Origin of the sequence: Bacillus sp. SA1-12 (genome assembly GCF_000981385.1) — a bacterium.
GTDB lineage: Bacteria > Bacillota > Bacilli > Bacillales > Bacillaceae > Metabacillus.
The window spans coordinates 1-57,671 of sequence record NZ_LATZ01000130.1; the positions used below are offsets into that span (position 1 = coordinate 1).

A 57,671-nucleotide genomic window follows, 5' to 3' on the forward strand; every position below is an offset into this window, starting at 1 on the left:
TTGCCGCTCACTTCCTTCAGATTCCATGTCACCATAGACACCCTTGTGTTAGGCTAACTGTTACTTCTGTCTTCACAGTTCGGGACTTTCACCCTATAGATTACACCCATGCTGGGCGCACTTAGAAAAGTAGTGAGGTGATAAACACTTCACTACTTTTTATTATCTATTCTTTATAGGGTCTTGCTTTCTCTTATTCTCTTATTTACATCGTCCATCTTAAGCCCGCCAATTTTGTAACGTACTCTTATTTCCTTTTTACAGCCAATGGTCTGGAGTTCGTAAAGATGCTGGCAGTTTCGTATGAATGTTTCCTTTTGCTGAGTTAACCTGTGCTTGTGTAAGGAAGATGCTCCCCGTAAGATTTGCACCGCTTACGTCTGCATCCCTGAGATCTGCCCCGATCAAGTCAGTCGTTCTCATGTCAGCCTTTCGAAGATCAGCCGCGATAAGCAAAGCTCCCCTTAGGTTCGCACCTCTTAGGTCAGCTCCTCGCAAATTTGCCCCAATTAGGTCACTTCCCCTTTTTAGCTTTGGTGTTTTTCTATTTTTTGCATGCGAAGCCTTTGCACGGACCAGTTCACTTGTCCGGATTAGAAGTTCGTTTACGTTTGCCCGATGTGCCGGGACATCAAGGTCTATGATTGATTTTGGACTTAAAGTAGTGAGTTTTTCTGTTTCTTCTAAAGCAGCCTGCAGCTGTGTGCGAATCGGCTGGGTTTCTTGTAAGCCTGCTGCTTCGTGTAAGTAATAAAGCATTTCGTGAAGCTGCTGCATAATGGGAAATACTTCAAACATTTCCTTAGCCATTTCAGTGCTTTGACGCCAATCGTTTCCACCATAGGTAATTTGAGAAACCTTTTGTCCAGCACCAAAGCATTCATAAACAGCACAGCCGCGAAAGCCTTTGTTTCTGAGATCTTTATGAATACCGCAGCGATAATTCGCTTGCAAATTTGAGCATGGAGTACCTCCATCCTTATCACGTGGAAAATCAGCCGATTTAGCATATGGCAAAGCTACACAGCACAAACCAAAGCAATTTTCACAGTCTGCACTTAATTGTTTTAACAAACCTTTACACTTCCTTTTATTATCAAGCTTGGTCTTTTTTCTATCTTCATATTTCTAATCCTTCTAGAAAACTTTCCTGCAATTGCCATTTTCTATTTTATAGGAAACGAACTTATTAGTGTAGATTATTTTATGTTCATATAATGAGGAAAAAGTTCTATAAGAAGATTCGTCCACTTTCCATTATAGGTAGGTTTCTTCTCCTATGTCATTTACCAATATATGGTGTTATAATGGTGATGATTTTGAAACGAGAAAACGAGAGGGGAAATAATAATGGATCAGCTTTTATTGAGGCAATTTGAAAGGTCAAGAGAATACTTAATTAAGGTTTTAGAGTCCGTTTCAACTGAACATATTGATGTACAGCCAGATGGTTTTAATAACACGATCCATTGGCATACAGGTCATGTGTTGACCGTTACTGAACAAACGATGTTTGCTTTCCCTCAACGATCAACCAATCTCCCTGTGAATTATGTGGAACTATTCGGAAATGGAACAAAACCTGCTGACTGGAAAGGGGAAATCCCTCCAATGGAGCAGCTCATTGTACAATTAAGGGATCAAATAACACGTATCAAGGAAATCCCTGCAAAACAGCTGGATCTCGTTTTCGAAAAACCGATCATTGGTTGTCAAACATATGGAGAGCTTGCAGGTTTTACCGTCATACATGAAGCCACACATATTGGGCAAATCCAAGCGATGAAGCGCGTGATTGAATTAGAAAGTGTTAAAAACTGAGTTTAGTAGAATAGGATATTGGAAAGGGGCAAACTCAAAAGTCAGCCCCTTTTTCCTTATTTATCCTTACGCTGCTCTGTTATCAACTGGTATTTCTTTAAGATCTCCATTGTAATGGTTTTAGCATCAGCGCTTTTGCCAGCAATATTTGTTGCAAAGCTATACGCTTGATTGTCTGTTTTGATAAAACCGACAAACCAGCCAATCCCTGACCCTTGTCCCGTTTTCCCGTAAAGGGTAAAGTCGTCGCCTTCCTTTTGGATCATCATTCGTTTAACTGTTTTCATGACTCCCTGATCAAAAGGAAGTTCCTCTTTATAAAGAGCTTCCAAAAACTCTGCTTGTTCGATTGGGGAAATTTTAAGAGAATTGCTTAACCAAAACTGATCAATTCCTCCACTGATATCTTGATTTCCATAAGAAATGTTTCGAACCCACTCCTGCATGCGACTTTCTCCTATGTCACGGGCCATTGCCTGATAGTACCAGACGACAGAGTTTCTTAAGGCAGATCCAAGAGTATGATCCTGATTCCAGATCTCAATTTCGCGCTCAACGCCATCCCAGTATTTAATATCATATTCATCCTTCACAGCCCCTACCTGTAACCCAATGAGTGAATTAGGCACTTTAAACGTTGATTGCGGGGCAAATCTTTGCTTCGCTCGTTCGTGATTGTAAATAAAGGTTTTGCCCTTGTTGATATCACGTAGGACGAATGTTCCTTCATCATTATCAAAAAATTCCTCAACGTCGAGCTTCTTACTATTCAAGTTGTTTTTCGCAGCATTTGCTTCATTTGACGGTTGTACACATGTCAAGAGAACAGCTGTACAAATAAGCATGCAAAAAACTGCTAGATCTTTACGTTTTTTCATCGTTTCATCACCTTATCTATTATTATCTATGTTAAATATTACAAACGTAATATTTCTAAATAAAATATTACACATGTAAGTTTTTATCGTCAAGGCTTTTTTCTTCGACCTATTTGTTTATTTTTAAATAGAATTTGACCAATACCTTTTAACTAAAATCTTCTAAATACAATTTGTAAAAACATCCTAATCTATCTTGAAAAAAGCCGATTTCCTTACTTTTTAAGGAAATCGGCTTTTTAGTAGTTCTTGCTAGCTTCTGCTCACTTTTACACATACTACTTACTTAGAGTTTATCTTTGTTTTGAAGAAATCCCCACCCTTTTGTTTTTCATTATCTGTCCCGATTTCTATTTTTTTGTCCAGCTGTTTTAATTTGGGGATATGCTTTGAACAATGAATATAAGCTTCGTCTACTTCGATCATCACCCAGCGTTCTGCTCTATTTCCTTCTTTTTCTTTTAAATCATCCATGACCGTTTCTGATAATTTTAATTGGGATAATTGCCCGTTTTCTATAATTGAAGCTCGTCCATTTATATGCAATCCAATTGAGTGCTCAAAAAAATCGATAAACATTAATCCGATATGAGGGTTTTCAAGAATGTTTCCTAAACTTGCCATTACTCCATTTCCCTTATATTCCGGATATAATAACGTTTTATGATCTAGTACCCTTACAAATCCTGCCGGTCCTGCCCTAAAAGAGGAATCACAGTTCCCGCTTGAATCAGCTGTTGCGATATACATCATCCCTTGTTCGGCTATGAAAGCTGTCATCCTATCATTTACGTAATGAAGCATTTGGTTTTCATAAAAAGAGGATGCTTTCTTCGTTGTTCCATGTTGTTCTTGCAATATGCGTTCTCCTCTTGACATTGCCTCTCAACCCTTTCAATTCCTATAATTACATTTATCTAATAATAAAATACCATTTTATTTTTACAGTTCTTCGTATAAACAAAAGCAGGAATTTCTTCTTCCTGCCTCATTCATATTACTAACTTCTTCTAAGAAGGACAACCTTATCTTTTAGGTTTAGTGTGACTTTCCTTCGCATTTTTGAAATATTGACAAATAAAGAGCCCTCTCCCAATAAAAATAAAAGCCTCTTTTCTTGTTCAAGTAATAAGGAACATAGTATGATAGGAACCCGCCTTTTCTATCCATTTTGAGATGATTTTAAATTAAATTTATTCCGAATAAATGCGATCAAAACTAATACTATTGGAATGATCATTTGTAACGGTATATGTAGATAAGGATGAATAAATTTTATACCCACATCCCGGGCTTCACTATAGTTGTCTGCATATAAGAATGATAAAGGAATAATAATCGTACCGATTGCAAGAATTATGGAACGTTGATTCTTTAGGTTAAATAATTGTGTAATACCAACAGAAACACCATACATCCATCCTCCAACTTTAAAAAACACCCCTGCTACCATCATTAAAATAACCAGTGCATCAAACCGCTCAAGGAAATCGGCTATTGAAACCATACGTGTAGCACGCATTAGAGGATAAGGGGTCTGACTGTAAATTTCTGGACCTAACACTGATATGTTGATGATGGTATTGGTCACTAACAAAACCCCTCCTATCAAAATGATAGCAAGTCCTGCCTTTCTTGCATGCTTCTTTTTGTATAAAAGGGGTAAAAACATGGTAATAATGACTGTTTCACCGAATGGAAAGGTAATTTCATATGGGAAAACGGTTTTTACTACCGGATTTACGCCATTTCCTAATATCGGGGCAAGGTTATTGATGGTAAAGCCGGGAACAGTAAATAAAAGGATCCAAATCACGATAAGGGAAAAAATATAAATAGGAAAGACCGCCTCTCCCATACGAGCAAAAGCTTCCACGCCTCCGCTGAGACAATAAATCATTAACACCATAAAACTTACGGTGATAACCGGCATAGGAGTATCAGTTAAAATAGTTGAATAAATTAAATCACTGAAATCTCGGCAGGCTGTTGAGGCAAGAAACGTAAAATAACAGAGATAATATAAAATGATCGGATAGCCAAGATACTTCCCTATGATTTTTGGGATCATTTGGATTAATGTGTCACCAGGATAATAATCGGATAATTTGACATAGATCAACATCAATATCATTCCAAATACCATACCTATTAATATGGTTAACCAGGCGTCCTGTTTTGCAGAACCTCCCCCTCCGAAAATTAACTTATTTCCAACTTCAAATCCAATAATGACATAGAAAAGTTGAAGGGCGCTTATTTTTTGCTGATCCATTTTGATCTCCTAATATGAAATAGTCTTGGTTATTATTTCCCATTTAGTAAACGTTATGTAAATTAGCTATTTCCCCAACTTTGATACAATTAATTTATACGTTTCTTCACCTTAGATTTCGAATCTTGTCTAGCTGTTGTTTTATTTTTTCACCATCATTAAAAACTACACTATTTCAACTAATTCAAATTAACAACAAAAGACCAAAGAGAGTCAGTGACTATTCACGAAACTATTTCACCAATTGATTGGAACTCCATTAAAGCAAGCTTTCATACCAATTCATTAAGTTTCTAGAGGATATTTGGCCATAAAAAACTGCACCTCCAATTGTTAGGTATGTCTAACAATTAGGGTGCAGTTCATTTTGATCAGCTCTTTTTGTTATCTATTTACTATTTGGAGAATACTTCTTGAATAAATCAACAGCTTTTTCAGGAACATAGAATTTGCCGTTGCTTTCTACGACAACGCTTCCTAGCTCATAATCTTTTCCGTTAATACGGATGATATTTTTATTTACAAACAATTTTGCTTCTGTTTTATTGCGTTTTACGACAAGCACTGGATTTGCTGCATCGGTTTTGTCGATTGTGACTTCTGCTCCAATTTTCTTGAAGGCAGAACCGGCTTCTGTAAATAATTCATTCGTTAAATCCTTTAAATCGAAGCCCATTGCTTCAGACATTGTCTTCGCAATGTCAGTATTTTGGACTAGCCCGAACGGCCTTTGCGGACCGTAAGAGTATAAGAATACATCTTCACCTGTATGGCCGCCTGTTGTAAAGCCGATGTTTGCACGATTGGCTAATAAATCAACCAAGATTGGGCCTACATCCGCTTTCTTCTGAGCAGTATGTAACTTTTCTTTTTCATCAGCTGTTAAGTTGTCTAAGCCGTAAAGTGCCGCTACCTCTTCTAAATTAGATAAATCATCCTTTAGTTTGTTTGTAGCACCTTCAAGAGTCATTTTTGCTTCTTTCAAAGGATCAATGTAAGCTGATACCGGTGTTGTATCATAGCCTTTTGTTGTATTGCTGTTACCGATGGAAATACCGCTGTTACCATGGTCAGTTAACGCAATAACCATCGTGTTTCCATCTTTCTTAGCAAACTCTAAAGCTTCTGCCACTGCGGCATCAAACGCTAATACATCACTAATAATCCCGATTGCGTCGTTTGAATGTGCCGCCCAATCTGGCTTACTTCCCTCGACAAATAAGAAGAATCCGTCCTTATCTTTTGAAAGAGTGTTAATTGCTTTATCTGTCATCTGAGCAAGCGTCGGCTGTTCAGGATTGGTTGCTTCTCGATCCATGTCATATGCAAGAGCAGCATTGGCGAAAGAACCCCAGATTTTATCAGATTTAGAATTTAATAGAGCATCCTTTGTTTCAACAAAATCATACCCTTTCTCTTGGATAACTTTCACCAAATCTTCGTTGTCTTTACGAGTTCCGTTACTTGACGTTGGCAAAAGTGATGCCTTTCCTCCACCTAAGACAACCTCCATATTTTGATAAACTTGTTGTTCACCAAGAACGTCAAAATTATTACGGTTAGAGTGGTGAGCAGAGAAACCAGCAGGTGTAGCATGCTGAATTTCCGATGTAGCGATAATTCCTGTCGCACGTCCTGAACGTTCCGCACCTTCTAAGACATTAGCAACCGGACGAAACTTGTCTTCTTCTTTAATTGGATCTTCCCCAGGTGAATTCACAACGGAAGGTAATACACCAACGTATCCTGAATTGGATTTATTTCCTGTTGCTAAAGCTGTTCCTGCCGGCGCAGAATCAGTAATCGCTGATTCCGCTGAATAAGTGCGAACTCCCCCAGATACAATCTGATCCATGGCAAGAGGTGAACCTTTATACCAGCGGGCTAATGTAGTAGCTGTTGAGCTTGTACCATCCATGACCATCATGATCACATTAACAGGTTCCTTTCCTGTTCTTTTTGGTTCGGCTTTTGCCTCTTCGCTGTTCATCATGCTTCCTATACTTAAGGAACCAAGTGCTAACGTTCCCGCTAACGTTACTCCTATCATCTTTTTACGAAAATTATTCATTATTTCCCCTCCATACTTTTTTCGACATCGTTAAATCTACCATTACTATGTAAAGGGGATTTTGTCTTTTTGTAAATTTCTATTAATTTTGTGTAAAAAACAAAAATTTAATACTTTTTATTCGTTTAGTAAATAAAGGAAATAGATTGCTGTAGCAGTACCTAACCAACCCTTAGGCTCAAACCAGCAAACCACCTTATAACAATATTTTACTGTTTTAAATTGTCTATGAGAATGTTCTGTTACATGAGCAGCAAAGGCAGAAGTCTGAGCCACAGTTACTTCTGTCCCATTAAAAGGCTTGTAATCAATAATTTTAAAAAAAGATGATGGATAATGCCTAATAAAATTCAATAAAAAAACTCTAGTAGCCTATAAATGTATGCTACTAGAGTATCTTTTTTATGTTTTGTATTGTAAATCTCAAATATTCCCCTAGGAATTTTTCATGATAATACTATCCAATGTTATAGCAACACTGCGACATTCATTCACGATCCCCTCCAAAGATTCATACACTTCCTTGCATTGCATGATCTTGATTGGGTCCCTTGTAGTGGCAAATAATTGTTTTATGGCCATTCGCAAAAGATTATTCGTATTTGCTTCCAGCTCTTTGATTCTTATTGAATACGGTGTAATCGCCGATAGTTTTCGGCGTGATAGCAACTCGACTGCATGAGATATTTCAATGACCGCGTCATAGATTTTTTGGCTGAATTTTTTCATTTGCTCAGTCGGTTTTGTTATGGAGTACATGTCTAATAATCCCGCACAATGGTTCATTTCATCTAATACATTGTCTAAGCAAACAACAAGCTGTAAGATATCTTCTCGATCAATGACGGTAATATACGTGTGATTTAATTCTTTCATCATTGTTTCAACATAACCGTCCCCGACTTTTTCATATTGTTTAATGCTCTTTACGAATTGTTGAAGTTCAGCATGATTTGTTAGTTCTTGCTCTAAAAAAAACTGTGCTGCCTCTTGAAGATTCTCCGTCATCTGTACTAAAAGTACCGATAACTTATCCTTTTTTCCCCTAAAAAAAAACATGTTTCTTTCCCCCATCAAAGACTAATAAAGTTAGACTCCTATCATTATAAGTATTTTATCCCCAAAAATGAGAAGAGAGGTTTATCTTCCTTACGGACAATTAATTCTCCCCCTTATCTTCCTAGCTTCGCGTGTTAAGACTGGAATATAAAATTGCACTTATCGAATTATAAAGAAAATTATCGATCTATGATAGTTTTTGTCGAAAAGTTAACAAAAACTTAATATATAAATATACCTCTTATTATGAAGGTTACGCAACTAAAATGTAAATCATGTATTAAGTGAGATTTACATCAGATAGGGTTTGCATAAAACACCATTTTTTAACCCCCATCCCATGTATCGCCTGACTTTGACAACAAGCCCCCATCCAATTTTTACGGCCAGTTATTCCCCAACTAATCTTTTTGGCATCTGTTGATACTTGAAGTGTGGATTTTACTACCAGTAAGACAAAAAGGATCTGACAAATGTCAGACCCTAATCTATTTTTATTCTTCGTCCACTGCCGCTTTTTTGCGGCGCAGTTTGCTTAAAAGTTCATATACAATTGGGACAATCACAAGGGTTAACAGAGTCGAACTTGTCAAACCGCCAATAACGGTTACTCCAAGTCCCTTCGAAATAATCCCGCTGCCTTCTAAACCTAAAGCCAATGGGATTAATGCACCAATTGTCGCAATGGCTGTCATGAGAATTGGGCGAAGACGAGTAACCCCAGCCTCGAGTAATGCTTCACGAGTACTTAATCCTTCTTTTTCCTTGTGAATGACTCGGTCAATTAAAACGATCGCATTCGTGACAACAATTCCTATGAGCATTAACGCTCCCATCATGGCATTGACACTAACAGTCTCTCCGGCAATGTACAAGCCGACAAGTGCACCAATGACTGTGAATGGCAGTGAGAACAGAATCGCAAACGGTGCTAAACCGCCGCCAAAGGTAACGACCAGAATGAAGTAGACAATTGCAATGGCCGCAAGCATGGCAAGTCCTAGCTGTGTAAATGATTCTTGAATATCCTCTGTTACGCCACCCATATTAATGTCGATGGATGAAGGAACATCCAGGTCATCAATTTCTTTTTGAATATCTGCTGAGACGCTGGCTACATCATTTGTTTTAATTTCTCCAGATACCTGAACATAGATTTTGCCATCACGTCTTGATACGGTATTAGAAGTTTCACCCTCTTTTATCTCAACAACATCACCAATTTTCACTTCTGTTCCAAGCGGTGATTGAATGGTTTTCTCGGTCAGGTCATCAACATTCTCAACTGTTTCTTCCTCAACCTGCAGATAAACAGTTAATTCCTCGCCGTCCTTTTCAATCTTTGTTAAAATTGGACGCTCTCTCGTTTGGCTTAACTCCATGCCAATTTGTCCTGCTGTTAAACCAAGTTTGCTGAGTTTTTCTTGATCTGCAACAAATGTGTATTCCTCATAGGTTTCTGACATGCTTGATTCAACCTTATCCAAGGAATCATGGTCCTTCATGATCGTTTGGATCTCTCCAACAACTGGCTCAATCTCTTCCATGCTGTTACCATAGACAAACATCGTTAATTCGTTGCTGGCTCCTGACATAGCGAAGTTTTGTGACGTCCACTCTCCGCCGCCTTCAGTAGCAGCTTGGATGTCTTTTACAACCTCTTCCTTTTCCTTGCTAAAGTTCTCAGCATCTTCTTCATATTCTACAAAGAAAATGGCACTGTTCGTATCTCCAGGGTTCATTGGGTTTTCACTGCCTAATGAGTATTGAACAGTTTTTACATCTGGTCTTTCCAAAAAGATGTCTTCAGCTATTTCAGCATTTTTCTGGGCTTGTTCCCTTGTTTCTCCTGGCTCTGGGGAATATGTCACCATCATCATTTTTTCTTCTTCAGATGGCATAAAGCTTACGCCAATGACAGGTACCAAGAAAAAACTTCCGACAAGCATAAGAATCGCTAGAGCTGATGTAATGATTTTATGGTTTAACGTCCAATTTAAAAGACGACGATAAGCTCCTGTAAATCGACCTGGCTTATGTTCATTATGCTTTGCTTTTTTGCCTTCACCATATAGATTTTTCTTAAATAAACTGTGGGCCATCATTGGAACAATGGTAATCGCGACCAGCAATGATGCTAATAGGGAGAAGACCATTGTTAAAGCAAATGGCATAAATAATTCACCAATCATTCCTTTTACTAATGCCAGCGGAAGGAATACTGCAATCGTTACAATTGTTGACGACATAATTGGGATGAACATTTCCTTCGTTGCCTCACGGACAAGTGCTTTTCCTTTAAGCGGCTCACCTTTAAGTGACATTCTTCGATAGATGTTTTCAATGACAACAATTGAGTCATCCACCACGCGGCCAATTGCAACTGTCATCGCACCAAGCGTCATCATGTTCAACGTAATATCCATTTGATTTAAAAGAATAATCGCTATTAACAACGATAAAGGAATCGAGATGACAGAAATCAACGTTGATTTAATATCTCTTAAGAATAAGAGAATAATCACGACAGCAAATAAGGCTCCGAACATAGCCTTGCTTAACATTGTTTGGACAGACTCTTCAATAGGTGTCGCTTGGTCTAACGTATAAATAACCTCGAGACCTTCGATATCATCTTCAAACTCAGATAATACTTCTTTTACTTCATTGGCAACATCAACGGTATTCGCATCTGTTCCTTTGACAATTTGAATACCAATTGCTTCTTTCGCATTTGTTCGTGAAATCGATTCAGCCTTGCCTACTAATTTAATGTCGGCAATTTCCGAAAGCTTAACAGTAGGAAGCTCCATCGCTTGTGCCGCCTGAGAAGCTTGCGCCGCTCCTTGAGATGCTTGTGCAGCTGCTTGAGCATTCTGATCAAACTGACCAGTCATACCTGCAGCTTGATTCCCTTGCATTGCTCCCTGTCCGGCACCTTGAGCGGAAGGAGTCACCGGAATTTCGATATTTTTCAAATCATCAATGCTCATTATATTTCCGTCAACAACAACAGATTTTTCTGTATCATCTAACGTGTATAAGCCAAGTGGAAGCTTCACATCTGCCCCTTTGATTATATTTTGCACTGTTTCCTCGTCCAGCCCATATTCCTGCATTTTATCATCATTGAATGTAAACTGAACTTCCTCTACTTGCTGACCGGCAATCTCAACGGAAGATACGCCATCTGCGCCCTTTAATTTTGGCAGTATTTCTTCCTCAACAACAGTTGTCAGTTCTGCAAGAGACTGATTTTCATTGGCAATGCTGAGGGCCAGAATCGGAAAGGCATTGATGCTAAGCTTTGCCACATCCGGCTCATTTACCCCTTCAGGCAATTCAATTTCTTCTAAACTGTCTTTTAGCTCATCCTCTGCTTCATCCATATTCTTTTCGAAATTATATTCAATTTGGATGGAGGAGGCATTTTGCATCGAATTCGAGCTGACAACATTTACACCATTAAGATTTTGAACAATCTGTTCAATCGGCTCTGTCACGCTATCTGCAACCTCTTGAGGTGTTGCTCCTGGATAAACGGTTGTTACCGTAATAATCGGAGTATTAATATTAGGTATTGTTTCTAGTTTCATATTTAACCCCGAATACAGGCCGGCTGCGGTTATAATAATAGTTAGAAGCCATACAGCAAACTTGTTTCTCAAGACAAAATTAATTATGCTATTCATATTATCCCCCAAACGTATAAATCGAATTTGACTAATCGGTCATAACAATTAATAATATATATGACCGACTGGTCACAGTCAATGATTACGGAACTATTCAGCTTTTAATTTTTTATAAATGTGAACAAATGGTCATATTATTTTATCCCATTTTGCCGGGCAGTATTTGAGAACAGTAGAAGATAAGTGTGGAATTAACTGCTCATATAGTCCCTGCGAAGGACCGGATGTCTAAATCAGGTGATACATAAGGATGTGGCGGTTTAAGCGTGATAAGTTTCGCCCATTAATCGGGAAGAAATACCCCCACAAATGGGAGTTACATTTTAGTATAACCATTAACATGGCTATCAATCTAAGGAGAATAAGATGAAAGACAAAGAAAAGAAGATTATAGAAGCAGGTATGAGTCTTTTTGCTAAAAAGGGTTATTCCGCTACAACCATTCAAGAAATTGTTGATGCTTGCGGAATTTCAAAAGGTTCATTCTATTTATATTTTAAATCAAAAGAGGCTCTCTTATTGGCAGCCTTTAAATATCAATTTCAATCAATTCAATCAAAGCTAGATTCATTGACACTTAAAAATTTAACACCGCGTGAGACCTTTATTGCCCAATTGGAGGCACAGCTGGAGGAAATTCTAAAACACAAAGAATTTATTATTATGCAAATACGTGAACAAACCATCCCGATCAATTCGGAAATCGAACATTTCATCAGGAAAGTTAGTGCTGAAATTAGCGGCTTTTATCATGAATCACTCTCAAAAATATACGGAGAGCCAATCAACCCATATATTTATGATTTAAATATGATTCTGCAAGGCATTGTTCATTCGTATTTAAAGCTGATCATTTTCGATAAGGCTTCCTTTGATTTGCAGAGGCTGTCAAACTTTATCTTGAAGAGAATGGACGATATGGCTGCAGGCTTTATCCGCTCGAATGAAGAGCCTATTTTAACTTCTGATTATGTGGAACAGTTATCCGAGCTTTATCCTGAACCAACTAAAGAGGATGTACTTAGAAAAATAAAGCATGCAAAAGAGCAAGTAGAAAATGAAGATATTACCATCACGTTAGAAGTACTAGAGGGTGAAATAGAGAGAGAAAAACCACGGACTCCAGTTATCCAGGGTATGTTAGGAAATCTAAAAAATGAACCTGACTTAGAACACGTGAAAACATTGATTGAGAAGTTCTTTGATTTGACGAATGATTAAAAACCAAAGTTGGACCCCCTGCAACAATATCAATTGACAGAACAATTAACTCGTTTCAGGGGGTCTGACTGTTTTGTTGTACCTAGCCTCTTTTTAATGGTTAAGGATGTGAAACAATAAGTTCGAGATTTCCTGAAACCATGAGGTCTGTTGCACGTGCAGTGATGATGAAGTGATCACCTTTTTTTATTGCAAGTGTCTCCTGATCAGCTTTTACTTCACCTTTTCCATTAATGACACTGCATAATAAAAACGGTGCATGGCGCTTAACATGATAGTCGTCTGATATATCCCATTTATAAACAGAAAAGTACTTGTCCTCTATATATGTTGTGGCCTGTGCAGAGCCATGATCATATGTATGAACATTCGATTTTTGGGTGGTATCTGGCACTGTTACGACATCGATTGCTTTTTTTAAATGAAGCTCCCTTTTTTCACCATTTTGATCAATACGATCATAGTCATAGACACGATAGGTTGTATCTGAGCTTTGTTGGGTTTCAAGCACCAAAGTTTCTTCACATAATGCATGAATGGTTCCGCTTGGCACGTAGAAGAAGTCACCTGGTTTTATCTTTACCCTCCTAAGCAGTTCTTCCCAGCCGCCGGAATGAATCATTTGCACAAGTTTTGCTCTTGAACGGGCATGGTGCCCGATGACCAGCTCAGCATCTTGCTTACAATCAATAATATACCAGCACTCAGTCTTTCCTAATTCTCCATTTTCATGTTCCTTCGCATAGTCATCATCAGGGTGTACCTGAACACTTAAATCCTTTTTGGCATCAAGAATTTTCGTTAATAACGGAAAACGGTCTCCTTCATATTGATCAAAGAGCTCACGATGATGATTCCAAAGCCAGCTTAGCTCCTTTCCCGCAAATGGACCGTTCTCGACGATGCTACCCCCATTTGGATGAGCGCTTATTGCCCAGCACTCACCTGTTTGGTCACTAGGAATCTCATAGCCAAATGAATCTCTTAATGCGGTCCCGCCCCAAATTCTTTCTTTAAAAACAGGTTTTAGCTTGAGCAGCCTGCCCATACGGACTCCTCCTTTTTATAGTATTCTCATGCTTGTGTCATCCAATTTGAACCGTTCTATTAATCTATTATGTAAAAATAGCTTATTTAAACCGCTTTCATTATATCACAAAACAATTATTAATAAATGGCTTTGTGGAGGCAACTACGTTTTGATGATCAGAAATCATTTTGGTTAATGCCAGCTACTTTATCATCTTAATAAGAAGTCTGCATGCGCAAATGTTGCCTTATTGTAGGGAGGAGTGTGGGTTTTGTCCTTTTGATGCCTTCTATCGGACTTTTCGTCGGGTCTCTTATCTGGGTTTGTCCTATTGATGCCCTCTATCGGACTTTTCTTTGGAGCACTTACTGAGTTTTGTCCTTTTAATGCCTTCTATCGGACTTTTCTCCAGAAATTTTACAAAGTTTTATCTTTTTAAAGCCTTCTATTGGGCTAGGCACTGAAACTAATATTTATTCTTCAAAAGAGGAGCAACATGATATATCTGATATTACAAAAACCGGACAAATTTGCCCGGTTGTATTTTATAATATCGGCGAAAGCAACCTTGAAATTGACTCTTTAAATCGAATCAGTTTTGAACGCTGATCATAGGCTTCTAATGTCAGTTCGCGGGATAAGGAAATATCGTCATGAAACAGATCATGAAGCTTTTTCGCAATGTCAGGATCATAAAGAAAAGCATTCACTTCAAAATTTAATTTAAAGCTCCTTACATCGATATTCGCTGTGCCGACAGATGAGATTTCATGATCCACAATGATCGTTTTCGCATGGATGAATCCATTATCATAAATAAATACGCGCGCACCTGAGCTAAGCATTTCTCCGACATAGGACAGCGTGGCCCAATAAACAAACGGGTGATCCGGTTTATTCGGAATCATCAGCTTGACCTCAACGCCAGATAAGCAGGCTATCTTCAAGGCATCCAGTAAGCTGGCATCAGGAATAAAATACGGTGTTTGGATGCAAATTGTTTTTTTCGCGGTTGAAATCATTTTGATATAGCCGTGTTTTATTTGCTCCCATTCTGAATCAGGGCCGCTTGTGACAATTTGTATGCTGCTATCTCCCTTTCGCACCGTTTCTGGAAAATGCTCTTGCAGGTAAGGAATCTTTCGTTTATGTGCAGCCTGATTCCAATCTAAAATAAACCGTGTTTGCACAGCATATACGGCAGGACCTTGTATTCTTAAATGCGTGTCACGCCAATAGCCAAACTTCGGATCAAGACCTAAATATTCATCACCGACATTAAAACCGCCTACATAGCCAATCTGGCCGTCAATGATGACAAGCTTTCGATGATTGCGATAGTTAAGCCGTAAATTAATCCATCTCAGTTTTGATGGGAAAAATACTTCAACCTCTCCCCCTGCCGCTCTTAGCTCTGAAAAAAAGGAGCGCCGCAATCCTCTTGACCCTAAATCATCATATAAAATTTTCACCTTCACACCCTGCTGCGCCTTTTTCGTTAAGGCCTGTAAAAGCTGCTTGCCAAGCTGATCCTTTTTAAAAATGTAATATTGCAGATGGATATGATCTTTTGCCTGTTCAATATCCTCCAATAGCTTCGTAAACTTCTTATTGCCATCGGTAAAGACATCAACAAGGTTTTCTTTCGTTAACACCGCATCATTATTTATCAAATGCATATAGATAAGCTGCTTGTAATCTCGCTCTGTTTCATTGCGAAACTCAAATGTATCATTGCGAATTTGCTCCAGCTGATTGCTTAACAACCGTTCAATACCAAGCTTTTTCCGGTCCTCCCATTGGAACATGTGGTATCGGCTTAAATTTTGTCCAAATATGAGATATAGTACAAAGCCCAGCAACGGGATAAAAAAGAGCACGAGCAGCCATGCCCAGGATGAGGAAGCATCTCTTCGTTCACGAAAAATCATAACAACAGCAAAGACGATGTTTAGAATAATAATAATTCCTAATAAAATTGAGATAATATGCATGTCTATACCTCATTTGCGTCTGAATTTAGTGGAAAGCTTAAAGGAACCGCCCATGTTCAAAATTGTTCATAAAAATGATCTCAAGTATATCCCACTCTGCACTCAATAGGAGTATACTTAAAAAGTGAGACTGCCATTAGTGGGGTTTTACTCATCTCCACTGATGGTCAGCGAAACTTATCACGCTTAAACCGCCACATCCTTATGTATCGCCTGACTTGGACATCCTGTCCTTCGTCAGATCTTACGGGCAGTTATCCTCCGCTTATCACCTTTGAGTCTTTGAATCTTGATGCAGAGATTTACTGCACGTTAAGATGGGAAGAATATTCAAGTAGGTTCCACCTATTAGTATAACGTGAAATAATCTTTAAGGTAACTAGACTGCCATTAAATGTTAATGTAAATCCAACAAAACTTTCCGTATTAAATTTTTTTGAATACACTGTGAGAACAATCTTTAGTATGATAAAATATCTCTTAATGAATTTTCAAAACATTTAATTTTCCATAGAGGTGAAAACAAGGAATGAATGAGTTAGCACAAGCATTAAATAATGCAATTAAAGAAGATAACGAGTACGTCTATGATATGCTGTCCCAGCTTGGGAAAGAATTATTTTATCCAAAGGGAATTTTGAGCCAATCTGCGGAAGCAGGTAAAAAAGCTCACCGCTTTAATGCAACAATCGGAATCGCAACGGAAAACAATCAGCCGATGCACTTTAAACACATTCAAGACATGTTCGGTGACAAAGTAGCGCCAAAAGATCTTTTTCCTTACGCTGCTCCGCAAGGAAAAGAGGACCTCAGAAGCGCTTGGAAGAAAAAAATTCTCGCTGACAATCCAAGCTTAAATGAAGAAGTAATGGGAACACCAATCGTCACAAATGCTCTTACACATGGTTTAAGTATTGCTGCTGACTTATTCGTTGATGAAGGAACACCTGTTATCGTACCGGATAAATATTGGGGGAACTATAATATTACGTTCAAAGTTCGCCGAGGCGGAACAATGAATACGTTCCCTCTATTTAATGATGCTGAAGGATTTAATGTGGCCGGCTTAAAAGAAGCGATTCAAGCGCAAAAGGAAGCTGGGAAAGTTGTAGTGTTATTAAACTTCCCGAACAACCCAACTGGCTATACACCTCTTGAATCAGAAGCACAGGAAATTGCAGCTGTTCTTAAAGAAGCGGCAGAAGACGGTTTAAATATTATCACATTGATTGATGATGCGTATTTCGGATTATTTTATGAGGATTCAATGAAGGAATCGATCTTTAGCTTATTAGCAGATGCACATCCGCGTATCCTTGCAGTTAAAGTAGATGGAGCGACAAAGGAAAACTACGTATGGGGCTTCCGTGTCGGCTTTATCACTTATGCCAGCAAAAGCGCTGCTATTTTAAACGCTTTGGAGCAAAAAACAAAAGGAATCATTCGCGGAACGATTTCAAGCGGTTCACACCCTTCACAAACAATTATTCTGCAATCATTGTTATCCAATGATTTCCAGAGCGAAAAACAACAGAAGTTTGAGCTAATGAAAAGCAGAGCTGATAAAACAAAAGAGGTTCTTGCGAAAGAGGATTATAAAAAATACTGGACTTATTATCCATTCAACTCAGGCTACTTTATGTGCCTAAAGCTTCACAATATCGATGCTGAAGAGCTTCGTGTCCACCTTTTAGACAAATACGGTGTTGGAACAATTTCGATCAACTCTACAGACCTTCGGATCGCCTTCTCTTGTGTAGAGGAATCTGATATTGAGGAATTATTTGATCTAATTGCAAAAGGTGCAGCAGACCTTCAGTAAATAAAATGCCCGCCAATATGATAATGGCGGGCTTTATTTATACCTTCAATCCTTAATTATGTTTTAACAAAATAAGGTAATGAACTGCTTCATCTGATTAAGCATCCCAAACAAGTCTGCCATCTTCTGTAATAAGTTCACCTACTGAAGGAAGGATCATGCTTGCTAATGGTTCAAGCTGCTCCCTTTTACTGGCTCCTGTTAATACACCGATTCCTAGACCAGCAGCTGCGTTTTTAGCAAAGGTTAAATCTACGATTGTATCTCCAACAATCACCACTTCCTCTGGCTTCAATTGACATTGTCTGCAAAATTCCTCTGCCATTAGAGGATTTGGTTTTTTTTCATAGCGGTCCGATGATCCAATAAACCCAAAGTACTGTTCAACTTGAAGCTTCTTTAAGCAGATTTTTGTTGATTCATAATCATCTGCAGTTGCAACCCCTAGCACAAACCCTCGATTAGTTAACTCCAGCAGTAATGACTTTAAGTCTGCAGCCGGTTGAATGTTTTCAGCATGAAGCTTTGTTAAAGCTAACAATCTTTCCGTAATCCACTCATATAGTGGCTTAGAAGAACGGAAGACTAAACCATGTTTTTGGAGAATACCTTCAAATGCGTCGTTGATGTCACGGGTTGTACCAGATGCTAAAATCCCATCAGCAGAAATGAACTCCTCTGCGACCCCGATTGATTTTAATAAGTCGGTTTTCAAATAGCCGTTCTTATCCGCAGTAACTTTAACTAATAACTGATCAACTAGGTCAAATGCGACTGGGACCCATATCGAATGAAAATCAATAAGAGTTCCATCTTTATCAAATAAGATGCCTTTAATTTTATTCATCTTTAATATCACCAGCCTTTCTATGCAGCTCTGCCTACGTTCGAGTGACTAGTTATCCAACCTTCGAATCTTCTTTTCCAGCAAGCTTTACGTTTGGTAAGTGCATATATACACTCTTAATCTATAATAAACTTTACCTATGCTTTGCTGCCAACAGTAAATGTTGCCGAAGCAACAGCATCATATCCACTGCCGTAGAAATAAACGAGTTTATAGGTTGAGCCTTCTTTGTATCTGTCAGGATAGATATTATCTTTCGGATTATACGTTACTTTAAAGGTTCCATTCTCTACTTTTGTATACATCCACCAGATTGAAGCCGGACCTCCCGGCTCTTCATTTACTTCATATAATCCGATCCAGTCACTTTGAGGAACTCTGGCATTTTCTAACGTGACTTCTACTGTATCCGCTGTTCCATTTAATGTATCTTTTGATAAGGTAATGGCTACTTCTTTCACTTCACCTTGCAGTGTTTTACCTGTTGCTTTTAAAGCATTCTTACTTCCATTTCCATAGGCATCAAGCGCTTGTACTTCAAGCTCATATCTTGTATTAGGTTTTAATCCATCAAGATTTAGCACTAACGGATTTGGAACAAAATCTTTATAGAATTCTGAAAAGGCAAGGAATTCCTTCTCTGCTTTTCCAGTCCCCAAGTTTCTGGCTACTATTTTATAATCGTGGACAAGAAGATTGTCTTTCGCTTGGCTAAAAGCGATCGTTAATCCAGTTAAAGTTGGTTGGACGATCGTCAGCTTTGCATCTTTTTCAAAGATAGGAGCCGTTTTGTCTGCTCTTTTTTCAGTGTAAAGGAACTTATCCTTATTGGCAGGGGAACTAATGACAAATGGCTCACCTGTCCAGTCATTGTTATGAATATCACGACGTTTAATGACGACTTTGTTATAATATACCTCTACAATAAGAGCTTGATTAAGAAAATCAGCCCCCTCAGGCACTTCCCCTTGAATTCTTCCAGCATCAAGCCATATATAAGAGCCTGTAGAAGTACCTACAGTCGTAAAATCTTTTTGATGGATAATTCTTGGATCGTCCAATGGATAATGTGTGTGACCAGAAAACGTGATCGCCTGCGGATACTCCTTTAACGTGTTATAAAAAAGATCTCTATTTCCGGAGAAGCCCCACTCACTTCCATAAATCGTATCTTTAATTGGCTGGTGATGGAAAACAAATATCGGTTTTTTAGGATCATCCGCTTTTGCTTGCTTTAATTTTTCACCCAGCCAGTTAATTTGCTTAACAGAAAAAGTCCCCTCTGTATTTCCATCCTCAGTTCCGAGAATAATAAAATGATAGCCTTTAATCACTTTATGAAAATAAATCGATTCCATCCCTGTTTTCTTAAAGAAAAGCTTTTGCGCATCAGCTACGGATAATCCATTCCAGTAATCATGGTTTCCAATGGCCATTAAAGAAACGGCCTGTGATTGTTTTCCGGCATTATAGATGGACATAAAGCGATCGTATTCTTCTGTAAATCCATTATCGGTTAAATCTCCGACCACAACAAAGGCATCTTGCTTAGGTGCAACGTCATTCAACTGCTGAAGCGTATTACTAAACTTCTGTATATCCTTTGTACCAGTCTTTTTAATATGTACATCACTTATGACAGGAAACACAAGAATAGGCTTACTGCGATGACCATTCTTCTCTTTATCATCAGCAGCAAAAGCGGTTAAATTGCTCATTGGATTAACCAACGCCATCCCTAAAGAAAGCCCTGCAACCTTTGTCGTTCCCTCTAAAAACTTTCTTCTGGTGAATTTCTTTTCTTTTGATTCGATTTGTTCATCTTGAAATTCAAATTCATTAGCCATTTTTTAATCCCCTATCTATCAATAATTTTTCCTATGATAAATTACTAAATCTAATCCTATACAATCCTTAAAGAGCAACACCCGCCTAATTAGTTCATCGGTTAATTAAGTACATATTATCGAATGAATGTGCATTTATTGTGAAATATATGTAAATTAATTCTAAATAAACATTAAAATTCAATTAAATACAACCATTTCAACATTTACATATAAAAAAATAGCCTCCCGTCATTGGCAGGAGGCTTATCATTCTGCTTTTTTTACTTATTTATGATTTGGATCCCATTATTTAAATACTTATCTCGGATTTTCTCACTTAAATTTGAATCCGTTATGATGGAATCAACTTGGTCAATGTTACATACTTTCATTAGCGAAACAACATCGAACTTGCTGCTGTCTGCCACAACAATTGCTTTCTGAGCCTGTTTTAACATTTGACTTTTTAATTGGATCTCACCTATTCCATAATCAGTTAGTCCTTGTGCCAAAGAAACTCCGCTCATGCTCATAAAAAACGTATCAATAAAAAATTGAGAAATGAATTTTTCAGCCATCTCTCCTACTAGACAAAGCTCTTGGTTTCTTAAAACTCCTCCAGGAAGAATGATTGTATAATTCGGCATCTCTGCCAACTCATTCGCAATGGGTAATGAATTCGTTAATATGGTCAATCGTTCGAACTTTTTTTTGAAAGCTTTAGCAATTTCTGTGTTCGTTGTACTAACATCCATTGCAATCGATTGGCCTTCTGAAACAAACCTTGTCGCGATCTCCGCAATCTCCTTCTTTTCTGCAGTATGTTTCGTTTCACGCGTTGTGAAGGTCAGTTCAACACTGTTTACCTCATCTAAGACGGCACCGCCGTGAACCCGTTTTAAATATCCTTCTTTTTCAAGATACTCTAAGTCTCTTCTTACTGTTTCAAATGAAACTCCAAAACGTTTTATTAAGGCCGAAACTTTCACTGACCCATTTTCATTCAGGAGATCTATGATATCATTATACCGTTGCTGTGCAAACATAGCCCCACTCCTATCACCTTATAACAATAAAATACAACTAAATGAAGTAATTTACAACAAAATACAAATTACTATTTTTATTTCATTCACATAAGATATGAAGAGCAGAGCCAGCATCTTGCCATATTAAAAAGATTTTAGAGATTCCTTCATTAAGAAAAGCGCAAGCGCCTTGCTCTGCCTAGGGCAAATAAGACGCTCTGCAATAAAAGATGTTTTTTATCTTACCTTCCTTACTTTTATCCTCAATGCACAATGTTTAATGATTCTGGTATATTTCTATTCTAATCTCTGGCGTCATTTCATCTGGATTTAAAGATTGAAAATAACCCAATATTGAGATCATAAGGGGTCCAATATCATGTGATATAAATGAGATCGCCTGATTTCACTCATTTTCAGTCAAGCACCTTTCTGCTTTTGCCATTTTTACTTAAGTCAAATGGTTATTTATCAAGTTGTTCATAAAGTTCTTCCCACTGCCTCTCAAGTTCCTCCTTTTCTTTATATAGTTGTTGTAAATGCTCCAATTCTTGAATCTCCCCTAAGCTTCTCTCCAATTCTGAAATCTTTTGTTCTACCCTTTCTAAATCCTTTTCCGCGAATTCATACTTGACGTTCTGTTCTTCTATCGTCTTCTTCATAGCAGGTAATTTATTTTTATCTTTTTCTACTGTTACTTGTTTTGCCTTGCTTTTTTTTAAAACCATTTTATCCTTAGCCCAATTGTAGTTCCCTTCAAAACAATGAACTTCTTTTGAATCAATCCAATAAATCTTTTCAAATAACTTATTTAGGAAATAACGATCGTGAGAGACGGCTAAAATCGTTCCGTTATATTCTTCAAGTGCTTCTTCTAAAACTTCTTGAGACTCAATATCCAAATGGTTAGTTGGCTCATCTAATATAAGGAAATTAATGTCTTGATACATAAGTTGGGCTAAACGAAGCCTTATTCTTTCTCCCCCACTAAGCTGAGAAACTTTTCGGAAAACCATATGGCCATAAAATAAAAACCTAGCCAAGATATGTCTTGCTTCTCCCTCTGTCACCCTTACCTCATTGCGAAATGCCTCAATGATTGTTTCATGATCAATATCAGAAAAAATGTTTTGAGATAAGTACCCAATCTTTACGTTACTACCTATCCTAACTTCTCCTTCATCAGCTTGCAGGTGCCCAAGAATCAGTTTGATTAAGGTTGATTTTCCTGTTCCATTCTCTCCGACAATAGCAACTCGTTCTTGATAGGTCACATGGATTTGGACTTGTTCAAATAATGACTTTTCTCCAAAACGTTTTGATATTCCATTAAGCATAATAACGTCATTTCCACTTCGATCAGAAGAATCCATCTCAAGATTCATTTTCTTTCGATTTATTTTGGGACGATTCAGTTTTTCCATTCTTTCTAATGCTCTTTCCATATTTCTCGCTCGTTTATGCAGACCTTCATTAGGTGGATTGGCTCTGTTTGCCCACTCTCTTAGCCGTTTGATCGCTTCCTTCATTTTCTTTATTTTCTTTTGCTGCTCTTCATATGCTTGGAATTCTCTTAGAAGCCGTTCCTCTTTTTCTTTCACAAAGCCAGAAAAGTTTGTATGATAGCATTCAATTTCTCCATCCTCTAAATTCAATATTTTATTCACAACCTCATCAAGAAAATAACGATCATGCGAAATGACGACAACCGTTCCACTATAATCTTTCAAAAAGCTGCCAAGCCATTCCACCGCCATCAAATCTAAATGATTGGTCGGTTCATCCAATAATAATAAGTCTGGTTTTTTGAGAAGAATAAGGGCCAAGCCAACCTTCGTTTTTTCTCCGCCACTTAATTTGGCAAATAACTTATTAAGCAGATCATGAATGTTTAGGCCGTTAACGATTTTTTCGATATTTGCCTCAATTTCATATCCCCCTTTTAATGTAAATTGGTCTTGGAGATTCCCATAATCATCGATTAATTTTTGTAGTTTCTCTCCGTTTGTTTCCTTCCCCATTTCAACCTCAAGTTTCTTCATTTTTTCTTCTATTTGGAAAAGCTCTGAAAAAGCTGTTTTCAAAACATCCTTAGTCGTTGATTCTCCAGGAAAGTTTGGAATTTGCTCAAGATAGCCAATTTCAATTCCTTTTTTCCAATGTATTTGGCCCGAATCAGTTTTTTCTTCACCAGCCAGCAAACGAAAAAACGTTGTTTTTCCACCCCCATTTCTCCCAACTAAACCAACCCGATCCTTTTCGTGAATTTCAACTGATATATTTTCAAAGATGGGAGTACCACCATACATTTTTCCTACTTGATTTACACTGCATGCGATCATATTCATTATCCTCCTCGAATAAAAAAGTACTCAAAAAAACCATGAGAAGACATAACCTCCCATGGCTTAATGAATTAGGACTTTTTATGGCATAAAAATAAGAGAGCATGAAAAAGCTCTCTTTTTACCTGTCCTGATATAATGTGGGTTAAGAGATGTTTTCACCGTTTTAGATGCTATTCAATTGCTTAAAAAGGACACACGTATCCCGTTAACAACTGAAGCAGCAAATTTTGCACGGTTAAGATATAAAAATTCAGTCCAGAAACCGTGCACTAAAACAGCTTGATTTAACATCCTTCCCCACCTCCGTTCATGATTATTCTCTTCCATTTTATTCCCTTTACTTTCATTTTTCAAGGGGGTTCCGACTACCATTTTAAGAAAATAATACAATTGTTAAGATTTGTGATCCAGTTTCACGGATAAATGGCAAAACGGTCTCCTTCACTATATCTATTTTTTGTATAAATATCCAAATTAACTTCCATCTGACTCTTTTATTAAATAAAACACCATTTTTCTCCTCTCATAAAAACAAAAAACACCCCGAAGGATGTTTTCATTAAGGTTTATATTAAGAAAGGTAGAGGTTCTAGTAGAATCCTAAGAGTCCTGATATGTTATTTGAAAATCACAACACTAACCTTTTTCTTATAACTTTTCCCCATTTGTCGCAATTACATTTTTATACCAGAAGAAGGACTTTTTCTTTTTGCGTTCCAATGTCCCGCTCCCATCATCATGTTTGTCCACATAAATGTACCCATAGCGTTTAGAGAACTCTCCGGATGAAGCACTGACAAGGTCAATACAGCCCCAGCTTGTATAGCCCATTAAGTTCACACCATCTTTGATGGCTTCACCCATGGCTTTAATATGTTCACGAAGGAAATCAATGCGATAATCATCATTGATCGAGCCGTCCTCTTCTACTTTGTCGTAGGCTCCTAAGCCATTTTCAACAACAAATAGCGGTACTCTGTAACGGTCATATAATTGGTTTAAGCTGATCCGTAATCCCATTGGGTCGATCTCCCAGCCCCAATCACTTGCCTTAAGGAATGGATTCTTTACGCCCCCGATGAGATTTCCTTGAGATTTTTCCAGATCTGTTTTCTCTTTTTTCTCAGTTCTGGACATATAATAGCTAAAGCCAATATAGTCAACCGTTCCCTCTTTTATTAATTCCAAGTCTCCTTCATGGATGTCTAATTCAATTTGGTGCTCTTCAAAATAACGGTTTATGAACGCTGGATATTCTCCTCTTACTTGAACATCTGCACAGAAATAATTAAATAGGCGTTCCTTTTGAAGTGCATACATGACATTTTCCGGATTGGAATCATACGCATACACTGGTGCATATAGAATCATACAGCCAATTTTCGCGTCGGGAATGATTTCATGACAAGCTTTTACCGCAATCGCGCTTGCTACAAATTGATGATGGTATGCCTGGAAGGTTGGCTGAAACTTGTCTTCCTCCTTTTGGATCGCGAACCCTAATCCCTGGATCGGCATCACAAACCCGCTATTGATTTCATTAAAGGTCATCCAATATTTCACTTTATTTTTATATCGATTGAAGATGGCCTTTATATAACGCTCAAAGAAAGTAACCACTTCGTGGCTTCTCCAGCCGCCGTACTCTTTTACGAGATTTAATGGCATTTCATAGTGAGAGATCGTGACGACCGGCTCGATTCCATTTTTGAGTAATTCATCAAACACACGGTCATAAAATGCCAAGCCTTCTTCATTTGCTTCAAGCTCAGTACCATTCGGGAAAATTCTAGTCCAAGCAATCGACATACGGAAAACCTTGAATCCCATTTCTGCAAATAGAGCAATATCTTCTTTATAGCGATGATAGAAATCAATCGCTTCATGGTTCGGGTAGCTGAATTTTTCACGGTCAATTTCAAAATTGAAGCCAGGAGTTTGTAAGACGTCAAGTCTTTCTTTTCCCCCTGGAAGAACATCTGCAATATTTAATCCTTTATTCCCTTCATGAAAGCCGCCTTCTATTTGATTGGCAGCTGTAGCTCCTCCCCATAAAAAACCTTTCGGGAACTGAAATGGTTTCATTCGATTACCTCCCAATATCTTTATCCAATAATGATTAGCATTTGTATGTTTTGTAAATATATAACATTCTTCTTCAAAGAGTCTGTTTTCACAAACTTTGTTGCTAATTACCAAGCAGTGCGAAGTGGTTGATTACAGCGAGTGATGCTCGCTTTCCTCAGGGCGGGTGGCGGGCATCCTCGGCGTATACGCTGTGGAGTCTCACACTTCAGATCCAAACAACCTCAAAGAACCTTTTTAATAACAACAATTCTCTTAGAAGAAAGCCTTCAAAAAAGACTATATTAGACATCTTACCGATCAGAAAAGAGATCGTAAATAATTGTGGGCTATCTAGTTTTTATTAACAAAGGTAGTTATTTGTTACACAGATGTAACACAGTGTGACTTGGCAAGGAGTTGTGATAAAATGATGTTTACAAAGTGAAATGATAGAAGGAGATGCTATATACATGTTTTCTAATGACATTATTGCCTCTTTCAATGAATTAGAAATGTCTTTATATAACTACATCAGTCAAAATAGCGAGAAAGTTGCTTATATGCGTATTCGTGAGCTGGCTGATGAAACCCATGTATCAACGGCAACAATTTTACGTTTCTGTCGCAAACTAAATTGTGAAGGGTTTTCTGAATTCAAAGTGAAGCTGAAAATGCATCTGGAAAACGGTAAAAAGACGAGGATCAAAAGCACACAGCATTCGTTAGTAGAATTTTTTGAGCGGACCCTAAAGGGTGATATTGAAGCAAAAATCAAGAAGGCTGCAAGTCTAGTGACCAATGCCGATAATGTGATTTTTATTGGAATTGGAAGCTCAGGTATTCTGGCCGAATATGGTGCGAGATATTTCTCAAGCTTAGGCAAATTTTCAATGTATATTAAAGACCCTCACTTTCCAATTCACTCCAAGCTCATGTTTAATAGTGTTACCATTGCCTTATCTGTTTCAGGGGAAAATTCGTTTACCGTTACCCATCTTCATCAGCTTAAACAAGAAGGAAGCAAAATCATAAGTATCACAAACAATAAGTTGTCAACCATTGCCAAGATCTCAGACCTTAATATTCCTTATTATGTAACAGAGGAATTTTATGAAGAGGCGAATATTACCACTCAAGTACCTGTTGTTTATATTCTGGAAGCTATGGCGCGTGAGATCTATCAGCTTAATCAAACGGTTTAAACAAACGTTTATTTAATAAGAAAATCCACCCCTATAATGCGGGTGGATCCTGCTTTTTACGATTGTTCAGCTACCTTTACAACTAACGGATGATCTGGTGCTAAGTCTGCAATCTTGCTAAAGGCTGCGGCAGCTCCTTTTTCTTCAACCATTTCTTTAAGTGTCAGTGATTCCTGGTCTTCCTCCGAAACAAATGCAAGAGCAGCTGCGATCACGGTCACTAAATGCTCAGGTACTTGATTAAATTGCTTCATGTATTCAAGCGCAGGTGCCACTAAGCGATCTTTTGCGCCTAGCTTGCGAAGCGGAGCCCGTCCGACACGTTTGACGTCATCAACGATATATGGATTGGAAAAACGGCCGATAATTTTTTCAATATATTTTTGATGCTCTGCTTCATCAAAACCATATTTCGCAATCAGGACCTTACCTGTTTCTTCAAGTGTCCCTAACACTTTTTGCTTGATGGTTTCATCACTGATCGCTTCTGCAATTGTTTCATATCCTGCTGCATTTCCGAGATAGGCTGTTGATGCATGACCAGTATTGACAGTAAATAGTTTTCGCTCAATATACGCCTGAAGATTGTCAACAAATAGGGCTTCTTTAATCTCAGGCTTAGTCCCTTTGAGTTCTGTTGAATCAATGACCCACTCATGGAATGGCTCAACTAAAACGTCCAGAAGTCTTTCATTCTGCTGATTTGGTACGATTCGATCTACCGCTGAATTTGGAAAGCCTACATGCTCCTGTACCCATGCTGTTTCCTCTTCATTTAACGCTTCAAGAACATGCTTTTTCAGCTCGCTGCTTCCGCCAACCATGTTTTCACAAGCAATGATATTTACAGGCTGACTAGCTGCTTGCATTCGTTTTTTAAGCCCTTCCGCAATAAGCGGGGCAATAAATTTTAAAATATTCGGTCCTACCGCTGTCGTCACAAGGTCCGCTGTTGAAATAGCTTCAATCACAGCCTTTGGGTTATGCTGGCTGTTCATTCCTGAGACCCCTCTAACATGAAACTCTTGCTTTTGTTCATTGGCTAGAATAACGTGATATGCTTTCTCTTTATTGATTTCATTAATCAGGGCTTCATTGACATCAACAAAAGCTACGTCATAGCCAGATCGATGCAGCAAAAGGCCAATGAAGCCTCTGCCGATATTACCGGCTCCGAAATGCGTTGCTTTCACCTTAGTTCACCTCGCTAAGGAGCTGAAGAATTTCCTCTTTTGACCCAGCTTGGACCAATTTCTCAACATTTTCTTCTTCTGAGCACACAATCGCGATTTTAGAAAGGATCTCTAAATGCTCGTCGCCTTTTCCTGCAATACCGATTAAGATTTTCACAATATTGCCGCCGCCAAAATCAACACCTTCTGGAACTTGAATAACAGAAAGACCTGATTCAATGACCGCTGTTTTTGCATCTTCTGTGCCATGCGGAATGGCAATGAAATTGCCCATGTAAGTTGATGACAATTCTTCTCTTTGAAACATCGCATCAATATATTCTTCCTTCACATAACCGCGGTCAACAAGAATTTGACCAGTTGCTTTAATTGCTTCTATTTTGTTTGCTAGTTTTTGATTTAATAAAATATTTGCTTCATTTAAGATACTCATTGGTTTATACACTCCTTAATTGTTGAACAAAGTTTTTAAAATACTGTTGACTAATTGCTTGAATCAAACTATTTTTAGACGCAGTTTCAAACATTTCAATACTGGCTTGTGATTCAATAATACTTGCACTAATAAAGCTCATCAGTTCGAGCTGCTCAGGCGGCGCCTGCTCTGGTGCTAACAGTAATAAAATCCGGCTGACAGTGATCATTTCATTATCCATTGCTTTTAACGTCATAGGTGTTTGCAAATCAATGGTATGAAAACTTGGCTGAGTAATCACCGCACTTCTTGTATGAAACAGAGCGAGCTTTGTACCAGGTATAGCTAATCCGCCGATCTGCTCGCGATACAGCAACGCCTTAACAAGCTCAGCACGATCAGTGATAAGCCCCTTGCTTAATAACTTATCGGAAACAACGTGCAGGATTCCCTCTGTCGTTGCAGGTTCATCAATCTGCAAAGCTTCCATTTTTTCTAATAAATCAACTAAAAGCGTTGAATGGCTAGTAAATGTCTTATATTGCTCAAAGCTGATTTCTATTTCAGTATTTTGATCAGGACGATCATCTTGCTCAGTGCTTGCCAAGATCAGTCCCTTTTTCTGAATTGAATCCTTTATCATTTCCATTTCATTTGCGGTTAAAATGGGGCTCACCAGCAAATATTCCGCTGATATGTCCTCGATCGGGATCGTCGAAAGAATCATATCATAGTCGTTTACATCCATATCCTTAAGCTCAAAGGCTGATACATTTTTAAGCTCGGCAATGTCCGGAAATTGGTTCTTAATCTGAGTTGCAAGCATCTTCGAGGTCCCGATTCCGCTCGAGCAAATAATTAGCGCTTTTAATTTCGTTCTTACCTGCCGCTCATTAATCGCGGCTCCGAAATGCAGAACAAGATAACCGATTTCTTCCTCAGGTACATGGTTAAACGGAAACACAGAAGCTGCGGCTTGGGAAACGATCTCAAATAGCTCTGAATAATCCCTTTTAATTTCAGCAAGGAGAGGGTTTGTAATGTTCATCCCTTGCTTCAATCGATAAACTGCAGGCTGGAGATGGGCTAATAAGCCTTGAAACAAGGATGAATTCTGCGATAAGCTCATTCCCGAGCGTTGTTCAACCTGCTCGATTAATCGTCTGACCAAATAGGCAATTTCGACATTTTCATCCTCGATATCCACTTTTCCTTCGAAACGCAGCTTAGCTCCCCGCAAATGCATCGTGATATAGCCGATCTCTTCTTCTGGTATCGGGATTTGAAAGGTTTCTTCAAGCATTTTCGCGATTTCTTGGGCAAAATGATATTCCCTTGAAGCCCTAAGCTGTGTTAAATAGTCTGTTTTTATCGTGATGTTCTCGCCCCGTTGGATCCGTTCCATTGCTAATGCAAGATGGACGACCAACCCGACATATGAGCTATCTGCTAAAGGATAGGGAAGCCGGGAATTCATTTGGCTAATAAGATTCTCAATAATCAAGAGCTTATCTTTTTGCACAAGGCCTAATAGCCGCTCTGAGATCGAATCAATTTTATTGGACGATTTCCTCTCGATGCTTTCCTTGACCATCTTTAAAAAGTCAGGCACATCAAACCGATCGGAAATCAGACTGCGAATCGCTTTGCGCTTTGCTTCTTCAGAGCCTATTAATTCAATTCCATAGCCTCTTCTTCTAATAAGCGTTAAGCCATATTCTTGAACAAACGGCTCCATTCTATCTAAATCATGACTGATGGTTGCCGTTGTCACACCTAAATCACTTGCCAAGGTTTGCAGCTTTATTGGCTCATGCTGATCTAATAGCGTACAAAGAGCAATCATCATGCGCTCATCAGGTGTATATTCTTTATAATCCAGCTTTTGAATGGCTATTCTCAGCTCATGTAAATCCTTCTCACTGCCAACGATTTTTATGCCAATGCCGGCTCGCTTTACAAGCGCTAGCTGAAAATCGTCTAGCAGGGGCTCGATATTTTTTAAATCGCGATGAATCGTACGTTCACTGACATCAATATGATCAGCGAGTTCTTTAATTGTCACTTCCTGGTTTGCCTCGTCCATTAAAAATTGCAGGATCAAGCGTTCCCTGGCCGTAACCATCATAGGAATCAACTCGTTTCAAGTGAGTTATTGACATACTTTAATTATAAGGGTCTGGTAATCTCTGTTTCAAAAGAATAAAAACGCGTTTTTTTCAAAGTAGTTCCTGACATTTTTTAATTAGGTTGTTTTCGTAAAACTTTGTTGCTTTTTACCGAGTAGTTCGGCAGGGTGATTTCAGCGAGAGATGCTCGCTTTCCTTTCCGCGGGGCGGGCGATGAGCCTCCTCGACGTAAAAACCTGTGGGGTCTCACCTGTCCAGCTGCTCCCTACAGGACTCTCGCATTTCCGCTCCAATCAACCTTAATCGTTTACGTCAAAATACCTATATAAAAACAACAACTCTTAGAAAAGAACCTTTAATGAATAGAATAAAAAGGGGAATGCATGAAAGCAGCATCCCCCTTTTCTCTTTATTTTAGCTTATTTACAAGCTCATCATATTTTGGACTGTTAAGGAAATTATCTACAGAAACATGATGGGCATTTGGCAGCTTCGCTTTTGCACGATCCGTTAAGTCTTTATGCGTAATAACGATATCAGCATCATTCGGGATGTTGTTAATAGAAGTATTTGTTACCTCGACATCCTTTATGTCTGCCTTTTTCACTTTATTTCTAAGAACGGAAGCACCCATGGCACTTGAGCCCATTCCTGCGTCACATGCGAAGATGACCTTGTTAACATTTTTAAAATCAAATTCTTCTGCAGCAGCAGTTGGTTCTGCAGTCTCAGTTGGAGCTTGAGCTGTTAACGTATTGCTTACGGAGCTTTTCTTACCTTTTAATGATTCCATTTTTTCAGTTGCAACATTGATATCCTCTTCGTTTTGCTTGCTGGATTTAAGGATTAGCGATGCGATTGCAAATGATACAGCCGCAGCGACTAGTACACCTAGAATCACACCTGTATAATTACCTCTTGGTGTCATTGCAAGTAATGCAATAATACTGCCTGGTGATGGACTTGCAACTAAACCTGCATTGAAAACAGTGAACGTAAATACGCCGCTTATTCCTCCGGCAATCGCCGCAATGATTAACATTGGCTTCATTAAAATATATGGGAAATAAATTTCATGAATACCGCCTAAGAAATGGATCACCACTGCTCCAGGAGCTGTTTGCTTTGCTGATCCTCTACCAAAGAACATATACGCTAATAAGATACCAAGACCAGGTCCTGGATTAGATTCTAATAAGAATAAAACTGACTTACCGGCATTTGTTGCTTGCTCAATGCCAATCGGGCTTAAAATCCCGTGGTTGATCGCATTGTTCAAGAATAAAACCTTTGCCGGTTCGATGAAAATACTAGCAAGCGGCAGTAAGCCTGCATCAAAAATCGCCTGAACAGCACCTGCTAATACTCTGTTTAACCCCTCTACTACAGGGCCTATTCCTAGCAGTGCTGCTATTGTTAACAGCGCACCTAAAATACCAGCTGAAAAGTTGTTTACAAGCATTTCAAAGCCTGATCTAACTTTATCTTTTAATAAACCATCAAGCTTTTTGATTAAATATCCGCCCAGAGGCCCCATAATCATGGCACCTAAGAACATCGGGATTTCCGCTCCAACGATAACACCCATTGTCGCTGTTGCCCCAACGACTCCACCGCGAACATCATAGATCATTTTTCCGCCTGTATAACCAATTAATAATGGCAATAAGTACTTAATCATTGGATCGACCAATGTGGCTAATTGTTCATTAGGCATCCAGCCTGTTGGAATGAATAATGCTGTAATAATCCCCCATGCAATAAACGCACCTATATTCGGCATAATCATGCCGCTTAAATAACTTCCAAAGCGTTGTATCTTCACGCGGAAGTCAGATTTATTTTGAGTTTGTTCCATTTGAGTCACCCCTTTTTCTATCTTGACTTAATGATAAAACGGTTTCAGCCAAGAAACAATTTAAAGAAAACACGATTTTGTCGAATGTAATGTTGACATGATTAATTTTGGAAAGAAGTAGGGGTTTTATACGATCGATGATATGCTCGTGGAGAGAAGAAATGCCGGGACTTTCAAAGGTTATTTTGCAGCTCCGGATACTTTTTTTGCAACTTTGCGAGGGAATCTTGCAACTTTGAATACTTTTTTGCAACTTTGCGAGGTCATTGTGCAGCTCCAAATACTTTTTTTGCAACTTTCCGAGATCCTTTTGCAACTCCCGATACTTTTTTGCAACTCCCGATACTTTTTTGCAACTTTCCGAGATAATCTTGCAACTTTGAATACTTTTTTTGCAACTTTTCGAGATAATCTTGCAACTTCCGATACTTTTTTGCATCCGACAAATTTCGCTACTCTTTTTCTCCAGCAAGGCACAAAAAAAGAGCTAAAGCCTATTAGCTTTAACTCGTTTGTTTAATGTTCAACTTTCACTCGTTTAATAAAGAATGCACAGACTAATGCGAGAACGGCAGCGATCAATGCAAAAATAAAGCCGTCCTGAATTCCTGCAGTAAGGGAAGGAGCGATATTACTTGGATTTGTTGGATCTTGAACAGTTGCTAAATAATCCTTCTGTCCTGCAGACATAATGCTTACGGCAATTGCAGTTCCAATCGCACCTGCTACCTGCTGAAGAGTATTCATAATCGCCGTACCATCAGGATAATACTGTTTTGGTAATTCATTCAACCCATTTGTTTGAGCTGGCATCATCACCATCGCGATTCCGATCATTAAGAAGATATGAAGCAGCACGATAACAGCGATCGTTGATGTTGTTGTAACATTTGATAAAAACCATAAAACTGCCGCTGTCATGATTAACCCTGGAATGACAAGCCATTTCGGACCGTATTGATCGAACAATCTTCCCATAACAGGTGACAATAAACCATTGATGACTCCACCTGGCAGAAGAGTAAGACCGGCTACAAACGCAGTCAGCATCATGCCACCTTGTAAATACAATGGCAAAAGAAGCATTGATGACAAAATGACCATCATACAGATAAAAATAAGTATGACACCAAGGGTGAACATTGGATAGCGGAAAGCGCGCAAATTAATCATCGGCTGCTCCATCTTTAATTGACGCCAGCAAAATAGAATCAATGCAACAATGCCGGCAATTAAAAAGCTGATGACTTTCGGACTGCTCCAGCCTTCTGTCCCTTCTCCAGCACTGCTAAAACCAAAGACAACACCGCCAAAGCCGATTGTTGACAGCACAACAGATAACACATCAATTTTCGGCTTTGTTACTTCAGATACGTTCTCCATATAAAGGATACCTGCAAGTAAACCAATTCCTAAAAACGGCAGAGACAACCAAAAAATCCAGTGCCAAGATAAATTTTCAAGCACTAATCCGGAAAACGTCGGACCAACAGCCGGCGCAAACATGATAACAAGCCCGATCATTCCCATCGCTCCTCCGCGCTTTTCTGGAGGAATGATAAGCAAAATCGTGTTAAACATTAACGGCAAAAGCAAGGCCGTACCCATCGCTTGAAAAACACGTGCTACCATTAATACCTCAAAGCTAGGAGCCACCGCGGCAATAAAAGTGCCGATAATCGATAGAACCAAAGAGGTGATAAACAGCTGCCTCGTCGTAAACCATTGCAGCAAAAGTCCTGAAACTGGAACCAAGATACCTAATGTTAATAAATAACCAGTTGTTAACCATTGAACGGTGGCTGCAGTCGTATTAAACACTTCAATCAGCTGAGTCAACGCAATGTTTAAGGCCGTTTCACTAAATAAACCAATAAACCCGCTGATTAAAAATGCAGCCAAAATCGGAATCACCTTATACTCTTTATCCGCACTTTTAGGTGCAGATACTGTTGCACTTGCATTCACACACATTCTCCTCTCGTTATTTTACAAAAACCCCTCTATCTGTAAAAAAATGTTTTTTATACTGACCGGTCAATTATATTTGTGATAGCGCTTCACTGTCAATTTATAAGTACCCTTAAACTAAAAGTTCTATTAATGGTATATAACTCTTATGGACAAGGGATACTCGGCAACCTTCTGCAGCGGAATTCAACAAGGAAGCATCACATTAATAATAGCGTTAAGAAAAGCTTACTTAGTGCTACGTCGAATTCTCTTTTTTGCCAATTTATACTTTTTTAAAGTAAAAAAACGCTTGGGGTTTTTTCAAAGAAACCTCAAGCGTTCTACCCTTTTCATGTTATTGAAATAAAGCGCCCGTTCGCAAATGATGTCATCTCACTTACAATTCTGCGGTTGATATACAATTTGAACTGTTACGAATTTACACCCTCTGCTTGGCTGGCCTGTCTTTCGTGTATTTTTTTCATTGCAAATCTGGCAATCGGCTGAGCAATCAATAGCTCAATCCAAAAAGCCACACCAAAATTTCTAAACCAACTGTGAAAGAAGTGCTGAAAAGGCTCTAGACTTATTTGCTTCGTACCGATCCATGTGCCTATAATTGTTAAAAGCATAGATAAAACCGTAACATTCAATAAAGTATTTAATAAAACTCTGGCATTAAATCCATCTGTTTGTCCTGCAAACTTAGGCATTACTTTACCGACTAGCGGTCCCGCGACGACTTTCACTAACAAAACAACGATTATCCACATAAACGGAATAATCTTCAGCGTTTCTAAATAATTTTCTATACTGAAGCCGCGTTCCATCCCCATAATGATCTGGGGGATTGTATTTACTGAAATGATTGAAATAATCAATAGAAAGATCAAGCCTTCTTTTGAATTTTGAGGCAGTCTGGCTTCCTTGTGCATGTTGTCTTACCTCCGAAATGAAAATTTCAGATGGTAGACGTATCATGCGACATATATTTTTGGTATGTAAAACAAATACCAATATCTCTACACACTGATTTAATTATTATAGCAACTTTTCATAAAAATTTCTAAAGCATTTTTTAAATGTTTCTTTTCTTTTAGTTCATTTTTGCATAAAATGAACTTTATCTCGCGCATCTGAAAAGGTCTATTAATAAAAAAACAGACCATTTCCTTTGGTCTGCTTTTTTATATACCATTTTCTATATTTAACCACAAAAATGAATCCCTCTTACTCAACACCTCTTACTCGGTAAAGCGTAAAATCATCTAAACTTCCCCATGCACCAGCAGAAGCTTTTATGCTTGCCCCAATTGTAACTGTACCATCTATGACTAAGATCTCGCTGATTTCAGGATTGCTCCAATTTACCCAGCCATTAACAGAAGTGTCCATTTTATATTCTTTATCACTAGTAGAAGCATAGATAAACATGTCATCGTCCCCTGCATCCCCGCCTTGAAGAAACATGGCTAGCTTATAGTATCCAGGCTCTAAGCCAGTAATCGTCTGTTCTACTTGAAAATCGACAGCATCAGCTGAGTAAAAATGAAGCGAATAGTTCCCTGATTTGGCATCTGAAGCCTTTAGCTGAAAACTAGTATGATTGTAAGTGCCATTTTTATAGGTAACTTCCCACATGCTTCGGTCAGTGGACTCAAAGCTAGGATTGACCACATAGTTTCTTGGGCTTATTTGAAGTTTTGCGTTTACAGTTATTCCGCCTTCAACTACTCCTTCAATGACATAACTGCCAGCCCCATTGCTGATTGCTTGTTGCAGTGCATCGTTATCCCATGTAACCGCAGCGGTTCCTTCACTTCCATTATTGTAGATAACAGTTACGGTTTCTGGTAAAGAAATGTCCTCTCCAACAATACTGCTTATAGACAGATCTTTGACATCATCAACTTTTATTGGAGCAACTGCACCAGTATCAACATACTTAAAAACGTTCAAGGAAGACAAGGGCTTTCCATTAAAATCAAATAGCGCTTGATTGTCCACAGCACTTCCTCCATACCAATGCCCAGCGTCCTCAGGATCATATTCAGCGGCAAAACTAGTTGCCCATCCTGAGCCATCCTTTTCCCATTTCTTCATGTTCTGCTTCATTTTATTCGGCGGTCCTACCGGGATCCAGGCCGGTTCCCAATAGAATACACCAATCCCTGCCTCACCTACATTCACAACCGCTTCGATGACATCCCTGACAGCAGTTGCTTGTCCTTGAACAGTAATTGGGTAATTCAGCGTCTGGCCTGTTTCTTTTGGTGCAGTGTTGCCATGTCCATCTCCATCTTCCTCCGTATACGTATAAGAGGTTTCTGCAACCATCACTTTTTTACCATAAGTATCTGCGACATTCTTTAAAACGGACGTTAAATTTTCTAGTGTCCCATGCCAAAAAGGATAGTAAGAGCTTGCAAACACATCATAATCTACTTGATTTTCATCCAATGTTTTAGCAATCGTATCATATCTTCCTGCTTTCTCAGGGTTTGTAAAATGTAAAGCAACAAGAATATTTTGATCTACCTCTCTGATCGCTTTGCTGCCGGCTTTAAACAATTCACTCATTTTTGCCCAATCGGTTTCACCCACGAATCCACCTGTTGTTTCATTCCCAACCTGTACCATGCCAATGTCGATTCCCTCATCCAGCATCATTTGCAGGCTTTCATGTGTATATGTATAGAGTGCTACCTTTTTGTCTTCAAAGCTTAAACTTTTCCAAGCCTTTGGCGCCTGTTGTTTAGCCGGATCAGCCCAAAAGTCAGAATAATGGAAGTCCACGAGAAGCTTCATGCCATTTTTAGTCGCTCTTTTTCCGATCTCAATGGCTTTTTCTACATCGTTATTACCCCCGCCGTAACCTCGGCCTTTGGTATCATAGGGATCATTCCACACACGTACACGAATATAATTGACCCCTGCATCCCTCAATGTTTTAAAAATGTCCTGCTTTTTCCCTGATTCATTAGAAAATTTCACACCGCTTTCTTCTAATGCTAGAATGCTTGACACATCTACACCTTTAATAAATTCTTCGCTAATCCCATCCACTTTTTCAACAAAAATATCCGCCTCTACTGGTTCAGGCACTTTAGCACCACCTTCTTGATTCGCTGCAAATCCTATTTTGCCAGTTACACTAAATGTACTAATGATCACAATCAATGCCAATAAGATGGACGTTCCCCTTTTTCTCATAATCTCCTCACCTTTCCTCGTAATCTTTGAATCCCCTAAAAAACAGTAAGCGTTCTCAAATTTTATAAAGAAGACATCCATTCTGCTAACTAGAATGGATGCTCTCTCTATTCACTAACTAGTCATTTTGTTTCTCCACAATTCGAACTTCATATTGATCAAGGGTAACCTCGCCTTTCAATTGCTCCCCGGTCACCAAGTCTGTTACCACCGCTTCAAAGACAACCGGCTGTTTTTCTTCTGTAAAATTCATCACAAAAAGATAGTCCTTTTCCGCATCGCGTCTAACCTGAACAGATACACCTTGACAGTGCCTTACCGGTATATTTGCTTGTAACGATAACTCATTAATTAATTCATGGTAGAAATGCCGATGGAAGGAATCATCCAATCTCGCTCCAATATAATAGGTTTTACCTTGCTGATATGAATGGCTTGTAACAGCCGGTGTGTTGGCATAAAAATCTTCTTGATAGATGCCTTCTACCGTTGCAGAACCCACATCAATCACTGTCGCATAATCCCTCAATTGGTAGGTCTCGTTTTGATAGCGAACATAGTTTTTATCGTTTGGATACAAAGTATCAGTTTCAACTGGCTTCATGCCAAACATCTCTTGCAGATCCGTATGCCATCCGCTGGTATACGTTATATCATGCTCATTCACGATTCCGCTAATATACGTCATAACCAATGTGCCGCCGTTTGCGGCAAATGATTTTAAGCGGGCAATTGTTTCTTCACTTACTAAATAAAGCATTGGAACGATCAATAACTTGTACGCTGAAAAATCCTGCTCCTTCGTAATAACATCCACTGGAATATCCTGTTCCCAGAAGGTGCGGTAATGCTGCTGCAAGGTTTGCGGATAACGCTTCGTTTTCATTCCAAATCCTTGTGCATCATTGATCGCCCAATTGCTTTCCCAATCATAAAGGATCGCTACATCTGATGGACGATTTGTGCCAACTACGTCAGACAGCTTTTCTAATGTTTCTCCAACCTTAGCGACTTCTTTAAACACACGGTTTTCCGAGCTGTCATCATGATCGACAACCGCACCATGGAATTTCTCTGAAGATCCGCGTGATTTTCTCCATTGGAAGTAAAGGACACTGTCTGATCCATGGGCAATCATTTGCATCGATGACAGCAGGTGCATTCCTGGGCGCTTTGCTTTATTAACATCATGCCAGTTCACGCCGCTTGGTGTTGATTCCATTAATAAAAACGGCTGCTGCTTCAGGCTTCGGTACAAATCATTAATAAAGCCTACCTTCATCGCTAAGTCAGCGGTGCTTTCCCAATCATTGTGCCACGCTGGATACGCATCCCAGCTAATGACATCCAAATGCTTCGCAAATTTGCTGTAATCGAGTGATTGAAATGGTATTAAATCGAAAGTATCTGCCATGAAATTCGTTGTAATCGGGATATCTGGTGTTAATTCCCGCAAAGGAACAATTTCATTTTCATAGAAAGAAATCGTTTGATCTGTGACAAAGCGGCGCCAATCCAGATTTAAGCCATGCACGCCGCTTTCCCCGATCAGTGAAGGAGATTCGACCTGCGACCATTTACTGTACGTATGGCTCCAAAAAGGAGTCCACCAGGCTTCATTTAATGCATTTAAATCGTGATGATATTTTACTTTCAGCCAATCTCTGAACGCATCCTGACACTGTTCACAATGACATTCACCGCTATATTCGTTTGAAATATGCCACATGATTAAAGCCGGATGGTTTCCGTATCGTTCCGCTAACAAGCGGTTAATCTTCTGAGTTTTTTCACGATAAACCTTTGAGGTAAAGCAATGGTTATGTCTTCCGCCATGCAGCTGCTTTACCCTATTTTGATTGACACGCAAAACTTCTGGATACTGCTCCGATAACCAGGCAGGACGGGCCCCGCTTGGAGTCGCTAAGATAATGCGGCCATCATTTTTATAAATGTTGTCGAAGATTTCATCCAGCCATTCAAACGTATAAACTCCTTCCTCAGGCTCAAGCGCACTCCAAGCAAAGATGCCAACGGAAAACGCATTGGTGTGGGAAAGCTTCATCAATTTAAGATCATCTGCTAAAATATCAGGTCTGTCTAACCATTGATCAGGATTATAGTCTCCTCCGTGCAGCATAAATTTCGCTTTCGTAAGATAAGACTTTTCATGTTTTGACATAATACTCTCCTTCTATCCTCATGTTATCGATCAACTTTTTTAACCCTTCGTTCCACCTGCCGTTAATCCGGAAACAAAGTTCTTTTGTAACAAAATAAAGATAATGGCAATCGGAATACTGATTAAAATCGCACCAGCTGCAAAGGTCGTGTAGCTTGCTCCCATAACCTCATTTACCAGATTGTATAATCCGATTGGCAATGTATAAGATTCCGGTGTTCGCAAGATTGTTGATGACAACACAAAATCTCCAAGCGGGCCGGTAAAGCCATTCATGGCAACAACGGCGATCATCGGCTTTGATAACGGCATAATAATTTGCCAAAAGATCCGGTTATTGCTTGCACCGTCGATCTTGGCACTTTCGTCTAGTGCAATCGGGATCGAATCCATATAGCCTTTCATCAAATAGGTATTCATTGGAATTTGTCCGCCGATGTACAGCAGGATTAACAGCCAATGACTATTCATAAGCCCCAAAATCTGCGCTAAAACAAAGAGGGCGATTAACGCTGAAAATTGCGGAATCATTTGCAGCAATAAAAATAGGGTTAGCGCATTTTTTCTTCCTTTAAAGCGAAAACGAGAAAAGGCATATGCGGTAAAGGAAACGCTCAAAATTGTGCCAAGCATGGTGAATAAACTGATTTTTAAGGAGTTTACATACCACTGGCCATATTGCAGACTTTCCTTTCCGGCAAATAACTCTTTATAGTGATCCAATGTTGGATTTTCCGGAATAATCGATGTACTGATTAAACTGTTACCAGGATTAAAGCTTGCTCCAACCGTCCAAAGTAAGGGGTAAATGATGATTACCGTCATGAATAGCAATAATAAATACGAGAAAGAAAGCCGAATAAATTTCGCTCTCTTCATATCTGTCAGCATCGCTTAAGCCCCCTCTTTAAAAGAATTTGTCCGTCTGAACTGCCATAATGCGATCGCAATGACAAAGACAGATAACAAAATAGTTAGTGCTGCTGCTAAAGAATATTGACTTGATTGCATCGTCAATTTATAAATCCACGAAACTAAAATGTCGGTACCGCCAGCTGTCGATCCAGGTACAGCAGGACCACCGCCGTTGAATAGATAAATAATATTGAAGTTATTAAAGTTAAATGTAAACTGAGTAATGATGATCGGTGCCATCGCAATTAAAATCATCGGCATCGTAATATGCTTAAATTTTGCAAAAAACGAGGCGCCATCAATTGTCGCCGCTTCATAGAGATCCTCAGGAATCGATTGCAGAACCCCTGTGGTCACAAGGAAGATATATGGGAATCCCAACCATCCCTGCATAAGGATGAGCGCTAATTTCGTCCAGCCTGCATCTGTCATCCACGGTATCGGATCAATCCCAAATGCAGCTAAGATATCATTGTTAATTGCACCAAAGCTATCATTAAATAGCCCGGCAAAAATTAAAATTGTAACAAACCCCGGTACTGCCCAAGGCAACACGAGGATGGTCCGAAAGAACTTTTTAAACCGAATCTCTTTTTGATTAACCACAACAGCCAATAAAATACCTAGGGCGACTTGAAGCGAGGAAGCAACAAGTGTCCAAATTACCGTCCACCCTAATACATCAAAAAAGGTAGAACGCCAAATATCAACTGTGAAAATTTGCAAAAATGTATCGAAACCAACCCAGTCTGTTAAATTTGCAGGCGGAGAATGGTATAAATCATAGTTGGTAAAAGCTAAGGCAAAACTGAATAAGATTGGAAAAATAACAGCAAAAACTAGAATAAATAATGATGGACCACTTACAACATATGGATAGCCCTGAGAAATCAAATTATGGTACTGCTCCTTAAGAGAGCTTATCTCTTTCTTATCGTCCCGCATTTCCCCAGTTTTATAGGCATCCTTTAAATTCAAATAATAAACAGCAAGGCCAAAGCATGTCACAATGACTGCAATAATCCCCTCTGCCAATAAAAAAATGGAATTATCCCGCGGTACTTCTGTTCCAAGTGTAAAGAGTCCCCAAAAGCCCATATTTAAGAGATCTCCAAACACGATAAAAAACGCAGCACCAAGAATGATAAACATCAATCCCTTTACCCATTGCTTATTGTAAAATTGGCCGAGCCCTGGAATGATGGATAAAAGTAAGGCTATTTTACGATGTTGCATCTTTTTCACCTCTTTTTCGATACGATTCTTTAGCCCTTATAATAATGGTGTCAAGCCTACTAGAGCTGACACCACATTTCTTAAAGATGATTGCTTTTTAAAAATAAAGTTCTGTTAAACGGTCTTGATTTCCGCTTCAGGCGTTCGCTTTTTAGCAGTGGTCCGGGAGCCTCTCCTCAGCGCCATGCACTTTTGGGGCCTCCCCTGTACTGTTGCTCCTGTAGGAGTCTCGCACCTATCCGCTCCAATCAACAAAGTGCAGATTCCTATCAATCTACTAACCTTAAAGTTTTCGAAAACAGGGCTTATTTACCGCCGTGCTTAGCTTCTATTTGACCTTTAATGGTCTCTACCGCCTGATCTAGAGCTTGCTTCGGTTCGGCTTTTCCTGTTGCAATGGTTTGTAATGCTGCATCAGTTGGCAGCCATACTTCATTCATCTCAGGAATATTTGGCGTTAACACTGAGAACTGGGATTGCTCTGCAACCGCTTTTGCTGCTTCACTTTCCGTAACAACCGGATCATTTGCTAAAGCTTGGACAGCTGGAACCTCTTGTGTAATTTCATATCTCTTTTTCGAGTTTTCTTCGTTCGCTAAGAAAGCAACTAATTCCTCTGCTAAATCAGCATTTTTTGAATAAGAACTGACATTGTAGCTTTTTACACCAATGAATGAACTCATGTTTTTACCATTTGAAAGCTCAGGTAATTTTGTTACTCCGTAATTCACTCCTGCTTTTTTGAATGGTTCGATGTTCCACGGACCTGAAATGACAGCAGCAGCTTTTCCTTCTGTAAAGAGTGATTCTAATACGTTAATCCCTTGCTCCCCAACGATACCTGCCGGGAATAATCCTTCTTTATAGAACTTTTGAATAGATGCTGCGCCTTCAATCGCACCTTCATTATTTAATCCGATATCTGACGGATTATAGCTGCCATTCTCTTCTTGTGCAAAAATGTAGCCGCCATAACCGCTCATAACACTTTGCGCATAATAGATTTGATCAAATAACGCTAACAAACCGTAATTCTCACCTTTTGTTAATTCCTTAGAAAGCTCATACCACTCATCTAACGTTTTTGGTAATTGGTCTTCAGAAATAATGTCTTTATTATAGTAAAGCATGGTTGTTTCTACTGCTTTTGGCAATCCGTAAACTTTGTTATCAACTTTTTGCGATTGCATCGCAGCTTCTGTATAAAGACCTTGAATATCTTCGCTGACATTTAGTTCTTTAATTAACCCTTCTGTAACAGCGGTTCCAATTTGGTCACCAGGCATTGTCAACACATCAGGACCCGTACCAGCAGGGCCATCAAGACGCAAGTCTTCAATTTGTTTCGCATAAGGCTTCTCTACAACCTTTACAGTTACATCATGCTCTTCTTCAAATTTTGAAATCGCCTCTTCAATACCGGCAGATTTCTCTATATCTTCCCAAACGATTAATTCTTTCGTTTTCGTTGCTTCATTGACAGCCGAACCTTGTCCGCTGTCTTCCTGAGGTCCGCAGCCAACTAAAGCTAAACTTAATGCAAAACCACTTACTACTCCGAATAATTTTTTATAGCTCTTCATGGAAATACATCCTTTCAAATAAAATAACTGCAAGCGTTTTACTAAAAATAATATAGCACTCTGAAGAAAAGTTGTAAACAATTATTTTACCAATACAAGTAAAACTTTTTACGAAAAAGATAAAACCCAAGGAAAATAAGGGGGCAAAACGAGGATTTGCCATACTCAGTTAGCTGAAAACGCAAAAAAAATAACTCAGTTAAGCCCAAGTTATTTTTCTCTCACTATTTTAATTTGTACTCTTTCTAATAACCAATTCTGATCCGAGGTATAAAGTTTTCACGATTTTACGTTTTTTTACTACGCGTTCCAGCAATAACTCAATCGCATTTTTACAGATTTCATGCAGATCAATATGGAAGGTTGTTAAAGGCGGTGATACATATTTCGCAACACTAATATTATTGATGCTGATAATACTTACTCGATTCGGAATTGCAATGCCATTTTCATTCAATGCCTGAAGGCAGCCCACGGCGATCGGGTCAGCTGCTATAAAGAATGCAGTCGGTAACTCTTCACCTAAGTCTTTAATCGCCCTTTGCATCAGATGATAGCCATTCTCCACAGAAAACCCTCTATGAATAAAAAGATAATCTTCGTTTAAAAGACCCTTTTCCATCATATATTGACGGAAGGTTTGTTCCCGAATATCCATTTCATCTTCATCAGTGTTAGGGTTATGATAGGTTCCCCCAATCAACCCTATGTCACGATGTCCTTTTTCAATTAAAAAGTCAATTGTTTTTTTGGTGATTTGCGCCAGATTAGGCCTTACAGAATCAAAATGATCCGGGTCCGGCGTGTAATCAATAAAGACCCCATTGGCTGTTATTCCCCTTAGATAGGCTAATTCATTATCTGAAAACGAACCTACTGCAATAAATCCTTCTATGTTATCAGGAATTCTTGAAATACCTTCCGTAATTTTATAGGTTGTTAGCTCAACATTAAATTCTCCTGCCAGCTTTTCAATCTCTAAGCGCATCGTTTTAAAATAAACATCCTCTAATTCTTCCTTATCTGTCAGCCAGTATAAAAAAGCAATATTTTTCACTAAATGCCTGATCATCTTTTTTCTGTAATTTAGTCTATCAGCTACCTCATAAATTTTGTCCCTTGTCTCATCTGGTACAGAAAGGCTAAGATCATTATTTAAAACACGAGATACTGTAGAAATGGAAAACCCTGATGCCTCTGCAACATCTTTAATGGTCGCCATTCTCCCCACCTCCATCATTTATATCCTTTACTTTTCAACGAATATGCACAAGTAAAATATTTTACTAATATTTTTACCTAAATTTCCATAAATGTCAAGGGGAGAAAGGATTTTTCTGTAAATGAGAACAAAAGACTGCTTCCTTCACTTCGGCACTGGATGCTGAATCCTTACCACTAGTCGTTGTTCCGCCAGACGTTGAAAAGAATTTAATGTCACTTTCCATAAAGCATCCGCTACACGTTTCTGGTTATTTTAAAAGCTATTATTAATATGATCAACACGGTTACACTAAAACAGCTCATCAAGAGCGACACCTTAATTGTTGCTAGTTTCACACCATTTTTAATGATCAGGTAAAACTTAGCGATCAACCTTTATTCATCCAATTCTTTATAATGTTTTCTTGTACTAATGAAATGTGAGGCTAAATAGATAAAAATGTAGATTGGGAACGAATAAATCGATTTCCAATGATTAGGCTCGTATAAGTCGAGCCATTTAAAAATTGGCTCTCCAATAAAAGCTGCCCCAGATCCAAAGATAATTGCTTTAATGATTGGACTTCTATGCGGCTTGAATTGAATAAAAAACATCACTGTAACAGGAAGAACTGTTAGGTCCCAAGGTCCAAAGGCAGGAATGGTTGGAATCATTAATGCATAAGCATCTTCCATTTGCCTATGTACTTCTTCATTTTTCTTCAACTTATATTCACCACTTAGGTTCAAGGTCTTTTGAGTATTTAACGATTCTGCCCTGTATGTTGGAAAAATAGCTTTCTTAGCTTTCCTTATAAAGGAAGGCCAGGTTTTGCAACTTTATTTCACTTTACAAATCGGTATGTGAAAATAAAAAATTAGGAAGATCGCACACGAAAAACAACAGAGGATCCATGCTAATAATGGCTTTTATGATGAAGAATGATACCTATAAAAATAAAAAACCATACAATGAATGACCACCAAAAATCCCATCCATTGTGATAAGACAACAGATTTAATAATAAAAATAAACAAACAAGTCCAAAGGAAAATATAGCAGAATTGTTTAAACAAATGGGACGTATATGGATATTGCGAGAGAAAAACGACTACAATTAGGGGTATGTTCGTAAACGCGATAAAAAAGTCAGCTATCGTATGATTTGGTACTAAAAAAGCTTTACGGAAATACTAATGTGTGTTCATATGTAATGATCGTGATAAAGAAGTCTACACTAATCGCGAAAATGACTGTGGGATAGTCATTTTTCCAGTTTTTCCAAGCAGAAATAAGTAGAATGACCGTAAACAACAAGGAAAACAAATCGATAGCTTTTGTGGCATGATGTTCCTCCAAGAGAATCTTTTAACAAGATGTATTAAAAATTATGCCCCATTTTTAATAATAGCTATCATAAATTCCTAATACCTTCCTTCTTTAACTAGAAACACAACTCCTTGTGAACTCTGAAGATCTCCTTTTTACTTTTTCTCTCTATTACGTTTCATACAGTATTTCATCGGTAAGAGCTGAAGTTAAAAAATTTTGTTTCAAAGGTAAAAAATGTTAAACTATTGCTATCTTAATTATGGAGGATTAGTAATGGTGAATGTCTCAGATCTACGTAAACCTGGTTATGAAATATCCCCTCAATTTTTAAATCGATGGTCTCCGAGGTCTTTCTTGGAAAAGGATGTACCCGAGGATGTTCTTTTCAGTGTTTTCGAGGCCGCACGTTGGGCTCCATCCGCTTCGAACCAGCAACCATGGAATTTTATTATCGCCCGTACGAAAGAAGATCGTGAAAAATTTTATTCCTTTATCATGCAAGGAAACCTTGTTTGGTGTAAAAAAGCTCCTGTATTAGCTGTCATTATCTCAAAAACAACAACTGAGCGGGGATTTAACGCTTGGCATGCTTTTGATGCAGGTACAGCTTGGGGATATCTTGCTTTAGAAGCCAGCCGCAAAGGTTTAATCACCCACGCTATGGGAGGATTTGAAAAAGAGAGAGCACGTGAAGCTTTAAACGTACCTGATGGTTACGAACTTCATGCTGTTATCGCCATTGGCTATCAAGGTGAAAAGGATGTTCTGCCAGAGAATCTTCAGGAGCGTGAACAGCCAAGCACTCGCCGTCCATTGAACGAATCGCTTTTTGAAGGTAGTTTTAGGGAAGGTTCTTAACTAGTTATATTAGAAATTAAATCGTAAAAACACACCTTTGGTATTTCTTGGTGTGTTTTTACGCCTTTTAAGTACACTGCAAAATTAAATGAGTTCATTACATTAATAGTAAATACTTACAAGATAAAGACGACTGGTAATGTAATGCTCCAAGATCGGCTACTAACACAACCATTAATGATCGGTTATCTGTTGATTTTGCTTTACTTGATCCACTTTCTTTATTAAGCCAACGAAGCCTCTAATTGTAAACAAAGTAAAATTTACACTTCCAAACGTATGGAGCGGTGACCATTTTTTCCATTTAAATAATCTTGAATTTTCCTCTAAATACCATTGAGCAAAACTCATGGGAACACTAAAAATTAAGCTTTTTAAAAGGATTTTATCCAGACGATCGTTATAGGATATTTTCACCCAGATGACACTTAAAAGCGGAAAGAATAATACATCATAAATAATATTTGTTTTAAAGATTGTTGGAAAAGGGCGAACTGGATAGGAAACTCTTTTGGTTCCTACAACGTAAGCATCGACAAGAGTTGCCAGAACTCCTTTTGAGAAAAAAATGAGCAAATTTTCCCTCATTTTTGGACCTCTAAATAAAAATGGCAAAGAAATGAAACAAAGTACATTAAGCAAATTTAATAATTTTTTCTCCATAAAGGTACCAGCCTTTCAAACAGTAAAAATTTGATACCTTTAAAATTTCCTATTCTAAAAAGTTTTATCCTTCACTTTTCAAAACGCTTCTTGGATGCACTATATTGAATATCACATAAGCCCTATTCTTACTAAAAAATTCAACTATTAATGAATCGATAATAAATGACGATACCACTTTGCCGCTGCTTCAACTTCCTCAACTGTCAATTGATGACCTTTATTTTCCCAAAGAAGTTCCACATTGGCATTTGCATGTTCTAATAACGATTGCAATTCAGATGATTCCTGCGGTGAACAGATCGGATCATTTGTCCCAGCGGCAATAAATACAGACTTTCCTGACAAATCCGGAAGCTCAATGCCCCTTATTGGTACCATTGGATGGTGAAGAATGGCTCCCTTTAATGCTTCTTGGTAATGAAAAAATAAACTCGCAGCAATATTGGCACCGTTAGAATAACCAATAGCTATAATATTACCTCTGTCAAACTCATACTTTTCTGCTGCTACATCAAGAAACTCATTTAACTCCTTTGTCCGGAAAATAAGGTCTTCTTCATCAAACACTCCTTCTGCTAATCTGCGGAAGAATCGAGGCATCCCATTTTCCAATACATTCCCGCGAACGCTAAGAACGGAAGCCTCATCATCAATTCTTCCCGCAAGAGGTAAAAGATCTAATTCATTTCCCCCAGTACCATGCAGCAATAATAACGTTGGTTTTGTTTCATCTTTCCCCTTATTAAACAAATGCTTCATCATTTATCTCCCTCCAGAATGCGAGCTTCAACACTAGGTAAGGTTTCCTCTAATTCTTCTCGCTTTGATTCCAGCCAAGCTGGTAGCATTAGTTTCTTTCCAAGCTCGGAGACTGGCTCATCAACGGAAAAGCCTGGCGGATTGGTCGCTATTTCGAAAAGGATCCCCCCTTGTTCATGGAAATACACCGCTTTGAAATAATTTCGATCACGTATTTCAGTTGGATAAAATTCCTTGTTCTGAAGAAGTGCCCTCCATCTATTAAGTTCTTCTTCATCCTTTGCCCTCCATGCGATATGGTGAACTGTTCCTGCACCCATTAGACCTCGAACCGAAGGAGTAAGCTTAATATCAATGATATTTCCAACATTCCCTTCAGATCTAAACCTTAGAAAGCCCTCTTGATCACCAATGCAATCAAGTCCCAAGATATTTTCCAGCACATCTGCCGTCTTATTAGGTTGTGCTGATATTAAGGTAGCTCCCGCAAAACCTTTAATGGCATGCTCTGCTTGAATCCCCCCAAATGACCAAAGATTGATTGGTCCTTCATTTCGTTCTATAAGTTCAAGCTGGAGCCCATCAGGATCAGGAAATTGTATATTTTGTTCACCAAAGCGTTCAGAAGAGCGAAATTCAATGCCGAATGTTTGTAAACGTTGTTTCCAGAAATCAATTGAACCTGCTGGAATCATAAAGCTAATAACACCGACCTGACCGGTTCCAATTCTGCCCTTTAACTGCTTAGCCCATGGAAAAAATGTGATTACAGTCCCTGGTTCGCCAGTTTCATTGCCAAAATAGAGATGATACACTTCAGGACGATCAAAATTGATCGTCTTTTTGACAAGTCTTAACCCAAGAATACCGGCATAAAAGTCAATATTTCTTTGGGCATCGTTCACCATCGCTGTTATATGATGAATACCTGTTGTTTTTTGCAACCCTATCTTCTCCATTCTTTTCATTATTTCGAATCACGACATTACTTAGGACGATCTATGGAAAACATCTCTCCTATTTTCGCATAATTTGTACCAGCTAATCGGCTCACAGCAGCTAAGCCTCTTGGATCAATTCTTCCATTTTCATAAATAGTCTCTTCAATATGGAACTGAACGACTTTTCCGATGATAAGGTCACAGCCAGTTGTATCCGAATCTCCCAATTCTAAAGATTGTTCCAGGATGCATTCCATACGGATTTTTGCCTCTTTTACTCCCGGGACTGAAATTTTCTCACTTTCAACTGGAGTGAATGCTGCTAATTCGATTTCACTTTGCTCAGGAGGCAGACTTGCAGCTGTTTGATTTACTTTTTCAACATTTTGTTCATCAACGATATGAATGACAAACTCTTTTGAATCAATGATGTTTCTCGCTGTGTCCTTTTGTCTTCCCGCTGACCTTTGAATCGATACCGAAATCATCGGCGGGTTTGATGAGACAATATTAAAGTAGCTGAATGGCGCTCCATTTAAAACGCCATTCTTTGAACGTGTAGTAACAAAAGCAATCGGTCTGGGGATGATGCTGCCTATTAGAAACTTATAATTTTCTCTTTCAGTATTTTTAGCAGGATCTATTGATAGCAAAGAAATCATTCCTTTACGAAAAAATTATTGCAATTCTCTTACCTCAAAAGGTAATAAACTTTTTTCAATTTGCCCTCTAAACTGTTCATACTGCTCAGGCAACATTAATTTTCCACCCATCGTAGCTTCGGATTCATCATGGGCAAAACCTGGAGGATCTGTTGCAATTTCAAAGAGAATTTCTCCATGTTCTCTGAAGTAAATGGCATTAAAATAGTTTCGATCTTGTACAGGAGTTACTCCATACCCATTCTCTGCTACATATTCTTGCCATTCTAATTGGTCTTGATCATCCATAGCCCGCCATGCAATGTGGTGTACAGTTCCTACTCCCATCGTCCCGCGTCCAATTGGAGTTAATTTTAGATCAATAATATTTCCAATATCCGCTAAAGAACGGTAACGGGTGAAGTCCCCTTCCTTGCCGACAAATTCTAATCCCATAATGTTTTCCAACAGTTCAGCAGTTTTTTCAGGCTGTGCCGATAATAAAGTAGCACCGCCAAAGCCTTTAATTGCTACCTCAGGTGTTATTCTTCCAAAGGTCCATGTATTTCCTTCTCCCTCTTCCCTTTCAACAATTTCCAAGTGAAGCCCATGAGTGTCATCAAATTCCAAGTACTCCTCGCCGAAGCGCTCCATGACAGTAAAAGGAATGTTGAACGATTCCAGCCTATTTTTCCAGAACTCCATGGCTCCTTTAGGAACAACATATGAAGTGACGCCTACTTGACCGTCTCCTATCGTACCTTGACGAGCCCCTGCCCAAGGAAAAAATGTAATGATTGTTCCAGGTTTTCCTCCTTTATCACCAAAATAAAGATGGTATGTGCCTGGGTCATCAAAATTAACCGTTTGTTTCACTAAACGCAGACCTAAAATACCTGCATAGAAATCAACATTCTCTTGAGGATGACCGACAATGGCTGTTATATGGTGAATACCCATCGTTTTTTTGTTCATGATATCCGCTCCTTTTATCTTTCATTAGATTCTTTATAAGGTACAATTCGCTTACCGGCTTAGAATACCCTCTTTGTTTTCAACTATCGCTTGAGAAATAAATTGTCGCTTTTGCTAGTTCATTGAAAATATCTCGGTTTCGAGATATATTAAAATAAAAATGCATCTACACTGTATTGACCAGCGCCTATTAAAGCTATTCCAATTGCAATCGTAAGCAAGGTTAGGTTATATTCGTATCCATTTGCTGTTGCCCATAATCCGTTTTGACCATGCACTTTCACAATTGCCATCACCATAGTTCCCGCAATCATAATACCTGCAAGCGGGGTTAAGAGTCCTAGAGCGAATAAAATTCCGCCAATTAGTTCTGCTAATCCTGCGAAAAGAGCCATCGTTACGCCTGGCTTCATGCCAATTGATTCAAACCAGCCGCCAGTTCCTTTTAAGCCATAACCTCCAAACCAGCCAAATAACTTCTGAGCACCGTGACCAATGAATAATACACCTATTACCAATCTAATTATTAATAATCCAATATCAATCATTTTCATTCCTCCTAATTTGTTTTATCTCGAATTCGAGATATATAATTATAAAAAATAATACCATATTGCTTTTAAACTACATTTCATTCTCATTTAGCATTTTATTTATGACGAAAAATTCGTTTGGGACATTTCGTTCCAGTTGGGTCTTGCTTATTAGCCATCTCCTAAATATTACGAATTAAAACATCTTGAATACAAGATAATAATAATCTAATTATTTCTTATTGTCAACAACATTTTTCAAAAAACTTTAATAAAGGTATTTCATTCATCACAAGCAGGAAAAAGTACTTAATCTGCTAAGATTAAGTACTTACCTATTCGACCCCGTCTTTATAATTTTTCTCCCAATTTTTATCACCGATATGTTCTATGTCTTCTGTCGTCTTTTCTAATTCTGTAAGAATGACTTGTTTTACTTCATTTATGGTTTCAAAGAATGTTCTTTCTTCTGCTGGATTTGGTTTAATTTTTGCAGTGGAACTTACCCCCATCAGCCTTCTGTGTTCCTCAATTAGCTTATCAAATGCCTCAAATATATGCCGAGTTAACACGGCAATATCTTTGTGCCCTTCTGGAAGATTGTCTTTTAGGTTTTCAATTCGGTTATACATTTTTCAAATCCCCTTTTTTTAGATATGACTTAGTTTCGCCTATTCATTTTAATCCATTCGGCTTACCTGCATTTTTATTAGAATGATTCATTAGCATTTCATTCCCTAAAAAGTCATATTCAAAAGCGTTGCTGTTAAATGAAATAGGTAAACATACTGGAGGTAGTTAATGCAATTTCAAAGAGAATATTAAAAAACATTTAATAAACGAATCGGTTAGATAAACTTCTCCAGTCCAACGAAGGCGCGATTAGGTTCTTTAAAAGCAATAATCCCCGCTTCGTTGGAATCTTGAAGCGGGAATTACTTTCTTAATGATTGAGTTAAAAAGATAACGCTAAAGAGGTTGGCACGATAAAGGTATATCTTAAACTGCTTCCGTCTCCCATTTCTTCTCGTCCTGGACAAATAAAATTCCAAGTTCATGGTGTTCGCCATCATATAGCGCCCGTTGAACAAAGCGGATTTCTCCGTTAAGGTCAATGACTTCAAGTTTACAGAACGCACCATTTTTTTGCAGGGATTGATAAAATTCTTCAACCGTTTTTACACTTTCGCCATTTACCTTCATCACCATTTCGCCGACCAGGAGATTCATTTTTTCAGCCGGTGATTGAGGAAGGATCCCAAGAATCATCAGGCCTTTATCTCGTTTTGAAAAGAAGAAAGCGGCGGAATCGTCATTGATCCGCTGACGAATGGTAATAAATTCACGCCCGGCGATCGCTATGATTAAGGCAAGAAAGGCAGCAACTGTAAACCAAATGCTGACCATCGAAACGACAAGTGTCATAACGCCCAGCAAAATGACGCGTTTTCCAGTAACTTTAATGCTTTCCTGCGGAAGCGAACCTTGTACACGCTGATGAAAGCCGATGAAAAATGGAACAAACATGAACAGGAAAGTTTCTCCATTTATCGTTAAGACAGGCCACCATGGCAATGATGAGGTAAGCGTGCCGCCTGGTACAAGAAACAGCAATGGCAGCATCCATGTGCGATTTGCTTCATGGGTACCAATTGGCAACCCCCTTGTACTTGTTTTTATAAATGGTGATGTATGTTTATGTGCCGTACGCTGAATTAAGATGCCTTCTGCGATGATCATAAGACCTGCTAATAGACTAAGTGACGCATAATTTGTTTCGTTTATTCCTACAAAAAAAGCCTCAATCGTGTCAGCTTGTCCACTTGAGATGATGACCACGCCCATAAGGGTGATGCCAATCGAATATGCAGGCGAAAGCCACCGCATTCGACATGTTAACCCCAGAACAGCTGTAACAATTGTTAACAAAACAATGGTGCCAAAGGGCAAGCTCAAGCCTATCCCAAATAGAGCGACAGATGCTATGGCTCCAACGATTAAACCCTTTGTGTAAGTGAATTTCATCTCATCATAGATGTCATGAACACGAATATGAAAAGACTTCCTTTCACGTTTTATCCGAATAGAACCGTAAGCTAATGTTAAGAGGAAGAACAAATAAAAGAGTGGATGAATAAAGAAGCGTCCAACAGCCCAAAGCAACTCAAGCAACCAATTATCAATCAAAACAGAACCCCACCTTACTGTTTCTACGCATATCTATAGGTTACTCATATTTTACCATCTCAATGAGCAATTGAGTATGCTTATTTTAAGTTGTTCCATAGACTCATATTTGATAGTGAAAAATCACTTAATGAGCTGTCAACTTCTATCTGTAATAGATCCTCGATCATTTGCATCGATTTTTTTATATCTGTTAAACTAAGCGAAAGCCGTTTATGATTATTAATTAAATAGGAAAAGTACTCTTGAACACATGCTTTATCAATCTGGTCAATTTCTTTAATGGACGTATAATTTGCTAAATACATACAAAATAATCGAATCCACTTGTTGAAGCTCGCATAGGATTGAGCCTCCGTATGTTTTTCGCTCAACTCTGATAACAAACCTTGATATACCTGTTCCTTCTGGTAACTGGACTTTTTCATCCTTATCCCCCCGTTCTTCTCCTTTTATAAGTACATCTTTTTCTATTTTACTGCCATTATACTTGGGCCTCTTACTACCTATCATCATTGCATCTAGTGCATCAGCATCATAACTCTTACGCTTATATTATTTCGAAATCAAATGTTTTTTTACGTCCTTACACAAAAACAAAGTTAATGGGGACAGTCCCCTGCCGCTTTTATGCAGCGGGGGACTGTCCCCAACTTTCATTCATTGAATAATGCCTTTATGCCCATTTTTAATTGGAGGTCATTTTTTTCATTTTCTTTGTATTCTTTAATCTTTTGATTCAGTGTATTTGCAGTCTGCTGATCAATTTTTCCGCTGATCGCCAGTTCATTTTCTTCTTGGAATTCTTTTACCGCAGCTGCTGTTTCCTTGCTGTAATAGCCATCTTCTCTGCCTGGTTCAAAGCCAAGTCCCTTTAGAATGATCTGGGCAGTTTTCACTTGTCCGTTATTCATGTCAGGCTCTAAGCTTTCCTTCACCTGAACCGGGCTTGCCTGAAAGACCTCTGGCTGCTCTACCTTTATAGTCGGCTTAACACCCTTTTTATGAATCCAATTTCCATCAGGTGTTAACCATTTATAAAGCGTTAGTTTGATATTGCTGCCGTCACCCATTGGCACCGCCTGCTGAACAGTTCCTTTGCCAAATGAGGTCACACCGACGAGATCATAGCCGGAAGCCTCTTTTAATGCTCCGGCAAGGATTTCCGAAGCAGATGCACTGCCTTTATCAATTAACACGGTGACTGGATACTCCTTTTTCTTTGATAAGGTCGAAAAGTAACGCTTTTTATCACCGCTGCGCTCTTCAATTTGAATATATGGATGATCCTTTGTCACAAATTGCTTGAGGATTTCCTCAACACTTTGCAGATACCCCCCGGGATTTCCGCGGACATCTAAAACCAGACCTTCCATATCATCCTTTTCAAGCTTAGCCAAGGTCTTTTCAAAATCCTTTGCAGTGTTCTCGGAGAACGAGGTAATTTGAATATACCCTACCTTTTTCCCTTCATACTCCTTCATGGAGCCAAAAACTGTTTCAAGCGGAATTTCATCACGAACCACAGTAAAGGTTAGCTTTTCACGAGAATTCGGCCGAATAACTTCTATCGCGACCTTTGTTCCCTTTTTGCCGCGGATCTTTAACACCGTTTGATGCAGATCAAGTCCTTCAACACTTTCTCCGTTTATACTGACAATCTGATCATTCGGCTGCAGACCTGCTTTTTCAGCAGGAGAACCTTTAAACGGAGCAACAATGGTGACACGGTCGTTTTTCATTCCAACCTCTGCACCAATCCCTTCAAAAGAGGAATCAAGGGATTGGGAGAATTGCTGTGCCGTTTCTTTGTCCATATACACAGAATATGGATCATCTAACGTGGAGAGCATCCCCTGGATCGCACCTTCTAACAGCTCTTTCTCATCGACCTCTTCGACATACTTTGTAGAAATCAGCTCAAGCGCCTGCTTAAACTTATCAAACCCCTCAATTTCTGAAGCATCATCCTCTACACGCAAGATATCCCCCATTGCCGGGACTGCTTCAGCTTGTTGTGGAGGAGCCTCATGACCCATTTCTATGTACTCCATACCTACATACATTCCACCTGCGCCAACTACTAATGCTAGTACGACTAACAATGCGGTTAATTTCTGATTCATCATGTACCTCCTCTTTCCAGCGTAGCCAGGTTTATGCAAAACAGCTTTAGATTAAACTTTTTTTAGTATATGCGGAGCTTGTACAAATCATGTAAAGAATTAAGTCCGGAAGCTTCTTGGTCTGCCGCAGGAAAATAAGACGCACAGAACTTTTTCTTTGATTTATGAGTGGCTAGGCGCTGGAGCTAGAGACACATACAATGGAAAAAGAGTATTTCTCCCTTCTAAATAAAAAGCAAAACGCCTTTCTAAGCTTAAAACGGTCAAGGGAAGTGCGGAAAGAGTACTTATGACTTGAGGGCTATGCCCTGGAGATAGACACCTATACTAAATAAAAGATCCATTCACTTCCTTTTAATAAAAGCAGAAGCTCCTTGGTTTAGCATAATTGCACAAAAGGAAATAAACCCCTGAAAACAAAAGTTTTCAGGGGTTTATTTATGGGTATTGTTATGGTAAATAATTTATAGGATTCACAGAATTCGCAGATCCATTCCATCCACCTTTATGAATTTCAAAATGTAAATGCGGACCTGTCGAACGGCCGGTAGTCCCCAAAGTTCCTATTTGCTCGCCTTTTGATACAGATTGACCAGAACTTACAAGACGTGAATTCATATGTGCATAGACTGTTGTAAACACTTGTCCATTAATTTTATGAGAAATGTACACGACATTTCCATAACTGCTTGAATAATTTGAACGAATGACTGTTCCGCTTGCTGCTGCAACAATCGGAGTACCAGTACTATTGGCAATATCTATACCTGCATGCAGCTTTGTTTGTCCTGTAACAGGGTGGACCCGTGTACCATATCCTGATGTATAAGTACCTGCTGCAGGCCACATGAAGCCGCCGCTTGTAACAGCTGGTGTTTCTGATGAAGCAGAGCTATCAGAACTTGAAGAGCTAGATGAGCTTGAAGCACTTGCAGCCGCTTCAGCAGCTTTTCTTTTTGCAGCTTCTGCTGCTTCTGCTGCCGCTCTTGCTGCTGCCTCTTTTTGTCGTTTTTCTTCTAGTTCAATAGCCTTTTTCTGTTCAGCTAAAAATGCTTGTTCGTCCTCCAGCTCATGCATTTCGTGAACGGCATCATTATGCTCGCCCTCTACTTCCTTCATGAGCTCCTGCTTTTGTTTTACTTGTACACTTAACTGCTGCTTGAGCACTTCTAATTCAGATAAAGAGTCCTCCAGCTTTTTAAGCTCGCTTTTTAGATCTGCCTCTGCTTGCTCTAGCAGTTTTTTATCTTCCTCATGGGCTCTCATAATCTCTTGGTCTGCCTCAACAATTGTTGTAACGGCACTTACACGACTCACTAAGTCACCAAAATCCTGAGCACCTAGAAGCACATCTAAATAGCTGACCATGCCGCCGGTCTCCTGCAAGGAACGGGCACGTTCTTCTAGTAATTTCATTCTCTCTTCAATTCTAGCTTTTACTTCTTCAATTTCTGCCTTTAACTCTTCAATGTTTTTCTTTGTTTCTTCAATGCTGGCTTCTTTTTCGCTAATTTTATTGTTGGTATCAGTAACCTTAAAGTCCAAATTCTTGATTTCTTCATCAAGCTTTGCTTTTTCCGCCTCT

At 38.8% G+C, this 57,671-nt stretch carries 45 protein-coding genes (1 of these 45 running past the window's edge); 5 read left to right on the forward strand and 40 right to left on the reverse strand.

Annotated features, from left to right (window positions below; genetic code table 11):
* Window positions 1-258 precede the first annotated feature (258 nt).
* On the reverse strand, window positions 259-1,074 hold the full coding sequence (locus WQ54_RS26790) for a pentapeptide repeat-containing protein (RefSeq protein ID WP_046589124.1): 816 nt from the start codon (window positions 1,072-1,074) through the stop codon (window positions 259-261).
* A gap of 276 nt (window positions 1,075-1,350) precedes the next feature.
* Here WQ54_RS26790 and WQ54_RS26795 point away from each other — a divergent pair, with 276 nt between their 5' ends.
* Window positions 1,351-1,821 carry a DinB family protein gene (locus tag WQ54_RS26795; protein ID WP_046589126.1) on the forward strand — a complete coding sequence of 157 codons (471 nt, stop codon included), beginning with the start codon at window positions 1,351-1,353 and terminating at the stop codon, window positions 1,819-1,821.
* Between the two features lie 56 nt (window positions 1,822-1,877).
* Here WQ54_RS26795 and blaOXA read toward each other — a convergent pair whose 3' ends face one another.
* From blaOXA to WQ54_RS26830, 7 genes are all read right to left on the reverse strand, one after another.
* On the reverse strand, window positions 1,878-2,666 hold the full coding sequence (gene blaOXA / locus WQ54_RS26800) for a class D beta-lactamase (protein ID WP_231597670.1): 789 nt from the start codon (window positions 2,664-2,666) through the stop codon (window positions 1,878-1,880).
* Between the two features lie 315 nt (window positions 2,667-2,981).
* Complete coding sequence (locus tag WQ54_RS26805; protein ID WP_231597662.1) at window positions 2,982-3,557, reverse strand: pyridoxamine 5'-phosphate oxidase family protein; 576 nt, start codon at window positions 3,555-3,557, stop codon at window positions 2,982-2,984.
* Window positions 3,558-3,861: 304 nt separating this feature from the next.
* The gene (locus tag WQ54_RS26810; RefSeq protein WP_046589131.1) at window positions 3,862-4,974 is read right to left on the reverse strand and encodes an endospore germination permease; all 1,113 of its coding nucleotides are present in this window, start codon (window positions 4,972-4,974) and stop codon (window positions 3,862-3,864) included.
* A gap of 388 nt (window positions 4,975-5,362) precedes the next feature.
* On the reverse strand, window positions 5,363-7,045 hold the full coding sequence (locus tag WQ54_RS26815) for an alkaline phosphatase (protein WP_046589133.1): 1,683 nt from the start codon (window positions 7,043-7,045) through the stop codon (window positions 5,363-5,365).
* Between the two features lie 117 nt (window positions 7,046-7,162).
* A complete protein-coding gene (locus tag WQ54_RS26820; protein ID WP_046589135.1) occupies window positions 7,163-7,399 on the reverse strand; it encodes a hypothetical protein in 237 nt (78 codons plus the stop codon).
* A gap of 81 nt (window positions 7,400-7,480) precedes the next feature.
* The gene (locus WQ54_RS26825) at window positions 7,481-8,104 is read right to left on the reverse strand and encodes a DUF47 domain-containing protein (protein WP_046589137.1); all 624 of its coding nucleotides are present in this window, start codon (window positions 8,102-8,104) and stop codon (window positions 7,481-7,483) included.
* Window positions 8,105-8,598: 494 nt separating this feature from the next.
* The gene (locus WQ54_RS26830) at window positions 8,599-11,796 is read right to left on the reverse strand and encodes an efflux RND transporter permease subunit (RefSeq protein WP_046589138.1); all 3,198 of its coding nucleotides are present in this window, start codon (window positions 11,794-11,796) and stop codon (window positions 8,599-8,601) included.
* Window positions 11,797-12,165: 369 nt separating this feature from the next.
* Between WQ54_RS26830 and WQ54_RS26835 the strand changes: the two genes are divergently transcribed.
* Window positions 12,166-13,020: a TetR/AcrR family transcriptional regulator gene (locus WQ54_RS26835; RefSeq protein WP_046589140.1), complete on the forward strand. Its 855-nt coding sequence runs from the start codon at window positions 12,166-12,168 to the stop codon at window positions 13,018-13,020.
* A 100-nt stretch (window positions 13,021-13,120) separates the two neighbouring features.
* Here WQ54_RS26835 and manA read toward each other — a convergent pair whose 3' ends face one another.
* Together manA and cls are read right to left on the reverse strand one after the other, a co-directional pair.
* Complete coding sequence (gene manA / locus WQ54_RS26840; protein WP_046589142.1) at window positions 13,121-14,068, reverse strand: mannose-6-phosphate isomerase, class I; 948 nt, start codon at window positions 14,066-14,068, stop codon at window positions 13,121-13,123.
* A 527-nt stretch (window positions 14,069-14,595) separates the two neighbouring features.
* Complete coding sequence (cls, locus tag WQ54_RS26845; RefSeq protein ID WP_046589144.1) at window positions 14,596-16,044, reverse strand: cardiolipin synthase; 1,449 nt, start codon at window positions 16,042-16,044, stop codon at window positions 14,596-14,598.
* A 529-nt stretch (window positions 16,045-16,573) separates the two neighbouring features.
* On the opposite strand from cls, the gene WQ54_RS26850 reads away from it, so the two are divergent.
* Window positions 16,574-17,866 (forward strand): aminotransferase class I/II-fold pyridoxal phosphate-dependent enzyme, encoded by a 1,293-nt coding sequence (locus WQ54_RS26850; RefSeq protein WP_046589145.1) that lies wholly within the window; start codon window positions 16,574-16,576, stop codon window positions 17,864-17,866.
* A gap of 97 nt (window positions 17,867-17,963) precedes the next feature.
* Here the strand turns inward: WQ54_RS26850 and WQ54_RS26855 are convergent, their stop codons facing one another.
* The 6 genes from WQ54_RS26855 to WQ54_RS26875 all read right to left on the reverse strand — a co-directional run bounded on the left by WQ54_RS26855 (window position 17,964) and on the right by WQ54_RS26875 (window position 26,003).
* Window positions 17,964-18,713: an HAD family hydrolase gene (locus WQ54_RS26855; RefSeq protein WP_046589147.1), complete on the reverse strand. Its 750-nt coding sequence runs from the start codon at window positions 18,711-18,713 to the stop codon at window positions 17,964-17,966.
* Window positions 18,714-18,850: 137 nt separating this feature from the next.
* Window positions 18,851-20,560, reverse strand: coding sequence for a metallophosphoesterase (locus WQ54_RS26860; RefSeq protein ID WP_046589149.1), 1,710 nt, complete (start codon window positions 20,558-20,560; stop codon window positions 18,851-18,853).
* Window positions 20,561-20,823: 263 nt separating this feature from the next.
* A complete protein-coding gene (locus tag WQ54_RS26865) occupies window positions 20,824-21,588 on the reverse strand; it encodes a DeoR/GlpR family DNA-binding transcription regulator (RefSeq protein ID WP_046589150.1) in 765 nt (254 codons plus the stop codon).
* 446 nt (window positions 21,589-22,034) lie between these two features.
* Window positions 22,035-23,912, reverse strand: coding sequence for a ribosomal protection-like ABC-F family protein (gene abc-f, locus WQ54_RS26870; protein WP_046589152.1), 1,878 nt, complete (start codon window positions 23,910-23,912; stop codon window positions 22,035-22,037).
* A gap of 180 nt (window positions 23,913-24,092) precedes the next feature.
* Window positions 24,093-24,209, reverse strand: coding sequence for an RAxF-45 family protein (locus tag WQ54_RS35530; protein ID WP_331435269.1), 117 nt, complete (start codon window positions 24,207-24,209; stop codon window positions 24,093-24,095).
* A 357-nt stretch (window positions 24,210-24,566) separates the two neighbouring features.
* Window positions 24,567-26,003, reverse strand: coding sequence for a glycoside hydrolase family 1 protein (locus tag WQ54_RS26875; RefSeq protein WP_046589154.1), 1,437 nt, complete (start codon window positions 26,001-26,003; stop codon window positions 24,567-24,569).
* A 452-nt stretch (window positions 26,004-26,455) separates the two neighbouring features.
* Between WQ54_RS26875 and WQ54_RS26880 the strand changes: the two genes are divergently transcribed.
* The gene (locus tag WQ54_RS26880; RefSeq protein ID WP_046589156.1) at window positions 26,456-27,187 is read left to right on the forward strand and encodes a MurR/RpiR family transcriptional regulator; all 732 of its coding nucleotides are present in this window, start codon (window positions 26,456-26,458) and stop codon (window positions 27,185-27,187) included.
* Between the two features lie 56 nt (window positions 27,188-27,243).
* Here the strand turns inward: WQ54_RS26880 and WQ54_RS26885 are convergent, their stop codons facing one another.
* The 13 genes from WQ54_RS26885 to WQ54_RS26950 all read right to left on the reverse strand — a co-directional run bounded on the left by WQ54_RS26885 (window position 27,244) and on the right by WQ54_RS26950 (window position 45,793).
* Window positions 27,244-28,380, reverse strand: coding sequence for a mannitol-1-phosphate 5-dehydrogenase (locus tag WQ54_RS26885; RefSeq protein ID WP_046589157.1), 1,137 nt, complete (start codon window positions 28,378-28,380; stop codon window positions 27,244-27,246).
* Window position 28,381: 1 nt separating this feature from the next.
* Window positions 28,382-28,813, reverse strand: coding sequence for a PTS sugar transporter subunit IIA (locus WQ54_RS26890; RefSeq protein WP_046589158.1), 432 nt, complete (start codon window positions 28,811-28,813; stop codon window positions 28,382-28,384).
* A 4-nt stretch (window positions 28,814-28,817) separates the two neighbouring features.
* Window positions 28,818-30,923 carry a BglG family transcription antiterminator gene (locus WQ54_RS26895; RefSeq protein ID WP_046589159.1) on the reverse strand — a complete coding sequence of 702 codons (2,106 nt, stop codon included), beginning with the start codon at window positions 30,921-30,923 and terminating at the stop codon, window positions 28,818-28,820.
* 410 nt (window positions 30,924-31,333) lie between these two features.
* Window positions 31,334-32,782, reverse strand: coding sequence for a PTS mannitol transporter subunit IICB (locus WQ54_RS26900; RefSeq protein WP_046589160.1), 1,449 nt, complete (start codon window positions 32,780-32,782; stop codon window positions 31,334-31,336).
* A gap of 516 nt (window positions 32,783-33,298) precedes the next feature.
* On the reverse strand, window positions 33,299-34,750 hold the full coding sequence (locus tag WQ54_RS26910) for a DHA2 family efflux MFS transporter permease subunit (protein ID WP_231597663.1): 1,452 nt from the start codon (window positions 34,748-34,750) through the stop codon (window positions 33,299-33,301).
* A 416-nt stretch (window positions 34,751-35,166) separates the two neighbouring features.
* Window positions 35,167-35,670 carry a hypothetical protein gene (locus tag WQ54_RS26915; protein ID WP_046589165.1) on the reverse strand — a complete coding sequence of 168 codons (504 nt, stop codon included), beginning with the start codon at window positions 35,668-35,670 and terminating at the stop codon, window positions 35,167-35,169.
* Window positions 35,671-35,965: 295 nt separating this feature from the next.
* On the reverse strand, window positions 35,966-37,948 hold the full coding sequence (locus WQ54_RS26920; RefSeq protein WP_084822349.1) for a glycosyl hydrolase 53 family protein: 1,983 nt from the start codon (window positions 37,946-37,948) through the stop codon (window positions 35,966-35,968).
* A 118-nt stretch (window positions 37,949-38,066) separates the two neighbouring features.
* A complete protein-coding gene (locus tag WQ54_RS26925) occupies window positions 38,067-40,133 on the reverse strand; it encodes a beta-galactosidase (protein WP_156178178.1) in 2,067 nt (688 codons plus the stop codon).
* A gap of 36 nt (window positions 40,134-40,169) precedes the next feature.
* Window positions 40,170-41,021: a sugar ABC transporter permease gene (locus WQ54_RS26930; RefSeq protein ID WP_156178180.1), complete on the reverse strand. Its 852-nt coding sequence runs from the start codon at window positions 41,019-41,021 to the stop codon at window positions 40,170-40,172.
* Window positions 41,022-41,024: 3 nt separating this feature from the next.
* A complete protein-coding gene (locus WQ54_RS26935) occupies window positions 41,025-42,281 on the reverse strand; it encodes a carbohydrate ABC transporter permease (RefSeq protein WP_046589169.1) in 1,257 nt (418 codons plus the stop codon).
* Between the two features lie 305 nt (window positions 42,282-42,586).
* Entirely contained in the window at window positions 42,587-43,864 is a 1,278-nt protein-coding gene (locus WQ54_RS26940; protein ID WP_046589171.1) for an extracellular solute-binding protein, read from the reverse strand.
* Between the two features lie 229 nt (window positions 43,865-44,093).
* Entirely contained in the window at window positions 44,094-45,086 is a 993-nt protein-coding gene (locus tag WQ54_RS26945) for a LacI family DNA-binding transcriptional regulator (RefSeq protein WP_046589173.1), read from the reverse strand.
* 377 nt (window positions 45,087-45,463) lie between these two features.
* Window positions 45,464-45,793 carry a CBO0543 family protein gene (locus tag WQ54_RS26950; protein WP_052737995.1) on the reverse strand — a complete coding sequence of 110 codons (330 nt, stop codon included), beginning with the start codon at window positions 45,791-45,793 and terminating at the stop codon, window positions 45,464-45,466.
* Between the two features lie 880 nt (window positions 45,794-46,673).
* Between WQ54_RS26950 and WQ54_RS26955 the strand changes: the two genes are divergently transcribed.
* A complete protein-coding gene (locus WQ54_RS26955; protein WP_046589175.1) occupies window positions 46,674-47,258 on the forward strand; it encodes a nitroreductase family protein in 585 nt (194 codons plus the stop codon).
* A 174-nt stretch (window positions 47,259-47,432) separates the two neighbouring features.
* Here the strand turns inward: WQ54_RS26955 and WQ54_RS26960 are convergent, their stop codons facing one another.
* The 11 genes from WQ54_RS26960 to WQ54_RS27010 all read right to left on the reverse strand — a co-directional run.
* Window positions 47,433-47,846 (reverse strand): CBO0543 family protein, encoded by a 414-nt coding sequence (locus WQ54_RS26960; RefSeq protein ID WP_331435271.1) that lies wholly within the window; start codon window positions 47,844-47,846, stop codon window positions 47,433-47,435.
* A gap of 222 nt (window positions 47,847-48,068) precedes the next feature.
* A complete protein-coding gene (locus tag WQ54_RS26965) occupies window positions 48,069-48,683 on the reverse strand; it encodes an alpha/beta hydrolase (RefSeq protein ID WP_046589348.1) in 615 nt (204 codons plus the stop codon).
* Window positions 48,683-49,627 carry a ring-cleaving dioxygenase gene (locus WQ54_RS26970; RefSeq protein ID WP_156178182.1) on the reverse strand — a complete coding sequence of 315 codons (945 nt, stop codon included), beginning with the start codon at window positions 49,625-49,627 and terminating at the stop codon, window positions 48,683-48,685. The genes WQ54_RS26965 and WQ54_RS26970 overlap by 1 nt, the downstream gene beginning before the upstream one ends.
* Before the next feature lie 41 nt (window positions 49,628-49,668).
* Window positions 49,669-50,277, reverse strand: a complete 609-nt coding sequence (locus WQ54_RS26975; RefSeq protein ID WP_046589178.1) for a flavin reductase family protein — start codon at window positions 50,275-50,277, stop codon at window positions 49,669-49,671.
* Between the two features lie 24 nt (window positions 50,278-50,301).
* Complete coding sequence (locus WQ54_RS26980) at window positions 50,302-51,240, reverse strand: ring-cleaving dioxygenase (RefSeq protein WP_046589180.1); 939 nt, start codon at window positions 51,238-51,240, stop codon at window positions 50,302-50,304.
* A 149-nt stretch (window positions 51,241-51,389) separates the two neighbouring features.
* Window positions 51,390-51,788, reverse strand: coding sequence for a DoxX family protein (locus WQ54_RS26985; protein WP_046589182.1), 399 nt, complete (start codon window positions 51,786-51,788; stop codon window positions 51,390-51,392).
* A gap of 320 nt (window positions 51,789-52,108) precedes the next feature.
* Complete coding sequence (locus tag WQ54_RS26990; protein WP_046589184.1) at window positions 52,109-52,405, reverse strand: hypothetical protein; 297 nt, start codon at window positions 52,403-52,405, stop codon at window positions 52,109-52,111.
* A 367-nt stretch (window positions 52,406-52,772) separates the two neighbouring features.
* Window positions 52,773-53,960 carry a PDZ domain-containing protein gene (locus WQ54_RS26995; protein ID WP_046589186.1) on the reverse strand — a complete coding sequence of 396 codons (1,188 nt, stop codon included), beginning with the start codon at window positions 53,958-53,960 and terminating at the stop codon, window positions 52,773-52,775.
* A gap of 80 nt (window positions 53,961-54,040) precedes the next feature.
* Window positions 54,041-54,388, reverse strand: a complete 348-nt coding sequence (locus WQ54_RS27000; RefSeq protein ID WP_046589189.1) for a swarming motility protein SwrAA — start codon at window positions 54,386-54,388, stop codon at window positions 54,041-54,043.
* A gap of 228 nt (window positions 54,389-54,616) precedes the next feature.
* The gene (locus WQ54_RS27005) at window positions 54,617-56,086 is read right to left on the reverse strand and encodes a S41 family peptidase (protein WP_046589191.1); all 1,470 of its coding nucleotides are present in this window, start codon (window positions 56,084-56,086) and stop codon (window positions 54,617-54,619) included.
* Between the two features lie 450 nt (window positions 56,087-56,536).
* A protein-coding gene (locus WQ54_RS27010) for a peptidoglycan DD-metalloendopeptidase family protein (protein WP_331435272.1) crosses the window boundary here: on the reverse strand, window positions 56,537-57,671 show its 3' portion. 182 nt of this gene lie beyond the right edge of the window; 1,135 of the gene's 1,317 nt are visible here — the last part of the coding sequence; the start codon falls outside the window, past its right edge; the stop codon is at window positions 56,537-56,539.

What these genes read in the sequence shown, in the direction of transcription:
- WQ54_RS26795 (WP_046589126.1), top strand. Translation starts at nt 1,351, where the DNA reads ATGGATCAGCTTTTATTGAGGCAATTTGAAAGGTCAAGAGAATACTTA.
- blaOXA (WP_231597670.1), bottom strand. Translation starts at nt 2,666, where the DNA reads ATGCTTATTTGTACAGCTGTTCTCTTGACATGTGTACAACCGTCAAAT.
- WQ54_RS26810 (WP_046589131.1), bottom strand. Translation starts at nt 4,974, where the DNA reads ATGGATCAGCAAAAAATAAGCGCCCTTCAACTTTTCTATGTCATTATT.
- WQ54_RS26815 (WP_046589133.1), bottom strand. Translation starts at nt 7,045, where the DNA reads ATGAATAATTTTCGTAAAAAGATGATAGGAGTAACGTTAGCGGGAACG.
- WQ54_RS26825 (WP_046589137.1), bottom strand. Translation starts at nt 8,104, where the DNA reads ATGTTTTTTTTTAGGGGAAAAAAGGATAAGTTATCGGTACTTTTAGTA.
- WQ54_RS26830 (WP_046589138.1), bottom strand. Translation starts at nt 11,796, where the DNA reads ATGAATAGCATAATTAATTTTGTCTTGAGAAACAAGTTTGCTGTATGG.
- WQ54_RS26835 (WP_046589140.1), top strand. Translation starts at nt 12,166, where the DNA reads ATGAAAGACAAAGAAAAGAAGATTATAGAAGCAGGTATGAGTCTTTTT.
- manA (WP_046589142.1), bottom strand. Translation starts at nt 14,068, where the DNA reads ATGGGCAGGCTGCTCAAGCTAAAACCTGTTTTTAAAGAAAGAATTTGG.
- cls (WP_046589144.1), bottom strand. Translation starts at nt 16,044, where the DNA reads ATGCATATTATCTCAATTTTATTAGGAATTATTATTATTCTAAACATC.
- WQ54_RS26850 (WP_046589145.1), top strand. Translation starts at nt 16,574, where the DNA reads ATGAATGAGTTAGCACAAGCATTAAATAATGCAATTAAAGAAGATAAC.
- WQ54_RS26855 (WP_046589147.1), bottom strand. Translation starts at nt 18,713, where the DNA reads ATGAATAAAATTAAAGGCATCTTATTTGATAAAGATGGAACTCTTATT.
- WQ54_RS26860 (WP_046589149.1), bottom strand. Translation starts at nt 20,560, where the DNA reads ATGGCTAATGAATTTGAATTTCAAGATGAACAAATCGAATCAAAAGAA.
- WQ54_RS26865 (WP_046589150.1), bottom strand. Translation starts at nt 21,588, where the DNA reads ATGTTTGCACAGCAACGGTATAATGATATCATAGATCTCCTGAATGAA.
- abc-f (WP_046589152.1), bottom strand. Translation starts at nt 23,912, where the DNA reads ATGATCGCATGCAGTGTAAATCAAGTAGGAAAAATGTATGGTGGTACT.
- WQ54_RS35530 (WP_331435269.1), bottom strand. Translation starts at nt 24,209, where the DNA reads ATGTTAAATCAAGCTGTTTTAGTGCACGGTTTCTGGACTGAATTTTTA.
- WQ54_RS26875 (WP_046589154.1), bottom strand. Translation starts at nt 26,003, where the DNA reads ATGAAACCATTTCAGTTCCCGAAAGGTTTTTTATGGGGAGGAGCTACA.
- WQ54_RS26880 (WP_046589156.1), top strand. Translation starts at nt 26,456, where the DNA reads ATGTTTTCTAATGACATTATTGCCTCTTTCAATGAATTAGAAATGTCT.
- WQ54_RS26890 (WP_046589158.1), bottom strand. Translation starts at nt 28,813, where the DNA reads ATGAGTATCTTAAATGAAGCAAATATTTTATTAAATCAAAAACTAGCA.
- WQ54_RS26895 (WP_046589159.1), bottom strand. Translation starts at nt 30,923, where the DNA reads ATGATGGTTACGGCCAGGGAACGCTTGATCCTGCAATTTTTAATGGAC.
- WQ54_RS26900 (WP_046589160.1), bottom strand. Translation starts at nt 32,782, where the DNA reads ATGGAACAAACTCAAAATAAATCTGACTTCCGCGTGAAGATACAACGC.
- WQ54_RS26915 (WP_046589165.1), bottom strand. Translation starts at nt 35,670, where the DNA reads ATGCACAAGGAAGCCAGACTGCCTCAAAATTCAAAAGAAGGCTTGATC.
- WQ54_RS26920 (WP_084822349.1), bottom strand. Translation starts at nt 37,948, where the DNA reads ATGAGAAAAAGGGGAACGTCCATCTTATTGGCATTGATTGTGATCATT.
- WQ54_RS26930 (WP_156178180.1), bottom strand. Translation starts at nt 41,021, where the DNA reads ATGCTGACAGATATGAAGAGAGCGAAATTTATTCGGCTTTCTTTCTCG.
- WQ54_RS26935 (WP_046589169.1), bottom strand. Translation starts at nt 42,281, where the DNA reads ATGCAACATCGTAAAATAGCCTTACTTTTATCCATCATTCCAGGGCTC.
- WQ54_RS26940 (WP_046589171.1), bottom strand. Translation starts at nt 43,864, where the DNA reads ATGAAGAGCTATAAAAAATTATTCGGAGTAGTAAGTGGTTTTGCATTA.
- WQ54_RS26945 (WP_046589173.1), bottom strand. Translation starts at nt 45,086, where the DNA reads ATGGCGACCATTAAAGATGTTGCAGAGGCATCAGGGTTTTCCATTTCT.
- WQ54_RS26955 (WP_046589175.1), top strand. Translation starts at nt 46,674, where the DNA reads ATGGTGAATGTCTCAGATCTACGTAAACCTGGTTATGAAATATCCCCT.
- WQ54_RS26960 (WP_331435271.1), bottom strand. Translation starts at nt 47,846, where the DNA reads ATGAGGGAAAATTTGCTCATTTTTTTCTCAAAAGGAGTTCTGGCAACT.
- WQ54_RS26965 (WP_046589348.1), bottom strand. Translation starts at nt 48,683, where the DNA reads ATGAAGCATTTGTTTAATAAGGGGAAAGATGAAACAAAACCAACGTTA.
- WQ54_RS26980 (WP_046589180.1), bottom strand. Translation starts at nt 51,240, where the DNA reads ATGAACAAAAAAACGATGGGTATTCACCATATAACAGCCATTGTCGGT.
- WQ54_RS26985 (WP_046589182.1), bottom strand. Translation starts at nt 51,788, where the DNA reads ATGATTGATATTGGATTATTAATAATTAGATTGGTAATAGGTGTATTA.
- WQ54_RS26990 (WP_046589184.1), bottom strand. Translation starts at nt 52,405, where the DNA reads ATGTATAACCGAATTGAAAACCTAAAAGACAATCTTCCAGAAGGGCAC.
- WQ54_RS27000 (WP_046589189.1), bottom strand. Translation starts at nt 54,388, where the DNA reads ATGAAAAAGTCCAGTTACCAGAAGGAACAGGTATATCAAGGTTTGTTA.
- WQ54_RS27005 (WP_046589191.1), bottom strand. Translation starts at nt 56,086, where the DNA reads ATGAATCAGAAATTAACCGCATTGTTAGTCGTACTAGCATTAGTAGTT.